A 57,671-nucleotide genomic window follows, 5' to 3' on the forward strand; every position below is an offset into this window, starting at 1 on the left:
TCCTGACGCGCCTGCTTTTCAACCTGCCTGCTGCCGGGCACAACCCATACTTCAACATCGCTGGCTTTATGCTTTCCTTTTACAAAAGATGCAACCATGCGCAGGTCTTCGATACGGCTGTTGGTACAACTGCCGATGAATACATAATCAACCTTTTTGTCTTTTATGGTGGCGCCGGGTTGCAAACCCATATAGTTAAGCGACTTCAAAAATGAAGGGCGCTCTGATTCGGTGATCTCATTTTCGGCAGGAATATGACCGGTAATACCCACGCCCATTCCGGGGTTGGTGCCATAGGTGATCATGGGCTCAATATCGGCCGCGTTGATATTAATTTCTTTATCAAATACCGCATCGGCATCTGAATACAGGGTTTTCCAGTATTCAAGTTTGCGGTCCCACTGGTTGTTGTCCCGTGTGTTCGCGGGAGCAAACAAACGGCCCTTGATGTATTCAAACGTGATATCGTCAGGAGCGATCATGCCTCCCCGAGCGCCCATTTCAATACTCATATTGCAAATGGTCATGCGGGCTTCCATCGATAAGCTGCGAATGGCCGAGCCGGCATATTCAACAAAATAACCGGTAGCTCCGCTGGCGCTGATCAATGAAATGATGTATAAAATGATGTCTTTTGAAACTACTCCTTTGTTCAGCGTGCCTTCTACGTTTATACGCATCAGTTTGGGCCTGGTTTGCATCAGGCATTGCGTAGCCATTACCATCTCAACTTCGCTGGTACCAATGCCAAAGGCAATGGACCCAAAAGCGCCATGCGTGCTGGTATGACTGTCGCCGCAAACAATGGTCATGCCCGGCTGGGTAATGCCCAGTTCGGGACCAATTACATGCACAATACCCTGAAATGGATGACCAAGGCCGTATAACTCAATATCGTGTCTGGCGCAGTTTTCGATCAGTTGCTGCACCTGGTTACGCGATAATTCGTCTTTTATTGGTAAATGCTGATTAAGTGTGGGAACGTTATGGTCGGCAGTAGCTACTACCAGTTGCGGACGGAAAACCTTAAGACCTCTTTTTTCAAGTCCCTGAAATGCCTGCGGACTCGTTACTTCGTGAATGAAATGTTTGTCGATGTATATTACTGAAGGCCCACCGTCGATTTGTTGTACGATGTGCTTATTCCAGATCTTTTCAAATAAAGTTTTACCTCCAACGCCCGAAGGGCGTTGACCCTTATCGCTCTTATCACTTTTATTTGATGACTCTTTCATTCTTTTCCTTTTTCATTTTCATGCTCCCCCTTCTGGCGAAGGGGTGGGTTTGAGAAAAAGCGTGGTGCAGACGCACCACGCGTAACAAAAACTACATGATTATGAGAAAATACTGCTCACTAAACTGTGGCGGCCTGATACTGATTGGCTAACATCTTCAGATCTTCATCTTCAACTTCCTTCTTTCTGTCAGCCACTTTCAAAAACTGTTCGTACAACACGTCGATGTCGTTGCGGTTAAATTGAAAACCGAGTTTCTGAAAGCGATGGGCCAATGCGCTGCGGCCGCTGCGCGCTGTTAAAACAATTTTACTTCCATCTGCCCCAACCTGTTCGGGGTTGATGATTTCGTAGGTCAATGCATCTTTCAAAAATCCATCCTGGTGAATACCAGATGAATGTGAAAAGGCATTGGCGCCTACAATAGCTTTGTTCGGTTGCACCGGCATCCGCATGGTATCGGATACAAGGCGACTTAATGGGTTTAGTTGACGGGTTTTAATATCTGTATAAAAGCCGAGGGAGTGATGTTGTTCTATGATCATTACCACTTCTTCGAGCGAGGTATTACCCGCTCTTTCGCCCAATCCGTTGATCGTACATTCTATCTGTCGCGCACCATTCATCGTTCCTGCAATAGAATTGGCAGTAGCCAAACCAAGGTCGTTATGACAATGGCAGCTGATCACCGCTTTGTCGATATTGGGAACATTATTGGTAAGGTAAGCTATTTTTTCGCCATACTGATGCGGCAGGCAATAACCTGTTGTATCGGGAATGTTTACCGTAGTAGCGCCTGCAGCAATCACAGCTTCTACTACTTTTGCCAGGTAATCATTGTCGGTACGGCCGGCATCTTCGGCATAAAACTCCACATCATCGGTAAAATTGCGCGCCCATTTTACACACTGAATAGCCCGTTGTAAAATCTCTTCGCGGGTGCTGTTGAATTTCGATTTAATGTGGTAGTCGGAAGTACCGATCCCGGTATGAATACGTGGGCGTTTGGCCGTTTTTAAAGCCTCGCCGGCCACTTCAATATCTTTCTGTACAGCCCGGCTCAAACCGCATATCACAGCATTTTTTATTACTGCGCCTATTTCGCTAACACTTTTAAAATCACCAGGTGATGAAATGGGAAAACCTGCTTCAATGATGTCAACGCCAAGCTCCTCAAGAGCCAAAGCAATTTCTATCTTTTCCCTCGTGTTTAATTTACATCCGGGCACTTGCTCGCCATCTCTTAACGTTGTGTCGAAAATATAGACTTTGTCTTTTGACATAGGTATCAGTTCGGTAAAGTAGGATTTTATAAAAAAAATAGCAGGCTGTTTGATTTTGTTGTTGCTTGCTATAAAAGAGAATAACAACCTGCTGATCCGAAATTATTCCTGTTTATTTAACCGCAGAAATCAAATTTGTACCTAATTTACATTATTTAAAAGGAACCAACCTGATCAAAACCCTTGTTGGTCAAGGACTTTAACGATATTTGATTACGATGCCCAACCGGTCAACAGATGCTTTGTTTCAGCTTGTAAAGTCTCTTGAAAAATCGGAGAAACGCAATTTCAAGCTGTATGTTCAACGTAATTCTTCAAGTGAAAACCTGAAGATCGTGCAGTTATTCGATGCGCTCGACAAAATGGAAACTTACGACGAAAATCTACTATTAAGCAGGTATAAGGAGCTTAAAAAGCAACAGCTTAGCAATATTAAAGCGCATTTGTACAAGCAGATCCTCAGCAGCCTTCGGCTGATTAAGAACGAAAATAACATTGATATTCAGCTGCATGAGATGATGGACCATGCGCGTATATTGTACAATAAGGGTTTGTATTTACAAAGCCTGAAGATGCTCGACCGCATGAAGGAGCTGGCCCGGGCCAATAACCAGGTCACATACCTGTTGCAGGTGCTTTTTTTTGAAAAGAAGATAGAAGCCCTGCACATCACGCGCAGTATGACCGATCGCGCCGAACAACTCACCGGCGAGGTTGATGAAACCAACCGCCGGCTGGTAATGATCAGCAAGCTCTCGAACCTGTCGCTGTTGTTATACAGCTGGTACATTAAGAACGGCCACGCCCGTGATGAGAACGATGAAAAGGTGGTGCAGCAGTTCTTCGACCAGCATTTTCCGCCCGGCGCCGATGAGGCCAAAGGCTTTTATGAACGGCTGTACCTGTACCAGAGCTATTGCTGGTATGCCTTTATTCGCCAGGACTTTCTGCTATACTACCGCTATACCCAAAAATGGGTAGAACTGTTTGAAAAAGAGAAGTTTATGATCGAAGTAGAAACCGCCCACTACATCAAAGGCATGCACAACCTGATGGGCGCCCACTTCGACCTGCAGAATTATGTAAAACTGAAGGAATCGCTGGAAAAGTTTGAAGCCTTTGCGAACAGCGACCTGGTGATCAACAATCACAATAACCGCATTCAAACTTTTGTTTACCTGCACCTGAGTAAGATCAACAAGCATTTTATGGAGGGCACGTTTACCGAAGGACTGCAACTGGTGCCCTATATTGAAGAAAAGCTAAAAGAATACGAAATATACCTCGACAGGCACCGCATTCTGGTGTTCTATTACAAAATTGCGTCGCTGTATTTTGGCAGCGGCAAATACGAGCAGGCCATTGACTACCTGAACCAGATCATTAACTGGAAGGTTGACCTGCGTACCGATTTGCAATGCTACTCGCGATTGTTGCACCTGATAGCCCATTATGAGCTGGGCAATTTCCAATTGCTCGAATATCTTTTCAAATCGGTTTACCGCTTTATGGCTAAAATGGGCAATTTGAGTGTGGTGGAAGAAGAAATATTCCGTTTCCTTCGCCGCACCTTCCATTTATCGCCCCGTCAGCTGAAACCCGAATTTGCCCAATTGCTCGAGCAGTTAAAACAATTGCAGGCCAACCGTTTTGAAACGCGTGCTTTTGCCTACCTCGACATCATTTCCTGGCTCGAAAGTAAAATGGATAATATACCGGCCACCGAAACCGTCATCCGTCAAAAGTTTTTGAGCAGGATGAAGAGGAATGTAGTCTAAACTGGGATTAATGGGATTGTTGGGATGCATTGGATACACCATCAATTTTTCTATACGCCGGGAATCTTTAAATGTTCTGCCTAATAGATTAGATATTGCACATTGCCTGGTGATTTTGTTCCCGGCTATTGTGCTACTATGAAATTCCGGTTGCGTCGTCCCGCAAAGTGCGGGATACGTTCGGTTCGCTATTCAACACTGGTTCACACGATAGCTGATTGATCTTCCATTTCAAGGTCTTCCGTTATTTTTTTCAGTTCCCTGAGGTAACGACTATAACGGATGCGAATATGCCAATTCAAATATGCCATAAAAAGTATCTGGTTAGCAATCAATGCCACAAGGATCAGCAATAAAGAAGGGTAATTCATCACAAAGCCGTTGGTTATTTTCTGCTGTATAAAAGAAGTCCATTCCACGTTGCCGCCAATAATAACCAGTACAACCAATGGAAACGCACAATAATTAAAGGTTTTATAGATTTCAAGATTCAGCTCTAATTCGTAAATGATTTTGTAAATACTTTTTCTTATAGTAAGGTCATAACGGTTGGTTCTTTTATACAACAGATAAAACCTGGTGAAATAGTAAGCAGTTTGCATCAGTAAAAGCAACAACGATACGGTGAAGATCAATACCGACAAAGGCGTTTTATTATGGTTGAGAAAATTCCCTATCAAACATATAAAGGCCATTATTTGACCAATAAATTCTATTTTCATATTCCTTCTGACCTTCGATACCACAGAGGAAGTTTTACCGGCAGGTATTCGATTAAATGGCAGCGGGCTGCCTTCTGTTTTATCGTTTGCCCACGCATTTTTTAAGTTATCAATATTCATAACCCATTGTTTTAATAATGTACTTTAATTTATCCTTAACGCGGTTCAACCGCACCCTTACATTTAACGGTGTAATACCCAGCACAACCGCCATTTCATTTCCTGATTGCCCTTCCATGTACAGAAAGATCAATGCCTTTTCTACCTTATTTAATTTTTTTACTGCTGAATAAAATATTTTTAATTGCTCTTCCTGTTCATAAACAGTAACTAATTCGATAGGCAGGTTGTTATATTCAGTCGTTGTAATAGCATCCCTTCTTCGTTTTTCTTTTTTGAAGAATACAATAGCCGTATTGAATGCAACCCGGTACATCCAGGTGCTGAACTGGCTTTCGCCTTTAAATGAATCATACGATAACCAAAGCTGCAACAGGATCTCCTGTAATAAGTCACGCTGATCTTCGGGATCATCCTGATAAATGCGGCATATTTTGTACAATATCCCGTTATGTGTTTTCATTTGCTGCAGAAAACGGGCTTCTTTTGTACTCAAGCTGTTACAATTGTTAAGTGAACAATCCGGGACATAGTTCATCCCCATTACCATACTTTCGTCTGGCATTCACTTTCCTTCAACACTTATTAGGTTTTATATTTATGCGAAATCTGAAAATACAGGAGGTAAGTAATTATATGAGAAGAAATGTTACAAACAAAAAAAGAAATATCTTACATCAGGCATCAGGTACCTGAAAAAAAGGCTGCATCAAACTTTGATACAGCCTCTATGCAATCAGTATTTCGTTAATTCAGGTTGCACCTCATCAATATACGCTATGATGCCCCCTTTGAGGTTATACAGATTATCGAACCCAAACTTTTCTTCGAGCTCACGAATGGCTTTGGCGCTGCGGCCGCCCATTTTACAGTGCACAATTACTTTTTGATTTTTATTGATCTTTGCTGCATTATCTGCAACAGTGGCCAGCGGAATCAGTTCGGCGCCGATGTTTACAATATCGTACTCGTATGGTTCGCGCACATCGATGAGTTGAAAGGGCTCGCCTTTAACCTGCAGGTCGTACAATTCTTTTGCCGTAATTTCTTTAACAGGTTTCTCCACTGCTTTTACCCCGCAGAATTGTTCATAATCGATCAGTTGCGTTATGGTTGGATTTTTTCCGTTCAGCGGATTATCATCGCGGCGTGAGATATTAAAGGTGCGGCTTTCAAAATTCAGGGCATCGAAAATATAAAAGCGCCCTGCCAGCGGCTCCCCTACCCCGGTAATAACTTTAATTACTTCAAGCGCCTGCAAACTGCCAATGATACCGGGCAATACGCCTAATACGCCCCCTTCGGCACAACTGGGCACCAAACCGGGTGGCGGCGGTGTGGGATACAGGTCGCGATAATTCGGTCCCAGGTCGCCGTTGGCCTGTTGGTAATTGAATACCGATACCTGTCCTTCGAACTGAAAGATAGATGCGTATATATTTGGTTTTCCCAGCAACACACAGGCATCATTTACGAGGTAGCGTGTGGGGAAGTTGTCGGTACCATCGGCCACCACATCGTAGTCTTTAATAATGTCGAGGGCATTTTGCGAAGTGAGCTGCGTATTGTACAAAACAAAACGTATATGCGGATTCAATGATTCAAGTCTTTTTTTTGCAGCTTCCACTTTTGATTTGCCAATTTCATCAACCCCAAACAATACCTGTCGTTGCAGGTTGCTGTCATCTACCACGTCAAAATCAACAATGCCAATGGTGCCAACACCGGCGGCAGCGAGGTATAATAAAACCGGACTGCCCAATCCGCCCGAGCCTACTACCAGTACTTTGGCGGCCTTTAATTTTTGCTGGGCTGCCAGCCCAAATTCGGGTATAATGATATGCCGGTTATACCGGGCAAGTTCTTCTTTTGAAAATGTTATAGCAGAATCATTCATTGTAATATTTTTAAATCGTGAAACGGGAAACGGCAAACGTGAATCGGCAAACGGCAATCGGCAAAAGGGAACAGGTAAAAATTCCTGCTGTTATATAGCTGCTTATTGCATATTGTTCACCTACGGCAGGCAGGCAGGTTCATTATTACAGCATCCCTGTAACATGTAACCTGTACCCCGAAAACTATTGCCTATTGGCCTTTGCCTATTGCTCATTGCCTACTGCCTCTCCGGCCTGAAGGCCGGAACTCCTCCTGCAATCGCCGGCACAATGCTAATCACCGAATCAGCCTTTACCGTTGTGTGCTCCTGCTGCAGGTTGCGAATGTCGTCATTTCCTACAAAGATATTTACAAACGATCGGATCTGCCCCCGGTCGTCGAGCAGGTGTTTTTTCAAATCAGGAAAGTTAAGGGTTAATTCATTCACTGTGTTTGCAATGGTGTCGGCATTGATCTGCAGCTTTGCTGTGTTGTTCGTGAACCTGCGCAATGGTGTTGGGATGATTACTGTAGGCATGTGTTTAGTTGCTTGTTTAATGGTTATTAATAATGTTTGTTTGTGGTTTGTGGTTGCCAGTTACCGGATACCGGTTGCTGGTAACTGGTAACCAGCACATGTTTTCACATCGCCAGCAAATGATTATTCTCTTCCTCAAACTGTAAATCATCGTTCAATCGCCAGGAACGGATGATGCCCGGTTGTTTATCATTTACCGAAATAATGACGTATGAGAAAAATGGTTGTGCGGCGGCGCGGTCATGTTCAGAAGGAACGGCCGGATGATTGGGATGCGAATGGTATACACCCAGCAAATCAATCTGGTGCTCTTCGGCATATTGTTCTGCCTGCAGGTAATCGTGCGGCGCAATTTCGAACCGGCGGCGCTTGTCGCCCTCTTTAACATTTATTACCGGCTGCGCATAGGTAATAACGCGACGGCCATTCGCATCTTCATAACCAAAAATAAAACCGCAGCATTCATCAGGAAATGCCTGTACGGCATCATCCATTATTACTTTTTGTGCCTGTATTTCGAGTATGATCATGTTACAATAGTTTTTTAATTACTTCACTGTATTTATCGGCATTGTCGGGCAACACCGTTACCACAATGCCATCGTTTAATTTTTCTGCTACTGAAATCGCGCCTACCAGGTTGGCGGCCGACGAAGGACTTAACAGCAGGTGTTCATAATGGTAAGCCGCCTTTATCATTTCCCAGGCGTCTTCCGTTGCCACTTCAAGGTTTTCATCGGCCAGGTTGGCATCGTATATTTTGGGTACAATAGCCGTTTCCATGTGCTTCCATCCTTCCAGTCCGTGCAAAGGATTATCGGGTTGTAATGAAATCAATCTGATGGCCGGATTATATTCTTTCAACCGGCGGCCGGTGCCTGTAAATGTTCCGGTTGTACCCAGGCCCGCTACAAAATGCGTAATACCCGGCAGCGCTTCGAGTATCTCAGGTGCGGTTGAATGATAATGCGCTTTCCAGTTATTATCATTTTTATACTGATCGGCATAAAAATATTTACCGGGATTTTCGACTGCCAGTGCTTTGGCTACCTGTTGGGCGCCGTCGGTGCCCTCAAAGCGCGAGGTATAAATAATTTCAGCGCCCAGTGAATGCAGTATTTCTTTTCTTTCGGGCGAAGCATTTTCGGGCAAGCACAAGGCAACGGGCACACCTAACCGGTAGCCAATGGTGGCATAGGCAATGCCGGTATTGCCGCTGGTTGCATCGAGCAAGGTTATTTGGCGGGTTAAAGCGCCGCTTTCGATCGCTGCCCTGAAAATGCCATATCCTGCTCTTGCTTTTACACTGCCCGATAATTGTTCCCATTCTTTTTTGGCATAGATGGTTACACCGGGTTTGTTAAACAACCGGGTAATGCGGTAAAGGGGCGTGTGGCCTATTTGTTGTTGGAGCAACCGCAAGCTTTCGACAAGTTGCTCATCTGGTTGTGTTGCTTTTATAATAGTCGACGACATGGGAGAAGGTATTAAAATAAAAAAGCCCCACGTTGTGTGGAGCTTTAATACTGTTTATATAAAAGTATATTAATCTACATATGGTTATCCTCCACCATAATAACCTTCTTTGCCGTACAACAGCAACAACAACATGCGGCGTATTTGCAAAACCTGGTCATCTGGTAGTTTGTATATCTATTCAAATATACTGATTATTTGAAAATGGCGAACTCTTTCCGCGATCTGTAATAAAGCTTAATTATTTATTCATGCATTTTAAATATGCGGTATATCAGGCAAACTATCTACTACAATCTGTTCTTTTACAAGCCGATAGAACCCATTGTCTACTTCTTCCCTACCTCGCGGCTACCTCATGAAATTTTAATTTTGTCGACGCTACCCCATTGCTACCTCATGTCTACCTCTTTGCTACCCCCCGGCTACCTCGTCCCTACCTCAAAGCTACCTCTGCCCTACCTCTTGCCTACCTCTTCTCTACCTCCGGGCTACCTCAAAGCCTACCTAAGGGGTAGTGTTGGTATAGACTAAGTATAGCTCAAAGGTAGTGTAAGTATAGTGCGGCTCACGGCTTCCATTCCAGAACCTGAACCGGTTGCGGCGCAATCTCTTTAGTGGTTTCCGAATCCCCCTGCTCAACCCGCTCAACAAACAGGTGCAGCACTTTACTGCTTTTCCATAATTCGGTATCGTAGCTGGGTTCCCATAAACCAACAGATGCTTCGGTAAGATTTTTTACCTGCCACTTGCCCTTTGTAATATCGTTGCAAATGGCCGCGGTTATTTTGTCGCCCTGTTCTGTATCGCGATAAATGAGTATGCCCTGCACTTTACCATTTTTATTCGCAACTAAAATGCGCGGGCGCGATATCGGTATCCGTTTGGTGCCGCCGCCCGATAAGCTGAAAGGCGTTTTACGATCGCTTACTTGTTGCGTGATCCATTTGTGACCGTCGTTATATATTAATCTGTATTGTGGTATGGTGCTTTCTTCAGCCCGCCAGTAGGTGGCGATGTACGGATGGCCGGCATCATCGGTGCCCATGGAGGTAGAGTTGATCAGCTCGCTTTTTTGCGGAATACGGCAGGCATATTCAGCAGTGGCAGCGGTAATGGGCAAGGTATATTTTTCACCGGTGCTTTTTTGCCAGGTGCGGCCGCCATCGTTTGATTTCGCATAGCACATATCGTGATTGGATGCCACATCAGGACTTTCGCGCCATACCCACGACAAATGCAGGATGCCTGCTTTATCGATGGTCATCTGCCAGTAGGCATTGCGCTGTCCTTCGCCATTGATCCATCCGTTTTGCAGTTGCGTCCACTGTTTTGTTTTGCGGTCGTACCGGTTCAGCATCAGGTCGCCGTTGCCGCTGCCGCCATCGCGGTACAGGAACAACAAGTTGCCATTGGGCAGGCGGTAAAATTCGGGATAGGTAACTTTATTTTCTTTTTGGCCGGTCATGGGTAATTTATCGGTAAGCTGCAACGACCCCGGAGCCACACTGCGTGCATACCGCAATTCGTTGTTGTGATGGTCCCAGCTTACATGCAGGTAGCCATCGCCGTCGGTAATAATGCTGATGGTGTTGTGCGCATCGGTGGCTTTACCGGTATACTGTGTGGGTTGAATGATCCATTTAGGGGAACCGATGGTTCGTTTGCCGATCACAAGCCGCTGTGCCGAATCGTAATAAGCGATGTATTGGGTATTTTTAAAAGTAGTGAGTGAATTATGGCGAAATACAACCGTATTCACCGAATTGGCAGCCCAGCCATTGCCGGCTGTTGTCATTTGAACAGAAACCTGGCCCATAGTGGTACCGGACAACGCAATCAATAAGGCCGTAATTAATTTGTGCATACAGCAATATAATAAGCAATTTTGAGATTTCGGGATTTTGAGATGTTGAGATTTCTTTCGTTCGCATTGCCAAATGCAATCGCAAAACCCCAAAATTCAAAAAATCCAGAAATCGAAAAATCCCAAAATCTCAAAATCCATAACTTGGGCGGATGTTCGACATCATCAAACAATCCCTGCTACGCATTATGCCTTCTTTAACCGAAGAAGAAATGGTGTTTTTTATCAGCAAGCTCGAACACCGCATTATTGCCAAACACGATTTCTTTGTGAAAGAAGGACAGGTATGCCGCGACATGGCCGTGGTAACTAAAGGATGCTTTCGCATGTATTTTACTTATCAGGAGCGTGAGCAAACGGGGCATTTTATGTTCGAAGGTCAATGGATCGGCGATTATGAAAGCTTTCTTACCAAAAAACCGGCTGCCAATAATGTGGAGGCGCTGGAAGACTGTGAGGTATTCTGCCTGTCGTACGACAAGATGCAGCAACTGTATAAACTGGGCGCCCACTACGAGAAATTCGGCCGGCTGATTGCCGAGTACATTTATATATTAGCCATGAACGAGTATAAATCACTGCTGTTAAAAACGGCCGAAGAACGATACATTGAATTAATAAACAACCAGCCGCAAATCGTAGAACGTTTGCCGCAACATTATATCGCTTCATACCTGGGCATACAGGCACCCAGCCTTAGCCGTATACGCAATAAATTAATGAGAAATAATAAATGAAAAATGAGAAATTAAAAAGTAAATACCTCCTTCACAAGGCTCTCACTTTTTCATTTTTAATTTTTAATTTCTGATTTCTGATTTTCACGTTAACCCAGGTTAATAAATTTCCTTTACTTCTTGTCACAGGTTATCGTACTGCTCTGCTTTTATTATCAATTTTGTAGATGGTGAATTACAAAATTTAATACTATGGCTTTTTTAATTGGATTGTTATTCTTTTTTGGTGTTGGATTTCTTGTTGATCTTGTTTCAGGAGGCGCCTCGTTAGCTACGCTGAACGATAAAGGAGTTTTTGCTGCTACCATGATGTTTGTACTGGTAGGCATCAGTCATTTTGCGAAACGCGCTCAGCTCGAAGCGATGATCCCCGCCCACTGGCCCTATCGCCGGGCCATGAACTACATCAGCGGCGCTGCAGAAATAATATTTGGATTTTTACTATTATTTGCTTCCACACGCATGATAGCAGCCTGGGGTTTATTGCTTTTATTGATAGCTGTATTTCCTGCAAATATTTATGTGGCGCGTACCAAACCTAACTTTTACAATATTTCACGGTTGTTTTTTCAACCTGTGTATATGGCGTGGGTGTGGTATTTTTGTTTGTAATGATTGTATGTTTTTATTTTATATAAGGATTTCTGAGATGCAGGAACAGGTTCACACCTTCTGGTTCTTTTTTAACAACCGGTTTCCAGGCTGCGGCTCCTGCCTCCCTGGCCAGATCAATTAACTGTTGCGAGCTTCTATGATGCAGAAACCAATTCATCCCTCCTTCCATAAAAGCCCTGTTAGGGTTTTCATCCGAAAAATTGCCAATTACGAGTTCACCGCCCGCTTTAACACAAGCCAGCAGCTTCCTCAATACTCTTACAAAAATAGTAGAGGTAAAATAATCAAACAGGCCTGCAGACCAAACGAGGCTGTACTTTCCGGCAGTTTTATACATTAATATGTTTTGCTGAATAAATGTAACCCTGGCATCATCGTTTAATATGTGCTGCGCATATTGAATAGCCCTGCCGTCTTGTTCTACACAATCAATAAGGGTAGTAACATACGGGTTATTGTCATAATATTCTTTAATATCTCTGCAGGGACCGCTGGCAATATTCAATACCTTATCGGGTTTGCCAGCTTGCAGTAAATTGATAAAATAATCCTTTCTGTTACGTACGGCCTGTGCCGCAGGCTGTGACTGAGCAAAATCATCCCATCTTTGAATACATTTACCAGGGCCTTTATAATTCGTATAAAGCCTGTCGATCAACTGAAAGTCTCCTGCGTATCCATAAGGTTGCAGGTAACAAAATCCCGCAATAGATGTTGATGAACTAAATGCGTGCACCCTTTTTCTGATATCTTCAAATTGTGATAAAAAACCGGTCGAATCTTTTGCATACTCATCATTAAAAAATTCGTTCAGGAATTGATAATCCTTTACTTCCGGTCCTTTTTCAAATAATTCGTTCAATAGATCGGAAGAAATTGTTTGTGTTTTCATTTTGAAACCCTGTTTTTAATTGATGATCAAAATAAGAGAAGAACCCAACAGTATTCAAGTGAAAACAGGCAATCGGTAATAAACATGTAATAAACTGTAGAAAAATGAAAATAAGTTGTTGTTCTGAGATGGTTAAATAATACCAATGGTGCATTCGTGATGGAAGAGGTTTGAACCATTAATTTTTCTCCTGCACGGTATTTACCATTGTTCCAATGCCATCGATGCTGATGGTGACACGGTCGCCGGATTGCAGGGTAAAATCATTGGGTGGCACCAGGCTGGTGCCGGTCATTAAAAAGCAGCCATGCGGAAAATCACATTCGCGGTACAGGTAAGCTACCAGTTCGGGCAATGAACGCTTCATACGACTGATGGTGGTATCGCCTTCATACATTTTTTTATCGTGGCGATGAATGGTCATATGAATGCCTGTTTCGGGAGCAATGGGATATTCGGTAATATACAGACAGGGGCCTAAAGCGGCACTTTTTTCATACACTTTGGCCTGCGGCAGATACAATGGATTTTCGCCTTCTATGCTTCGCGAACTCATATCATTGCCGATGGTATATCCCTGAATAATGCCGGCTGCATTGATATACAACGCCAGTTCGGGCTCAGGCACATTCCAGGATGAATCTTTTCGTATATTTACCACCTGCAGGTGACCGGCCACGCGGTGTGCCAATGCTTTGAAAAACAATTCGGGGCGCTCGGCCTCGTATACACGCTGATAGCAATCGGCCCCACCCGATTCTTTCGATTCTTCCATACGTGCATCGCGGCTTCGCAAATACGTTACGCCTGCAGCCCAAACTTCCTGCATTCCGATTGGAGGTAGCAGGTATTCAGCACACCATGCTTCGGCCTCTGAGGCCGGTATGGTTTTACCGTTCAAACTGGTTTCTGACAAAAAAATGTACAAATCATTGCGATTAATCAGTTCATCCCAATCCTGTTGCAACACATAATATTCTTCCCTGAACTGTAATAGTGTGCCTTTGGTTGTTTTGTATAGCTTCATGGTGAATGGTGAATGGTCAATAGTGAATAGCTGCTCCTTACAAATATAATGACTATCAGGTATTCGCTTGCGCCTTGAGCCTTGTACCTTGCTTCTTGCTCCTTGTGCCTTGTTTCTTGTACCTTTTCCTGTTATCGCCTCTTTTTAATCCTACATCTATTCAAATTCCCTGAACAGCTATTGTTGGCAAGGCCGCCTGTGATATCAAAATAATTTTGTGTTGTAAAGTTCAGCATATGAATATACACACAAAAATATACCTGGCCATGCTATTGTTTCAGCAAACGAAGCATTCATCAATTCATCATTAAAATTTATTATTATGTTTATCGGAGTCATTTTATTACGGATTTTATTTGCAGCCTGTATGGTATTTATTATAGGGTATGTATTCGGAGGCTTTTCGAGAAGCGCTACCTTAACCACCTTTACAAAAGTGGCTGCTATTTTAGCTATCGTTGTTTTTATTGCGACTAATGCTATTATGGTCCGCGGCTTTTTCAGATACAGGCAAGGCGCACATGCGTGCTGGAATTACCAGCGTGCGGATAGCACACAGAAAACAATAAGTCAATAATCACTTTACAACAAACACAAAGGGCACATTATGTAACGTTGATATGCCCTTTCTGTTTTATCCGCTTTTCAGGTTTATCATTCAACACCTGTCTGAAAATACCCGTAAGCCCTTCGTAAAAGTTGCTGAGGGTATATTTCTGAATAAAACTTTCACGGGCGTTATTACCCATTTTTTTTCGTAATGTTTTATCGTTCAGTAATTGCTTTATTTTAAAAGTTAATTCCTTTACATTGCCCGGTGGTATCAGCAATCCGTTTTCGCCATCACAAATAATGTCGGGTATACCGCCTACATGCGTAGCAATTACCGGTAATCCAAATTGCATAGCTTCTAAAATAGATAAAGGAGCACACTCGCTAAAAGAGGGAAGCACAAAAATATCTGCCTTCTTTAGTTCTTCAAATTTATCTTTTTCGAACCTCGGCCCTACTACATCTACAACATGTCCTATGCCCGCCTGTTCACAAAATTCTTTTGCCTGTTCAATGGTATAATCTACCGGCGCCCCCACAATTCTTGCCATGAAACGGCAACCCTGATTATATAAATCAACAAGGCTTTTGAGGAAAACCTCAATGCCTTTGTTTATTACAAGGTTCGACAAATAGATTATCTGTGGGATTTCATTCTCCCGTTTACGAACATTATTATTTACTACATCAATGCCGTTGGGTAATATAAATGGCTCCGGCTCATAAATAGTTCGAATATCTTCCGTTAATTTTTCTGAAAGACAAATTGTTTTTACGCCTTTAAATGTTGTTTTCAACAACCATTTTTTGTGAGAAGAGTCATTTGCCATCTCCTCCACTCCTTTTTTGTGAAGATGAAAGACGATGCGCCGGCAAAAAATCTTAATAAGACCCGTTAACAAAGCATCCCTGTAAAATATTTTTCCGGTTGGCACTATAGTAAAATAAACCAGGGATGGTCTAAAGGAAATGAGCGTACCACAAAGCTTCATCATAAAACGAAACATATGCAGCAACTTGCCTGGTGTAACTTTGCCAATATCATCGAGTTTCTGGCCAAAATGCAGGGGAAGCGTTTTAACATCAAAATCTTTTTTCCAGCATGGATTTTCTATGGCGTACTTATTCATAAGAGTAACACCATGAATCGGAGGAGGAAGCTGAACGATAAACAAAATCCGTGGTTTCCTTTGTTGTTTTGTCATTATGAATGCGTTTAGATTAGCAGTTAGCATCCTGCCTGCTGCGCCTGGTTTACCAGCGCATTAGTACAAATGCAAACTGCCCCATCTGAAATACAGAGTGGTAGTAATTAATATAAACACAAACAAATCAGACCCATGGGTTTTGCAAAACACATGGGGAATAATAAAACGGAAAGGATTTTGAGATGCCGAAACAAATGAGTGTTTCAGCATAGGGGGAGTAACAACGATAAACAGGAATAGGAATAAGAGCAGGTAAGGGGGAAAGAGCTTACCGGTGCGGGAAAAGGAAGCGGTGAATTAAGGGAATGGATAAGGGAAATAAAGTTGAGGAGAAAAGGGGTGGTTTTGGGTGGGTAACTTTTTTAGTTTATCTGTAAAACAGGGTGCATAGTATTGTCGCTAAGGATATGCCAATCAAATTACTTGTCATATCCAATAACGTAAAAGACCGGCCGGGTACAAAAATCTGTAATACTTCAAACACATAAGACGATAACAATACGGATATCCAAAAAACAGCAATTTGCCGCCCTTTGCAAAAAAGAATATAAAGTAAAATAGTAATTACAAAATAATATCCGCCATGGAAGATCATATCGAGCCACCAGTGATAATTGGCTCCGAAATAATGCTCGGGATGAAAATTGGGCCATTCACAAAACAAACCCGTTATTATAAGCAGCAATACAAACATGATCATCTTAAACGGGGCATCATACCAATACCTTGTTACTTTCGACACTTTGCTTTCAGAATGCATTTTCTTCTCCTTTTATAGTATTAAAGACCGTGAGAAACATAATTTTTATATCCAGCCACAAGTTCCAGTTCTCCATATACCACAAATCGTATTCTACTCTTTTTTTCATCTGGTCAAGCGTTTTTGTTTCACCACGGAATCCGTTTACCTGGGCCCATCCGGTAATACCCGGTTTTAAAAACTGGCGTATCATGTATTCGTCAATGATCCTTGAATAATCTGCCGTATGTTTTAACATATGGGGGCGCGGACCAGCAATGCTCATGTCGCCCATGAGCACGTTCAAAAACTGCGGAAATTCATCGAGGTTGGTCCTGCGTAAAAACTGCCCTATTCGTGTAATGCGCGCATCGTTTTTAGTAGCCTGCAGCACATTGGCATTATCGTTCACCTGCATACTTCTGAATTTCAGGCACCAGAAACTTTTATTGTCCTGCCCGCTGCGTAATTGTTTAAAAAATATCGGCCCCTTTGATTCCAGTTTAATCAATAGGCCAATGAGTGGAATTAACCAGGAAAGTATAAACAAAGTAACCAGGGCGCTTACCACCAGGTCGAAAAACCTTTTTTTGATTTTGTTGCCCAGATCATCCAATGGTTCTTTACGTAACGAAAGAACCGGAATTTCGTTTAAGTAATCGATAAACACCTGGCGTTTTACCAGAGCGCCTATATCAGGTACGATCCTGAAGCGTATGCAATTCTGGTCGGCTTTTTTTATAAGCCGGTATATGCCGGGGTTTTGCTCGGGAATAATGGTTGAATATATTTCTGTAGCCCCAAATCTTTTGCATACCTCAAGCACCCCATTGATATTACTTAATATGGGGTAGCGCGATAGTTCATGAATATTTTCCAGTTCATCGCAATAACCTACCACTTCTTTGTTCACGCCATCTTCTTCGAGGTAATCAACCAATTTCTTCGACAGACTATTATATCCTATAACCACTACCTTATTTACAAAGAAGTCTTTCTTTTTAAAATAATGGTAAACGGCCAGGTATAAAAGCCGGTTACCTGTTAACATTAACGGTATGCCACAGATTACAACACCAATAAACAACCGGGAGATTATATAAAAGTGTGAGAAGAAAAGGAAGGCACATACCATTAAGAGAAAATATAAAAAAGCGCGTGTTGACCGGCCTGCGAACAGTTCAAATGAAAAAATATTCCGCTCATGATATACGTTGCCGGTTAAAGTTACCAGCAACCAGGCGATGGTTAAAAAGAAGCCAAAATAAGTATATTCAACATACGCCTCTATGAGCATTTCTTTTCTGAAAAAGAACTGGGCTGTAAAAAACACTATATTGATCGCCAGCACATCCAATGCCAGCAATGTTAGTTGTAAATGGCGCAAAAATCTACTGTTCATACACAAATCTTTTCGTCAATGGTCAATGGTGAATGGTCAATTGTTCGCGGCCGGACTTATTCCTGACGATCTTTCTGAAGAATAGAAAAATAAAAAACGAGTTGGTAACAAAATACCTGCGGAACAGGCGGCGGGGTTCCTGCATCAACCGGAATAACCATTCCAGTCCAAGACTTTGCAACCAGGCAGGGGCCCGCTTTTGCATGCCAACCATTACGGGCAAAGCCCCTCCCACGCCGATCATTACTGCATTGATGCGGCCTTTCATTGAAGCCATCCATTTTTCCTGTTTGGGGCAACCCAGTATTACCAATACAACGGTAGCTCCTGAATTATTGATCTTCTGAACCAGTTTTTCTTCTTCTTCAGGTGTAGCCGGTCTGAATGGCGGACTGTACATGCCTGCTATTGGTAAATCGGGAAATGCATATTTTAAATAATGTTCGGTTTTTTCAAGCAAAGCGGGCGTGCCGCCATAAAAGAAAGCCGGTAATTTTTTTAACATCATTTGTTGTAACAGGTCGGGCAACAAATCCATACCTGCCACCCTATCCTGCCTGATACCATACACATAATTCAATACCCAGGTAAGCGGCTTGCCATCGGGAGTTACCACAGTGGCATCGTTAATAATATTTTTAAAATTTTCATCCTTGTAAGCCTCTACAAACATATGCACATTGGCCACACATACATTAGCCGATTCTTTTTGATTGGCCAGTGAAACAATGTGGCTAACGAAAGAAGAATAATTACCTGTTGTAATAGGAAAGTTGATAATGCTTTTTCGTTCCATACATTTAAGATTTTTGGGATGAAAGTTTTTACAGAATACCGCGGTATTTAGATTGAACGATTTCAAGATGCTTATGCAATTGGTCGCAGTTATCGAAGCGTGCACGTATTTTACGGGCAGGAACACCTGCATAAATCGAATAAGGTTCTACATCTTTGGTTACCAGGGAGCCGGCGCCTATAATACTGCCTTCGCCTATTTTAATACCACTCATAACAGTAGATCCATAACCGACCCATACATCATTTTCAATAATGGTAACCATACCCACGCCTTTCCAGTTGTATTCGGGATCGCGAATTTGTGTAGCAAGACGTGTAGGCATTCCTATCTGCTGGTAGTGGTGATCATACCGTCCTATAATGGCTACCCGGTTACCAAACATTACATTATCTCCAATCACAACATCTGTTTCAATAAATGAATCCCGGCCTATATAAAAGTTCCTTCCTATAATTACTTTTTGCCTGCCCCAGATGCGTACCCGCAATCCTGCATGAAATCCTTCACTTATATTAAACCGTCTGTAAACAATTTTTCGCAAATAATAATCTCTTAATCCCTTGATGACCTTTACAATCCACATAGATGAATGTTTTCGGGTTGACTGGAAATTACGTCCAGGCAAATACACCAGGTCGGGGGTTAAAAGCTTATCAATAATCATGGCAATTTCTTTTACGTTTAGAAAGTGGCCGGGTGGTTGCCGGTTACCGGTTTCCAGGTACCCGGTACCCGGAAACCGGAAACCGGTAACTGGTAACACATTCCCTGTACCTTTAACCTGAATCTTGTACTTGTATCTTATATTGAAAGAATGACCTCACTCATTTCGGAACAAACATGCTCACGCGAAAACTTCTTCGCTATCAGGCGGTTGTTCTGCGACATGGTTAGCCGTAAGCCATTATCTTTATATAAAGCGGTAATGGCATCGGCCACGCTTTCGGGCGATTCGCCATCAACCCATAATACATTATCGGGAGCGGTTAAATGATCTTTGGCTGCTCTGATCTGTGTAGTGATCACAGGCAAGCCAGCTGCAATCGACTTAAACAAAGCCATAGGAAATCCTTCATTGAAGAAGGTAGGAAATGCCAGTATATCAACATTCGCATAAAAGTGATCGCATTCTTCATCAGGAATATATCCTAAAAAACGGGTATAGGCCGACACTTTTAATTTTTCTGATAACTGAACCAGCTCCTTTAAATCAGGACCATCTCCCACAAACAAAAACAGGCAATCATCTTTACAATCGAGCAATGGAATGCTCTGCAACAAACTAAACACGCCCTTTTCACGTACAATGCGTCCTACAAACAGCACTTTAAACCGGGCGTCATTCAGCGAATACTTTTTTTGGAATTCAAGCGATGCTACCGACCGTTCGGGATCAACAATGTTGGCAGTAATAAATATTCTGTTGGCCAAAGCCGGATTGTATTGCCGGATCATTTCTTTTTCTTCATTCGAAAGAAAGAACCATGCATCGATATGTTTTACCAGATACGGAATTACTACCTGTTTATAAAAGAAAGACGGGCTTTTCAAAATAGACACATCTGAACCATGTGTTTTTATTACGATTTTAAGTTTTCGTATATACAACAGGTTAACGACAAATGCAGTAATAAAATCCCGGGTAGTAGCTACCGGCTCAAACCGTGAGTTCAGGTATAAAATATGGGGTTTAAACCTGTACAACTCCTTTACGATGTTTATGGCTCTTGCAATTACCCCGAGCGCCCTGGTTATTTTGTTGAGGGAATTGTTGTTTTGGCCATATAAAACAGGCCTGCAAGTGTATCCCAGTTCAGATAACCCGTTTATTTCATCATAAGACAAAAGAACATGATGCTTTGGCGGTACGCCAACCAATATCCGTTTGTTCATTTAATTATAAAATTGCGATGTGATTAAATCAACTTTATGTTCCCAGGTATTCCCTTTGGCATAATTAAAGGCATTGACCGAACATTTTTTTCTCAATTCAGTGTCATCATAAAAACTGGTAATTGCTTTCGCAATATCCGAGGCAGTGTCTTCTTTTGTAGTAGGCTTTATCTTAATGCCGCAATTATCACGAACGGCCAGTGAAGATCCATGAATATCGAGGGTAATTACAGGCAATCCAAATGCCATGGCCTCATTCAATTGTGCAGGGCAGGAGTCGCGCAAAGAACAAAAAATAAATACGTCTGCTTTTTCATAATGGTGAATTACTTCGTTAAACGGTATCTGACCCAATAAGTGAATCCGTTGCGGATTTAATCCGTATTGTTTGATCCATCCGTCTACCAGCTTATATTGTTCGCCACCACCTACAATGGTAAACGTATAGTCAACATGTTCAGGCACCTTTGATAATGCATGCAGAATAAGGTTCAATCCTTTCCGGGGAAGCATTCGGCCTACCCACAACAACTTCAGTTGTTTGCCCGGTTGCCGATCAATATATTTCATATCCTGCATCGAAAACGGAATGGCATTATCCAAAACGAGGTGAACGCTTCCATTCAAATCGGACCGCATCTTTTTTACTATTTCTGCAGTATCCTGGTTGGTTACGAGTATATAGTCTGATCGTGAAACAGTATTTTTTAAATTCGAACTGAATTTCATACTAAACTTCGAAATAAAGCTTCGAAGCTTTTCTGTTTTCCAGGCGGGGCCAAAATATTCTTTAAACTCCGGTAAAGCTTCCTGCCCGCCTCCTACCGGACCAAAGATGATTTTTGCACCTTTCAGTTTCCATAAAAATGTTCCCTGTTGAAAACTTCCAAACGTAACGTGATGGGCAATATCAAAATGAACTTCTTTATGCAGCTGTAATGCTATACCGGCTGCTTTCAGGCGCCATAAATAATAATGAAAATAGATGGTTTTTGAAGAAGTATTCAGCAGCTTGCCATCCAGTCCCAGTGACAACTCAACAAAAACCATATGAAGGTTTAATAACCCGAGGCGTTTTTGTTCTGCTATTGTACTTTCTTTATCTTCTACATTGGTAAGGCACCATACATCATACCCTTTGCGTGCAAGATTTACCGCCCAGCTCCATCCGTTGCCCGGCTCACTTCCCCTGATAGGTGAGCAGGCATAGGCACTTAATAAAACCTTTTTCATTTGGAAATGTCTTTTTCTTTAATAAGGTGATACTTCTGAATGCCGGTGCTTTCGGGTATTCGAAAATTCATTTTATTGATTGTTATATAATAGCGGGTAAAGTTTGAAACCGGTTGTTCAACTACTACCACCTGCATCTTTTTCTTTAGTTCAGCTGCAGGATTACCAGCCACTACCGAATTCGAAGGCATACTTTTAGTAACCACCGAGCCGCAACCGATTTTAACACTATTGCCAATTTTGATATCGCCGATAATGCAGGTATTACTGCCAACATCTACATAATCACCAATTACCGGAGATGAAGTACTGCCTCCACCTGGTTTTTGTTTGTTTCCGATGGTAGTAAAATGCCGCAACGTACAATAGGAGCCGATGACTACCTGGTTACTCAATACGATGCCCTGGCCATGATAAACGGTAAGCCCCTTGCCTATTTTTGCATTCCATGGAATTTCAATTCCAAAAATCCATTCCACCAATACTTTATAAAACACGAGGTACGGCAGGCCTACATAGCGATAGATTTTACGGGTTGAACAAAAATTTGCAATTCTGAATAGAAGGGTAATAATACGTCCTTTGGTACTGGTTTTATTTGCTGCCCAGTCCTGAAATACAAACCTGAAAAAATGCATAACTGTAATTTTGGCGTTAACGATCATTACAGTTCAGGAAGGGGGTATCAATCGGCTACAGCAAGTAATGGCCAATTGAACCATATGGCAGGCAATGATAATAAGATTAGCTATACAGGGTGCTGATCAACTGCTATCCGCTATCTGTATCACGAAGCATAGGCAGTTAAAAATATATCTGCGTTTTGGCTCCATAAATCATGTACATTATTGTTATTAATATTTTGAACAAAAATTTTGTAATGATCATTACGCAGGGCATAACATATCTGTTCACCTAATTTTTGGGCATCATCACCAGGTACAAGCAGGCCGTTCACATCATTCTGTATAAATTCAGGGAATGAACCCACATTTGTAGCAATCACCGGTGTTTTTAACCCGAATGATGTCATCAATACGCCGCTTTGCGTAGCATCTTTATAAGGGCAAACAACAAATTTTGCCTGCTGTATCAGTTCAACCAGTTCTTCAACGGGAATATGTTTTTCGATAAGCGTAATATTATTTTTGTATTTGTTTATTATTTCTTCATTAATAACAAATCCCGGAACCTTTTTACCGGCAATGATCAGCTGTTCATTGGGAAATTCTTTAAAAACCGCAGGCATAGCTTTTAACAACTCATCAATTCCCTTGTATTGTGATAAGCGACCAAAAAATAAAATGTGTTTCTTTTTTACATTTTTATCTGATAAAAGTTGCGCCAGGTATGAATAAGGCGCCATTTGCAGCACCATTTTAGGATGCTTGATTTTTTTATAGTGCTCTTCGAATTGTTTTTTTGCAAACTTTGAATAAAACAGGTAACGGGTTTTTACCGGTAAGTGAAAGAAAAACGTTCTGGGCAGCCACATCTTCCAGGTATTTTCTCCGGTATGCGGTAACGGATCGTGAATGGTAATGCATACATTTTTAAATGCTGTTAAAAACGGTAACAAACCTATAGCCCGAAGACTAATTGTTTCGAAGTGAAAACAATCCGGTTTAAATTGTTTAATGTACTTCCATACCCTGTAGTTTGTTTGAAATGTGCTGTACGAAAATCCTGTTGGATGCGGATGAACAACAAAATGCACACTGGCAACTCCGTCGAAATAAGATTGCATGTAATCATACCCTTTTTCGGTTAATATTTCCGAAGGGTGCACCAGCGTTTTATCTTTAGGGATGCGCTGTACATCCAGAATCGTAAGGTTTTTGCCATGGGGCGTTATTTCGATCAATACATGCAGATTTACATACTTCTTCAGCACTTTGACCACTTCAACACATGTATCTAAAAAAGCAACCTGTATGTAATATACTACTGTCATAAGCCTCCCCCCTTCCCCCTCCGGTGGAGGGGGAGATTTGAAACACCCAAAGTTCTATTTAAACCTGTTGAAACTACAGGCTCGTTTACATCCTGTGCTATCGGAACTTTGTTACTGATGATTAAAATAATTGCTATCAACAACCAATACGTTGCAAACAATACTACAGGCGGCAAGGCAGATGATAACAACACATATATACCTGCCAGCGCGCCGGTAATAAAGTAAAATTTCAATACATGCCATATTGTTACGATTCCCCTGCGCAACAGCAATATATCCTGGCAAATGTGAAAAATCAGAAAAGAAAAAAAGATGGCCAGATTTACGGTCGTGAGATCTTTTGCAAACAAAAATCCGGTGAAACAAAACAACACATTTAATACCAGGCTCACCACGTTAAACCACATATCGGCCCGCTCCATATTCATTGCCACCAATACATTGGCCTGCAACAGGGCAGTAGGAAATATCAATATGGTTAAAAACATTTCTTTCGTAAAAACGCCGGTGCCGTTATAAGTAGCCCCAAACGCCCATGGAATGAGGTTATCGGCAAAGGAATAAATAAAGGTGTAGGTGAACACACCAAACAGCAAATAGTAAATAAATACTTTGCTGTAATAGTTTCTGAAGTTTTTTATACTACCTGTGCCATACAATTGTACCAGCGTAGGAAACACTGACATAGATACAATGAGCGGCAATACCTGCGCTATGGCAAATACCTTGAATGAGATTTCAAAATTGGCCACATCGGCCAGGCTGAGCGTTTTTGAAATTATTATATTCGAAATGCGCCAGTACGCTATGGCCACGCTTCCAATAATAATAAAGGGCCAGTTCGCAAAAACAATCTGTCTGATCTCTTTCCACGAAAGCGGGTAATTCCATAGGTAGCGCAGGCCGATGGTCTTTGACGAACCGAACCCCAGGAAAAAATTGAGCGTTATAAAGCGCACACCAATCAATAAAAAAGATAAGGTTATGATCGATAACGGAAAAATGAACAGCAGGCAACCGATGATAAATCTGAGAACTGAATCAATGATGAGAATAATAAATGTTTTATTTTGATTGAACTCTGCTACGTTTAATGCTTTAATGGCATAAATAATATTATCGAAAATGATGTTCACTCCCATCAATACGATCAGGTATTGCAATACCGGATCGTGGTACAATAAAAATGCCACCCCTATATTGCACACATAAAAAAAGGTTCCGCTGTACAGCTGCATTTTTAAAAACCGGCCCAGTAGTTCCTGCCTGTCGGGCGTATTTACTACTTCGCGTGTAAACCATTGGCCAAGCCCTAATGTTGAAAAGCCCGCTAGGAACTGGTAAATGGTATTGGCAATTAAAAAAAATGCAAACTCACCGGTAGTATATTTTCTGGCAACAATCACAAAAAATAAACTAAGCAATATGGTTTGCAAGCCATTGGCTGCAATGCCCCAAAAACTGTTTTTGATCAATCGCGATTTAAACAGGGTCACTGAATGCTGTATCAGGTTCTTTTTCATTAACGATTTTTGAGCGATTGGACAAATAGATAAGAAAACAGGTCATACACAAAACCACCAATAAATTTCTTCTGTCCATTATTGAGTACAACGACACAAAGGACACGAGCCAGCAAACGATCGCCGCTATAAACAACATAACCCGTCCGTCGGTTTGCTGTTTATACCAGGCGCGCATAGCGCCAAAAACTGCACCCAGAATTAATGCAAAGGCCACTATAAATGCGGGAGCGCCAAATTCAGTAAGAATTTTCAGGTAGCCGTTTTCGGGCTGATCAAGAAACACTATTTCATCATTTTCAAGCACCAGGTATTGGTCCTGTGCATACTTCGATACATAATCTTTATAATTTCCGATACCGATACCTAAAAAAGGATGCGACTTATAAATTCCGTATGCTTCTTCCCAAATGGCAGCCCTGAAATCGAATGAATTATTGAAATTGTCCTGACGGTTAAACATAATAAGCGATTGCGAAAAGAATGCAATCACAATACCACCCGCCAAACAGCCGACTATTATATATTTTTTATATTGCATGCCTGCAAACAATAACAAAAACAGCGTTCCGGCAATCAATCCCAAAAAAGCCGATCTTCCTCCGGTTAAAAAAATGGCAACAGCTACCAATAAAAAGAAAAACAGATTTTTGAACCCGGGCTTTTGGATATTCTTTTTATTTATCAGAAATACAAAAGCCGACATGGCCAGAAACTGCGCATACTTTTGCGAGTCGTGAAAAAAACTGGGATACCGTACGCCATTGCTGTCTAAGGTATTTGGGTTTAACTCGGAATAAAATCTCAATTGAAGTCCTACAACCAATTGTACCGTCAGAAATGCTATAGAAATCAAACAGGCGACCTGTAAACCGGTGATCATTTTATTTAAGAACGATTCATCCTGCACACATTCCAATATCAGCAAGCGGGCATAAATAAAAATGGGTATGATCAATAAATTGTTTAGTAAAGAACTTATCGGAAATTCAGAAGTGAGGCTTCCCAGAATCAGTAAAAACATCAGTGTGCAAAAGGTGATAAAGTAAAACCGGTTCGCCTTAAAGATGGTTAAAAAGTCTTTGTACCGCATACAAAGAATGATATATGAAAGCCCTTCGAATATCGACAGTCCGCCCCAACCCCATGCCGCCGGCGTTAATTTCAGATCAATTACAGGAAAGGCGTACAGCATAAATAGCAGGTACATTCTTCCCGGCCGTTTGCCAAACAACAGGCAAACAAAAAACGCCAGTAACGCTACGATGGTTAAAACCACCATCAAAGATTTCATATGTTTTATTTTAGTCGGAAAGTCCTCAAGTCGGAAAGTCCGGAAGAAATCACGCTGCGACTATCACTTTGCCTCAAACTTTCGGACTTTCTGACTTTTCGACTTGCGATCTTTATTTGCCGACTTATTAACTAAGAAGATGTTCCATCTGTACTCTTCCGGCTTTTTCAAATTCTATTATGTCGTTTTCGATCATTTCCTTTACCAGCATGCTTAAATCATATTCGGGTTCCCAGCCCAATTTGGCTTTGGCTTTACTGCTATCACCTATCAACAGATTTACTTCAGTAAGTCTGAAATATTTCGGGTCAACAGCAACCACCTGCCTTCCTGGCTCCAACCGATACATGTGGTTTGAACAGGCAACCACATAACCACGCTCATTCACCCCTTCGCCTTCAAACTGTATGGTAATGCCTAATTCGGCAAAGGCCATGCGAACAAATTCTCTTACTTCGGTGGTTATTCCTGTAGCAATCACAAAATCGTCGGGTTTATCCTGTTGTAACATAAGCCACATAGCCTTCACGTAATCTTTCGCATGTCCCCAATCGCGCTTTGCATTCAGGTTACCCAAATACAAACAATCCTGTAACCCGAGCGCAATGGCCGACACAGCGCGGGTTATTTTGCGCGTAACAAAAGTTTCGCCGCGCAACGGACTTTCATGATTGAATAAAATGCCATTACAGGCAAACATGTCATAGGCCTCGCGATAATTTATGGTGATCCAGTAAGCATATAATTTAGCCACGCCATAAGGACTTCTTGGATAAAAAGGCGTTGTTTCTTTCTGCGGCACTTCCTGCACCAGCCCAAACAATTCTGATGTTGAAGCCTGGTAAATGCGTGTTTTCTTTTCAAGCCCCAGAATTCGGATCGCTTCAAGTAACCGAAGGGTACCGATGCCATCGGCATTGGCGGTATATTCAGGAGTATCAAAACTCACCTTTACATGGCTCATGGCAGCAAGATTATATATTTCATCGGGCTGCGTTTCCTGAATGATGCGGATCAGGTTGGTACTATCAGTCATATCGCCATAGTGCATGCGAAATCGAACATCTTTCTCATGGGGATCCTGGTACAAATGATCAATACGCTGTGTATTAATCAGCGATGAACGCCGCTTAACGCCATGCACCATATATCCTTTTTCCAATAATAATTCTGCCAGGTAAGCGCCATCCTGGCCGTTAACGCCTGTAATAAGAGCTGTTTTCATTTAGTGAATGGTGAATAGTGAATGGTGAATAGTTAAAGCCATGCCACGGTTACCCGATTTAGCGGAACGTCGCCAGAGTAACCGTGGCACGGCTACTTCATACTTTATCTGAAAAAAGCATTGTATAAATAGTTATTCGTATAAGAAGAAGTTATAGGAATAATTTCAACATTGCTCTTTTCAACTTCAGCCGTCATGGCATAACCCAGTGAGGGCAAATGCACTTTCACGGTCCTGTTTCGCACTTCTATAACATTTCCCTCACGAGCCATCAGCGGGCCGCTGGATATTTTAACCCGGTCGTTCATGTTCACGTCGATCTTTTCCAATTGCACATTCTGGTATTCGTCGAGAAATTGTTTAACCGTATCTATCTCTTCATTTTTTATAACCGCCGGCTGCCCCAGCCAGTATACAAAATTCAAAATGCCATCTGTTTGTTTTATGATAAGATGCTCCTCCGGCATAGTGTTTACAAATACATAGGATGTAAATAAAGGCTCGTACACCAGTTTCTTTCTATCGGCCCACTGACGTACAATCCGGTTCAGCGGACAATAATTTTCCACGTGCTTTTTCGTTAACAGATCTGCCACTTTTTTCTCCCATCTTGGCCGTGTATACACTGCGTACCATTTCTTGCTTGTAGTATCCATATGCTGATTTTATTTTTTAAAAAAGGCTCCGCCCATCTCAGTTACAGTACCCTGTATCTGGCAATTGGTTGTTTGTAGATCGTGATTTACATCCTGCCTGCCGGCAGGTAGGTTTCTGGTTAGAATGTTTCCGGTTACCAGTTACCTGGAAACCGGAAACCGGTAACTACTATACTGGCTTAAACGATGATTTGCGCTTTCTTTTTTCTTCATAGGCATAGCCATATCCATATCCGTAACCGTATCCATAATGTTGTTTGCCAAACCCACGCGGACGGATACCATTGAATACAATAGCCATATTCTTTAACTGATTAACCTGACTGTTTTTATCTATTTGTTCAACCAGTACTTTAGGCGTATGCCGGTGCCTGATCAGGTACAGGGTGGCATCGCAGTACGGTGCAATAATGTAGCCATCTGTTACGGGCCCTACCGGTGCGGTATCTATGATAATATAATCAAAGATGGCATCGAGATAATTGAGCAGTTCAGGCACCTTATTGCTCATTAATAATTCAGTAGGATTGGCCGACATGGGGCCAGCCGGGATCAAAAATAAATTGTCGTTTATTTCGGTGCGTTTTATGATTTCTTCCGGCTCACGCGCCCCCAGTAAATAGCTCGATATGCCATAATCAGAAGCAATTTTCAGTTTATCGCTGATAGCCGGACTGTGCAGATCCATTTCGAGCAACACCACTTTTTTTCCTGTAAGCGCCATGCTTAAGGCCAGGTTGGTGGCCACAAAACTTTTACCCTCACCCGAAATACCCGATGTTACCAGCACTTTTTTATGAGAGGCATCAACTCCGAGGTAATTGAGGGCCACTCGCAACTTACGGAACTGTTCTGCAACAAATGTGCGGTTATTTACACCGATCACTATCGGATTCTTCGATTTATCGTGACAAATTTCAGCTATCACCGGATGATTGGTTAACCGTTCAATATCCTGCCGGTACATTACCTTTCTGCTGAATAGTTCTTTCAATGTTACCCAGGTTATGCCAAGCGCCAGGGCTGCAATGATTGCAATAGCAAACACAATAGGCGATTTTGGAAAAACCGGTAAAACAGTTGTCGAAGCTTTATCTACCACGCGACTATCCGATACATTGGCTGCATAGGACAGAGCCGTTTCTTCTTTCTTTTGCAACAGAAAAGCATAAATGCTTTGCATGGTGCTTTGCTGACGGCTGATTTCAATTAAATCGCGTTCCTTTTTGGGAATTGTTTGCAATACCGAGGTGTATGAAGTATTGGTAGCAGCCAGGTTGCCTTTGCTGGCCTGCAAACCTCTTCGCTGGTTTTGTATATTTTCCAGTATTCCCGGTTTAACTTTATTTATCTGATCGTCTATCGAAGACAGCAATGGGTTATTTTCGGCCGTAGTGGCTTTCTTCTTCTCATATTCCAGCTCCAGCTCATTTAGCTTGCCGAGCAAATTCGATAGTACAGGATCGGTTACCCCAAGGGTTGAGGGAACAATACCGCTGCTGTTATTTTTTTGTTTTACATAATTTTCAACCTGGTCAAGTACCGCCAGCTTCATATCTATTTCACTCAGCTTCTGGTCGTTCTGGCTTACATTTTCCAAAAACAATTTACCCTGTTCGCCCACGTCAACTGCTTCCTGCGAAGATTTATATCTTTCTATTTTCTGCTCAATACCGCTCAAATCGCGCGATACGTGATTCAACCTGTCTTCAACAAATTTCAGCGTATTGGCCGCCAGGGTATTTTTATCTTTCAGCATGGCAATACTATAGGTTGCCAGCAGCTCGTTCAAAATATCTTCACCACGCTGGGGCACTTCGTCGCGGATGCTGATATCTAAAATAGATGACAGCTTGCTGGCTGAAGCGATCACAAGGCGATGCTGAATATCTGATATTACTTTTTTAGGTTCCTGCAGGGTAAAATATAACTGTCCCTGTGCTGTGTCGGCAGAATCGGCAATGTGCGTGTTAGGCACAAACTGTAAAGTACCATAAGGTGTTTCAACCCATTTGTTCAATGGAAAACTATCGGCTCCCATGATGACTTTATTATCATCTTTATTATAGGTAAACAATACCTTTTTCGCATCTTTAATGCTATCGGGATTTCTTGCCTGCACCATTACCGGCGATGTGGCATAAGCGGGTATGCCCGAAGGAGAAACTCCTTTCGCCGATAACCACGAGGTAATTTTATTGGAAGTATTATTGGAATTTATCCAGGAATTGATTTTGGAATTGATGTTGCGCTCTTCATACACCGGCGCATACAGGTTCAGGTTTTTTACCACTTCCTTTACCAGCGTACGCGACTGTAATACCTCCATTTCATTCTCCAGAATTTTTTTGGTAGAAATGAGGTTGAGCGATTCAAGTCCTTTGGAGTCTTCGACCCCTTTCTTTTCGTCTTTGATCAGCAACCTTGCTGTGGATTCGTATTGGGGAATGGCATAGCGTAAATAAACGAAAGCCCCTCCCACTGCCAGCAACAACAGAAATACAAACCACGGCCAGTATGAAACATAACGATTCCATAACTGGTTAATACCGGTTGTCTTATTCTCCATCTCGAGTCCGCTTTTGTGAGTTACCTGCATAAAATCATTTTTTATCTTGTTACACGATCTACTACAATTACTCCCAGCGACAAGGCGCCTAATATAATAGGTATCCATTGCAGGGAGCGGCTTGTACTGGCAACTTTATTCTTATTCGGTTCCACATATACCACATCATTCGATTTTAGGTAGTAGTACGGGGAATCGAATAGTTCAGTTGAATTCAGATTTAATCTTTTGGTCACTTTTTTACCATCTTCGTCGCGAATCACCAGTACATTATCACGTTGGGCATAAATGGTTAAATCGCCTGCGAGGCCTATAGCCTCAAGCAAAGAAATTCTTTCGCTGGGCACAGTTACAACAGTAGGATGTGCTACTTCGCCCAGTACTGTAACTTTAAAATTCAGGAAGCGAACCGTTATAATCGGATCAACGAGGAGTTTTTTATCCACCAGATCCTTTGTTATTTTATCTTTCAGCTCATCTTTAGTTAAACCAGCTGCCTTTATTGTTCCCAGAAACGGGTATTGAATATTGCCTGATCCATCGACCAGGTAACCCGAAGCAGTAGTTGTAGTTGTTGGTGTGGTATTACTAACCGAAGGCGCACTGTTGCCACCATTCGGTTGATTAAATATGGCAGATGCTTCAGGATTTAAACTGCTTACCGAAATACTTAGCAGGTCATTATTCTGAATGACCAGTTTCGGAATGGCGGGTGCGTTAAAGGAACCATTCTGCTGGTCTGAAAAGTACACTGCCTTTTTTGTATTTACACAGGATGTACTTCCCAGCATAATGATTACAATAATTATAATACTATTAATATTCAAAGCCCGCCCAATACGCGGCCAGGCTATATTTGTCATATATGCCATATACTATTTAATTAGTTATACAAACAAGCAATCACGCTATGGAAAAACTACAATGTAAATCAGGAGAAAAAAACCACAGGACAGTTTGGTGTTATTATAAGCAAGCAAAGGGAATTGTTAAGGTCAGGAGTTTATATCAAAAAGCCTGCAATTTTTGAAAGATACCATAAATAAAATTTTCGTTTGTGTTCTTTTTTGTTCTTGTTGTATATGATTTTCAACACTTAAATTCTTCTACTTAATAAATCCGTTCAATACCCATTGTATTCGTTTTTATATTGTTGTTAACACTATACAGGTATCTTTCGCCTTTTATCTTTTTAACGGTGCTAACATAGTTCTTTATTTCCTGTTCTTTTTCTTTCTGACAAATCAACAGCACATCGGTAGTATCTACCACTATATAATTTTCAAGCCCCTGTAACACTACCAGCTTTTCATCTTCGGCACGTATTACACATTTTGCGGTATCTATTGTTAGTACGCCATTTCCTGCTACGGCATTATGCTGTTCATCTTTCCCCATGTTTTCCCAGGCACTGTTCCATGTTCCCAAATCGCTCCAGCCAAATGAACCGGGAACCACAAACACATTATCTGCCTGCTCCAATATGCCGTAATCAATCGAAATGTTTTCGCACACCGCATATATATCAGCGATTAATAACCTCTCAAAACTTGTGCCCAGCCAGCTTTGTTTGTTTTTAAACAGTTGATGCAGATTGGGTAAATACATTTCAATTGAATTAATAATTGATTGTACCCGCCACACAAAAATTCCTGAGTTCCACAAATATTCCCCACTGTTTACAAATTTTGTGGCCGATTGGGTATCGGGCTTCTCGGTAAATGCCTTCACTTTATGTACCAAAGGCTTTTCTTCATTTTTATTGAATTGAATATAACCATATCCCGTATTGGGGTACGATGGCGTTATACCCATGGTAACCAATGCATCGTGTTTATCAATAAACTGCAACGCGGTTATACAAACAGTTTCAAATGCATGCTGGTCAACAATCAGGTGATCAGATGGTGCTATTATTACAGCGGCATTGGGATCTTTTTGCAATATTCTGAACGATGCATATGCAATACAGGGCGCTGTATTCTTTCTATCTGGTTCACCCAATATATTTTCCCGGCGCATAGCCGGCAATTGCTTTTCTACAATATTTACATAATCTGTAGAAGTTACTACATAAATGTTTTCTTCGGGTACCCACTTTACAAAACGCTTAAACGTTTGCTGTATCAATGTTTCGCCCGTACCCAGTATATCAAGAAATTGTTTTGGGTAATCTGTTCTGCTCACCGGCCAAAATCTTGAACCAATACCTCCGGCCATAATAATTACATACGTAGATCGCTGCATACGTGCTTTTTTATTGCTAAACGAATAATTGTTAGTTGTACCTAAAATGTGGCCTGCAATCGATAGTAGCCTGTATCCTGCAACAATACTGCCAGTTGCTGACTGTGCCTGTTATTTTGCCGTTTCAGCTTTTCATTTAATAACAGATAAAGTATGTTGCTGAATTTTTTTCGCAGAAAGTAAAAGTCTGTGGGATTAATTTTATCGAACAGCTCATTGGCCGCCGGCAAATTACCCGATTTATATAAGGCGATTGTTTTCAATAAATAAAAATTCTGCAGAAACTTTTTGCGGCCGGAATCATCATTTTCTTCTTTATAATTCTTAACAGCATAATCAATGTAATACAAACCCTCTTCATAGCAACCGGTTAAAATAAGCGCTTCTGCCATATACAACTCAAAACGGGGAAATGAAATGCATTTATTAATGGTGCCTTCCAGACTACTGTGATATTTCCAGGCCTCTATTATTATGTTATCTGCAGGTAATTGCATGGCATGTACGTGATATAATAAAGTAGCAAAGTACCGTGCGCAAATAAAAGGTTCGGTAGTTTCCTGTATTTGTTGTTGTATAACCGTAGATGCGTGTTTTTGTACCAGCGTATCATTACCTGTTAGCCAATACCTGAAGGTTAATAAGGCATAGGCAAATATCTGTGCACTTACAGTTTGTTTTTCGGTATAATAATAACGCAATCCGTCGCCATAATACGAATTCAGTTTATCGATATTAACAAACTGCTCAAAATAAAATTCCTGACCGTTTTTTGTTTTGGCAATCTGACTTTGAAATTTATCTGCCAAAAAAGGGTTGCGGTTTAAAAAGGTAAGTGTGTTAACTACCACACCCGCAAAGGTGTTATCATTTTCATGGCAAACTGTAACATCACGAAACAGCGAAACCATATAAAGGAGCACCTGTTCCTGGTCGGGCAACGTGGCAGTTTCTTCTTTCTTCAAAGTGATAACTTCGTCAACCGAATGAAAACCGCAATACTTCGATAAAATGGTAAGTGTAGAATGCGAAGGCGGATACATGGCCTTTACAAGGCCAAAAAAACGCCGTAAAGTGTTGGGATTTAGCTGGCATTTTGTTTTCTCGTATACATCATAGCTCAGCTGTATACAATCCCTTGATGAAACAATACTGCGTCCGAATACGTGTTCAATTTCTGTTTTAATCAGCGCTTCTACCTGGTATTTCATGTGAAAGAAATTTGCTTGCCCCCACAAACAATATAAGTTGCATTTTATAACTGCATAACAACCGCTGATTATTCATATGGAAAATGGACAATTACCCTTTTAAACCTTTTAGTGTTAAAAAACGCTGTACAATAAAATTAATAATCGGTTCCCCTTACTGTTTGTTCTTTATTGTTCAGACGTTAGTTTTACAATTCTTATATGTTAAATGCAAATTATAAGCCTGTTAAAACCCTATCGCTTTTGCCACAACGGTTTTAACAGTAAAAAATCCACCGGTTTCAATTGTTAATGAACCGCTCCTTTTCAATTCCCTTCTAACTTTTAAAAGATTTGTTGAACTGACAATAAACCGGCTTTAAACAGGTTTTCCACAATTACAACCACCTGAAGGCATTGAGCTAATTCAACTAAATTTGTGACTTACCACAATTGGTTTGGGTAATAAAATCCTCAATCATGATAAAAATTTTAAGGTAATTGCACAAAAAACAGGCTGCAGACAATTATATGGGCACATTATTTTTATTTGTTATGCTTATGTTAACTGCCTGCATCAATCGCATTGATTAAAATAATAAAGATTATAGCAGATATAGTATGGAAGACATTCTTGAACAGGTAAAGGAATTTGCGGGCAGGGCACATGGTGAGCAACGCCGGAAATTTGCAGATGAACCTTATATAGTGCATCCAATACGGGTAATGGAATTATGTGCGACATTTACAAAAGACGTTTGCATACTGGCTGCTGCACTTTTACACGATGTACTGGAAGATACACCAGTGACCAAAGAACAGATAAAAGACTTTCTGTTAACCATAATGGAAAAGCACAAAGCCGACAGGACCCTGCATCTGGTAGAGGAGCTTACCGACCGGTATGTAAAGGCAAACTATCCGATGTGGAACCGGCGGAAAAGAAAAACGATGGAAGCAGAGCGGCTTGCCAATACCAGTAGTGATGCGCAAACGATCAAGTATGCCGATATCATTGATAACTGCACCGAATTTGCAACCCAAAGCATCGACTTTGCAGCAATTTTTTTACGGGAGTGCCGGGCCCTGTTACAAAAAATGGATAAAGGCAATCCGCAATTATATCAGCGCGCTATGGATACGGTGAACGCGGGGAAGTAATGAAGCGCCTCACCGCAGCTTCACCGCCACATTCAACCTGTCTGCCACATTATCCCAGTTAATGATCTGCAGCATCGTATCTACAAAATCATTGCGTTTGTTTTTGTATTTCAGGTAGTACGCATGTTCCCAAACATCAACCACCAATAAAGGGATAACACCCCATTGGGTTAATTTTTCGTGGTTCTCGCATTGCAGAATGGTCAGCTTATCAGAGTATGGCTGATAGCCTAATATACCCCAACCATTACCATCTACATCTTTCGAGGTTTTGGAAAGATATACTTTCAGCTTATCGTAGCTGCCAAAATCTTTTTCGATCCGCTTTAGCAGGTCGCCTTTGGGATCGGCTTTTTTATTGGTAAGGTTCGTCCAGAAAATGGTATGCAACACATGCGATGAAAAATGGTACGATAGCTTTTTTGTATAGTAATCAACCGTTTCAACATTATTTTCATCGAGGGCTTTGTGAATCTTTTGCAAATCGGTATTGGCCGCCTTCACTGCACCGCCATGATGAAAAGTATGATGTAGGTAAACGGTTTCCTCATCCATATAAGGTTCCAGAAAATTCTTGTTATATGGCAACGGCAGGTGTACAAAATTTCCTTCGGCATCTGTTAATTTATCCAGCCCGTTGTTGTCGTAATGATTTGCCAGAGCAGAATGCGATGGTAAAATACCCGCTGCTGAAAGCACAGCCGAGGCAGAAAGAAACTGTTTACGATTCATACCAAAAGATTTTTTAAGTACATGTATTATTTAACGCCCGATTTTACAGGTTGGCAGTTTCAGGTTACAGGTTTCAGGGAAAACCTTTGGATAAATTTGTGCAACTTATAACCTGTAACTTGTACTGTTCACCGCGAATCCCAAACTCATAAAAACTTTATCATCAACCCCGCTACAGCCGCTGCTGCAATGATAAACGGTTCGGGAATTTTTTTAAATTTAATCAATATTATAACAACCAGCAGGGCAATAACAATTGTAATAACATCGGTGAGCTGCCGTTTGGCCAACACCAATACAGCACCTGCAATGGCGCCTATTGCTGCGGCGGTAACGCCATCAACAAAGGCTTTGATGCCGGGATGTTTACCATATTTTTTAAAATAGGGAGCCGGTATTATGGTAAACAGGTAACAGGGTAAAAAGGTGGCGAGCGCTGCCACGCAGGCGCCCCAAAATCCGGCAACAAGGTAGCCGATAAATCCAACGGTTATTACAACAGGGCCCGGGGTGATCATGGCTACTGCTACGGCATCTAAAAATTCCTGCTCACTTAGCCAGGCATATTCTTTCACTACTCCGCCATACAAAAAAGGTACAATGGCCAGTCCGCTGCCAAATACAAAAGCGCCTGCTTTTAAAAAGAACCAGGCTATTTGAGTCAGCTTTTCATTGTTCGAAACACCGGCGCCAATTTGCAACAACGCCGGCCACACGAAAAAAGATAAGCGCTTACGTATTATTTCGGGCGGCGATTTTACCAGCCAGGTAACCACACCGCCGGCTATTATCAGCCAAAGATTTTCGGTTTCGGTAATAGTGGTTGCTACAGTAAGCACCGTGAAAATAACCCACAATAACCAATCTTTCTTCAGTGTTTTATTTACCAGCTTATAACTGCTCACCGCAATGATACCTATAACAGCAGCGCCGATGCCATAAAACACGGCCTGCATCCACGGTAATCCGCCAAAATGTATATAAGCATACCCCAATGCGAGTACCATGATAAATGAAGGCAATACAAAGGCAATTCCGGCAAGGGTGGCGCCAATAATTTTATAATCAATATACCCGATGTAAATCGACAGTTGGGCTGCCAGCGGACCGGGCGCCAATTGCGCCAGCGCCAGTCCTTCTTTATAGTCAGACTCGTTTATCCATTTCCGGTCTTCAACGAGGTCTTTATGCATATACCCTACCAATGCCACAGGCCCTCCAAAGCCAATGGTGCCAAGCTTCAGGAAATAGAGGATTAATTGTTGTAATGTATATGTTGGTTGCATAAATCAATTGACAATAAGCAATAAGCAACTGGCAATTGGCAATAGACAATGGACAATTAGCAACGTTTCATTTGTCAATTGCCTGTTGCTTATTGCCTATTGAATCCACGTGTGTCTTTCATCATGCACATATGTTGCCCAGCTGTACAGGGCTTCATATAATTTCATTCCGGTTTCGAGCATTTCGAAATCGTTTTTATAATTATAACTTAATCCGGCCGAAATGGCCCACAGGCCGGCGCTTTGCGGCGCCAGGTTAAACCGGTCGGTATCTGCCCCGCGAACAATTACAGCCAGTTGCAGCAGGGCCGGATCGGTTAACCGGTGCTTTTTAATAATGTAATCAAACGTGCAGTATTCTCCTTCATGCGAATACTCTGCACCTGGTATATCATACGGAATCGCATCCCATTCTTTTGCTTTTTCAAATACCTGTTCTTTTGGAACATAAAAAAATTCAGCCCCGGGATCAACAAACCGCTTAATCAGCCAGGGGCAGGCAATGCGGTCAATCTTTGGCCGTTCACGGGTAATCCATTTCATCCTGAGCGTAGTCGAAGGATTTGTATTAAACGTTGAGCGCCCTGAGCGTAGCCGAAGGGTCGAAACGCTGCCTTCAACCAACCTGCAATTTCACACAATTCAGTTTTTCAAAATAGAACGGAATTGACCTTTTTGAACAGTCTTTACTTTTACCCTTGAGCGTTTTGAATGTGGTCGAAGGATGGAATGAACTCCGGGGCATTGAGCGAAGCCGTGCTTTACTCTTTATTTTTGATTTCCCTTCTGTACTCCGAAGGATTTTTACTGGTGAACTTTTTAAAAATGCGGGTAAAATGACTTTGATCTGAAAAACCGGTGAGGTAGGCGATTTCGGCCAGTGAATATTGCGAAGTATGCAGCAGGTGCATGGCTTTTTCGATGCGTAGCTTGCGAATGTATTCGCCGAATGAAAGATCGTTGAAATATTTCGAGAACTCGCGCGACAGGTAAGCCGGATGCACATTCAGTTCTTTGGAAATATTTTTTAAACTCAAACTAAGATTGGTATCTATCTGGTCCTGAATAATTTCTTTTAATTCTTTTGCCCAGGCGGGCTCTTTTTTGGGTGAGCCGGGTTTTTGTTTAATGAACTTATTGAACACATCTACCAGTAAATGTTCAACCGGGTTTTGCGTATGTTTTTCCTGTTGCAGATATTTTGCCCAGCTGTATAAGGCATCATATAACAACATGCCTTTATCGAGCAGCTCATGATCATCTTTAATATTATAGGCAAGTCCGGCCGAAATAGCCCACAACCCCGAAGCCTGGGAAGCCAGTTCATGACGGTCGGTATCGGCGCCCCGAACAATCACCGCCATGGCATGCACAGCAGGATCTTTGATCTTATATTCATCTATTAAGGCATCAAAAGTGCAATGATTGCCGTAGTGCGTGAATTTTACATCGGGCACATCGAAGGGTATTGCATTGAGCTCACCGGCTTTTTTAATCACTTCATTAAACGGCACATAAATAATTTCTGCCTCTGTATCGATAAACCGTTTAATCAGCCATGGGCAGGCAATGCGGTCGATCTTAGGCCGTTCACGGGTGATCCACTTCATAAAAAAATATATGATCACAAATTACGAAAAGAATAATTCCTTACCCGGCCACATTTTTAGCAATGCCCGTGGGTTAAAAAAGATTACTTCCACATTAAAAGCAGAATGCCATACGAAACAATTAAAAAGCTGCCTATGAAAGTAATAACCCGTACGACCCAGGCATATTGATTGCCTTTCTTTTGAAGTGATTTAAATACATTGGTAGAAATCGCATGGGCAACCATTATAGTAAACGAAAGAAAAACAAGTAATATAATTATAACCACCATGGTGAAAAAAGTGATTTTTACCTGCCAATCAAAACTTCAGATGACTTACTCAAACATGCATATCGTCATCAGCTTTTGAACAGGCGCTCCGTTCCTGATTTTCATGGCCATGAACATGATGATGGTTTTACCATTACTTTTCAGCTGACCGATATCGAAAGAATATCTTGTTGAGTTAAGATGACTAACATCCGAAGGGTCAAGTTCAGCTTCTTCATCTTCAAAAGAATAATGATACCCATGCCAGGGGCTTTTAAAAGGATTGTTATCATCTTCAGACCCGGCCGGATTGGAGAAGGCCAGCTCTTTACCGTTGTATACAGCAATGTTTTTTGTTATATCAAACTGAAGTGAATCGAGGTTTTTCAGTCTGGCGGCGCCCTGAAAAGAATATATATTTCCTTTTTGCTTTATAAGCAGAGCTTCCTCGCCCGATTTTACCAGTTCGGGTGCTTTTGATTTCGTGTCACTCATACCCGAATATTCTTCAAACTCGTCTTTGGTTAATCCCAATTTTTCATAGAACGCACTTGAATCGGTAACACTTTCAGCCGAATCGCGAAACCAGGCCGCGTTCGTTTTCATGGCTTTTACCACCTTACCCGATAGCTCTATTTGCCGGGGTGTTATTTTCGATTTTATGCTCATGATGTCGGCCATATGTTTGCCTGGTTTCAGCCACAGCGGAAGGTCTTCGCCCGGGTCATGAGCGGCGCCGGTTTGACAATATGCGCCAAAAGCAAAGAAGGCAATCAAAAACAAGGTTAATGGGTAAATTTTCATAGATATTAAAAGAAATATCCCCCAAGATAAAATACATTTTTTAGAATATATATTTTTCAAATTTTTCTTTTTTTCCCGTTTCCTGCTGACATACCGTTGTCACTACCTGCTATTTTCTTTGTATCATCAAAAACAATAAAAATGGTACAACAACAAACCACTCCCGTTTCAAAAGAAACCGCATTGGCCTATTTAATGAAAAACTATGCGAATTACAATCTCTGGGCTAATACCACACTCATAAACTGGCTAAAAACCAAACCGGCTTATTTACTGGAGAAAGAAGTGCCATCGAGCTTCCCCACCATAAAACTTACCCTGCTTCATATATGGCAAACCGAATGCTACTGGCTTTCGATCATTAAAAAAGAATCCGAAATAAACCATACGCCATTTAGCGGAACAGTGAACGAAGCGTTCAATACCCTGCTTGCCACCTCTGCTGAACTGGCTGCCTATATCGGTGGTATGACCGAAGAAAACATGACCGACAAAACACTGATCGTAAGCCCCTGGTTCCAGTGCGATTTCAAAAATTTCGAGTATATAATGCAGGTGGCCAATCACAGCACCTATCATCGCGGACAAATTGTTACCATTGGCCGTAACCTTGGGTTTACCGATGCGCCTATGACCGATTACAACTTTTATAATATAGATGGAAAAGAATGGTGATGTATAACAGATTGAAGGGATACCTAACTTTCCGGCATCAGTGTTTTTTAAGATTACAAACGAGGTGGCAAGCTGCAAACGTTACCGGCAACGATTGCATAAATTAATGTGCATGGCTTAGTCTAACTATGTTGCGCATATGTTAAATTTATCAGGAACCTTTTTTTTAAACGATTAAATTGCCACTAAGTATGAAAAAACACGTTAGCGCCATCGCGCTCCTTATCTTTATTGCCGGTTGTTTAAAAGTTACAGAGCAACCTCAAACACCTTCTTCCTCTTCTTCGAACGCTGCAAAATCAGAAGCAACACCCTTATCAACTATTGCAGCAGTGAGCACCACAGTTACTACCGAATCAGCATTAAAAACCGCTATTGCCAATGCCAAAGCAGGCGATATTATTACTGTAAGCGGTACCATTAAATTAACAAGTACCCTTCAGCTGCTCAACAGCGGTACAAGCAGCTCAAAGATCAACTTCACAGGTGGCACTCTCGATGGCTCGGGCATATCATCGGGCTGGGTAGTTAAATGTAACGGCAGCTACTGGAACATTACCAATATGACCATTAAAAATGGTCCCGATGCCGGGCTTGTTTTCCAGGCCGGTGGTTACAATTATGTGAGCAACGTTACCACAACCGGTAATCACGACACAGGTCTTCAGATTTACAACAGCTCGCACGACAACAATGTAACCGGTTGTCATTCGAATGAAAATTACGACACTCAAAACGGAGGCGAAAATGCCGATGGTTTTGCCTGTAAATTATCGGGCGGCGCCGGCAACAAATTTTCGAGCTGCGTAGCCAATCACAACTCTGATGATGGCTGGGATTTATATGGTCAACCCTATACAGTTACAATAACCGGTTGTACATCTACCAATCACGGCTATGGTACAAATGGCGATGGCAATGGCTTTAAACTGGGCAGTGCAGGACAAAGCGTACCTCATACTGTTACAAATTGCACAGCCAGCTATAACAAAGCGTGGGGTTATGATGGCAATGGTAATACCGGGCACATAACCATTACCGGAAGCGGTGGTACCGGTAACGGTTCAGGTTTGATGACCAGAATTTATTAATCTGTACTCCATAGTATAAACATCAGGCAATTGCCAATGAGTATTCCCAGAGGGGTCTACCTGTTGGTAATTGCCTGTGTTTATTAATATCGAATAACGAATGTAGAATATTGAATTTTGAATGTAGAAATTGAGCCCTGAGCAGCATTTCCTGTGCTTTGTACCTTGTGCCCTGTGCCTTTTTATTTCTTACGTACCTGTACCTGCTGCAGCATTTCAACTATTTGCAACTCTCCTGCCCGCTTCGCATGATCCATCGACGTTTCACCATTCTCGTCTTTAATAGTTACATCAGCGCCCGATGCCAGTAATAATTTTACCATGCCTGCATGGCGGTTGCGGCAGGCGGCCATTAATGCGGTAGCCCCATATGTGGTTACAGCGTTTACTGAAGCGCCGTTATCGATGAGTAGTTTTGCCATATCGGTAAAGCCTTTGGTGGCCAGCATCATTAATATGGTTTCATGATCCTGCATGATGAAATTAACATCGGCCCCTTTTTCAATCAGCAATTTAGCCACCAGGTAATGATTGTTTAAGGAGGCATATACAAGCGGCGTTAATTTTTCTTTACTTACTGCATTAACCGGCGCTTTGTGTTGCAACAGCAGGGCGGCCACTTTTTCAAAACCATAACTGGCGCTGTACATCAGGGGTGTAACACTATCTACATTAACCGGATTTACATCGGCCTTGTTTTCAATTAAAATGGTAACAACATCAGCATGCCCTTTCATAGCTGCTATCGCCAAAGCAGTTTCACCGAATTTGTTTTTATCATTTATCAGTGCTTTGTTTTTTACCAGCAGGTGAGCAATATCTTTTTGATCCATAAGCGCCGCCCACATAAGGGGCGTACGGCCCTCGCTATCTTTTTTATTGATATCAACTCCATGTTTTATAAACTGTTCAACGCTGGCAATGTCATTTCTTTTTACTGAATCAAAAATGTCGGTATCATATTGCCTGCAATGCATCAGCAATACGGAACAGATAAAAGCAGGTAACAATCTGATTATTTTCATTGGCAGTATATTCAGGCATCAGTAAGCTACGAAACAACTGATAATGTGCAATTAAATTGTGCGGATAAAAATTTCAAACATATATTAAAATATCTTATATTTAATTATTATTTGATTCGCTCCCGTTATAGTTATAACTATCTGCAAAAGACTGCAACCTCAAAAAGATATTCTTCAGAGATTCCTGTATTCCCGTAACTACAATCATTCCCTATTGAAGTATTGTTTTCGTACGCAGAAAAACGATAAACTATTACTATTTATCATTTACCATTAAGCTTTCGTTATGGCCTGTAATCTCCTGCACTTTACGCTCTCAGGAATTAAGCAGTTATCTATTACAATATTATGCTGCATCACATTATCAGCCTGTATGAATTACTACAAGGCGGTGACCGTAAAGCCATTGCCCGAACAGGCGCTTAAGCATAAATTCGATAGCCTCAAATTACATGCAAGGTATTTCATATTGCGCAACGGCTACGATGCTTATGCAATGAAAAACCTGCAGCTAAGCGCCGATCAGCAAACATTCACCTGCAGGCTCGATACGTTGTCGTACCTGCACATGCTGCACCTCAATAATGGCCTCAAGGGAAAACAACGATATAAAGAACACACCGAAGATGTAGCAGTACTGAACGAAGTACACCTGTACATTCAGCCCGATTCAACCATTACCATAGGGTCGTTTGCCTTTTCGCCCCGCCAGGTACAAAAAATTGAAGTGATACAGAAAGATAAAAAACGTACTGCCAACAGTTATATTACCGGTGCTATTGGTTTAACCATTGCTTCTGCCGCTTTGATAACCGCTTTTATTTTAGCTACCAAAAGCTCCTGTCCTTTTGTAAGCGCCTGGGATGGGGAGAATTACACATTGCAGGGAGAGATCTTTGGCGGGGCCATCTATCCGCAACTGGCGCGACATGATTATTTACCATTAAATATGGCGCCTGCTGCCGATGGTACCCTGCGTTTAAAAATAAGCAACGAATTAAAGGAGCGGCAATATACCGATATGGCCAACCTGCTGATCGTTACACATAACAAAAACACCAGGATCCTGAGCGATGAAAAAGGAAAGTTATACAGTATATCACTACCCCGCTCACCTGAACAAGCCTGGCTGAATAATCAAAAGCTGCCCCTCACGATATTGGAAAAAGAAAACGACAATGCACAATGCTATATGAACGATACCAGCTTTACCAATGGGCACAACGAAATGCGTTTACAGTTCAGCAATTCATCAAAAGCCCGTACAGCCAAACTGGTACTTTCGCTCAAAAATTCATACTGGCTCGATTATCTGTACGGCGAACTGGCAAAAGGCTTTGGCAAATATTATCCCGCTTATATAAAACAGCAACGCAACAAACCGGCAGCTGAATTATTACAATGGGTAAAAGATCAGCAAATACCTCTTGAAGTAAGCGTTAAAAATGCAGCCGGCTGGCAAACCATTACAACGGTTACAACCATCGGCCCTGTGGCTAACCGGGAAATAGTAGTACCCGTTGATATACCAGAACCGGATGCGGCTATGGTTGAGGTAAAATTATCTGCCGGTTTTATGTTCTGGGAAATCGATTACGCCGGTATAGATTTTTCTGATGACAATTCGTTTGCCATAAAAGAGTGTGCGCCTGTTAAGGCAACCGACGAACTGAACAAAGATGTTTTACCCCTGCTGATGAAAGAAGACGGTCTTTATCTTGAGCAACCCGAACCTGGCAATACCGCCACTATCGTTTACAACTACGAACCGCTGACCGACACCACAAAAACACAAACCTGCATTCTGCATACAAAGGGATATTATACCCATGTAAGGAATTTTAAAGGCGGTATCAACAAGGTATTTCTGAAACAATTTAAAAAGCCCGGGGCCTTTACCGCTTTTAGCATAGAACGCTTTAAACAGCTCAGCAAATCGGAACTGGAGATCTTTTCAAAAAATTAAATCATCTGCTATGAAATTCCCCTCTATTCAACCAGGCATGACTTCCAGCCAACTGAACGATGAAGCATTGAATTTTTCAGACAGCAATGGCGCGCCCAAAGGATTCAAACGCAAACTGATCAATTGGGCAATCAAATGCAATATCTTCCTGCTATCGGTAATATGGTTGCGTTATCCGCATAAAATCCGGAAAGTATACCGTAAAATGATAACACTCAGAGATACTATCTGGGGTGGCGACATGACCAAAATTTACAAAGTCGATGGCCGCTATTATTACAGCATTTATGCGCCGGGCTGGCCTTCAAAAGCCTACAACAATGTAATAAAGCGGGAGTTGCTCAGGCACACATCGCCCAACCTGTCGGCCGAAAAACCTTCCTTTATTTTTCTGGCCATAACCCGTAAATGCCCTATGCGCTGCGAACATTGTTTTGAATGGGACAACCTGAACCAGAAAGAAACTTTTACCAAAGAATACTTGTTGCAAACTGTTGCATTATTCCAGCAACAGGATGTATTGCAGATACACTTCAGCGGCGGCGAACCTATGGTGCGCATTAAAGACCTGGTCGACATTATTGCTTTTGCCCGTAAAAAAAGCGAATGCTGGGTTCTTACCTCAGGATTCAATTTCACAACCGCCAATGCCCGGTTGTTGAAACAGGCAGGTTGCAAGGGCATTGTGGTAAGCATCGATCATTACATTCCCGAAATGCACAACCTGTTTCGCGGACATGCAAATTCATTCAACATGGCAGTAAACGCCATTGCAGTAGCACGACGCGAAGGTTTGGTGACGGCTGTAAGCGTATGCGCCACCAAACAATTCCTGAACCAGGGCAGTCTGAAGCCTTATGTTGACTTTGCATGGCAGCTGGGCGTGCAGTTTGTACAGGTACTGGAACCCCGCAACATTGGTCATTACGGCGGTCAGGATGTACTACTCGAAGAAAAGCATATTCTGCAACTGGAACAATTCTTTAAAAAAGTGAATCATTCCCCTGCATACAGCAGCTATCCAACCTTAATGTACCATGGCTTTCATCAGCGACGGGTAGGATGCTTTTCAGGCAGCCGCAGCGTTTATATCGACTCAGCCGGCGATGTACATGCCTGTCCTTTTTGCCATACCAAATCGTATAACATTATCGACCTCATTCGCAATGGTAATACAACGCTTCCTAAAAAAGATAATTATTGCCCGCAGTTCGGAAAAATAGCCTGACATACTATTTCACCAGTGGTATTGTTTGCGCGCTGCCGTTGGCAATCAGTTTTAAAAAATATACGCCCGCTGTTTTTAAATGCCCGTCGTTGAACAAAAAACTATGAACACCGGCATTTTCTTTCCGGTTCATTAATATACCTATTAAAGCACCTTCGGCATTGTACAAACTGAGCTGTACATCGGATGGTTGTTGTAAACTGTAATTAGCCCTGATTGTTCCGTGAACAGGATTGGGAAATACCGAAAATGCTGTTGCTGCTGAATTATCAGCAACAGCTACACGGGCAACAGTGGTTACACTGCTCTCAAAGCATCCCAGATCGGGCGCCGACCCATTGTATGCAAGTCCCACATTTACCCCTTTATTGATCAGGTCGCTCGATGATACCAGCCGCATAAAATTGTTAACCGGCAAGCTGCCGTCTGACTGGCGGGCAGCGGTAAGTAAACTTTGATCAGTGCTTAAAAAATCGGCGCTGCTCACTGTTACCGACAGGTTAAAATAGTTGGTGCTGACATTGCTTGCCGAAAAATCAAGATTACTGTATTCGGTGCTGCGAGCTCCATAGCCGAGGTTATTTTTAAGATTATGATCGTAACCCGGTACATCCGACGAATAATCGGCGCTGCGGTTAAGCATATTATAATTTACCGCATTGTTATAAGCCGAATTGTTGAACCAGTTGTTTCCACCAAGATGATGGTTGGCATAAAAACCGCTTGCCTTGTTTCGGATAGCTAAACAGAACCGAACCACGTGGCGGGGAATAGTGGCCGGCAGGTTGCTGAAATCAGAAACGCCAAAACCGCCGATTTTAAAACCGTTGCCATCGCCCAGGCTGGCAAATGCAGTAGAGTAGCCATTGTAAAAGCTCCAGCAGTTTTCGATTGTCACAGCTTCAAAGGCGTTGATGCAATCGAAACCGTCATCGCTGTTAAACCATGCCCGGCATCCCCTGAAAACATTATTCGTATACCCTACTCCATCGTTATTAGGGTGGAATCCGAAACCATCGGTGTTGCCGCCCTTTTGATCTTCCGACACATTATCCCAGTTATTATAAGCATCACAATTCAGGATCAGATTATTACCTCCTTTGGTAAGATAAAAGCCAATGGCTTTACCATCGTGCATACTTAACCGTTCATAAATATTGTTGCTGCCCTGGTTTTCAAAACACTCACTTTGGGTGTGGGTGGTAATGGTAACCTGCACGCCGGTTACCTCAAGTCCTTTTATATGAATCCATGAACCGGTAACCTGAAATGCATGTACGCGGTAGCCCGCCGGTTTAATATTTGAATAATTAAACACCGGTTTTTCACCGGGATAAGCCCAGTAATTGATGCGCTTACCCGAAGAACCGCTTTTATTCAGCAGGGTTACATATGCCCAGATGCCGGAGTACTGTGCTATCTGTGATTCGGTCATTGTATAAGTACCACCGCGAATGTATACGGTATCACCCGCTACTACCGAAGTTTGCGCCCTTTTTATGGTTAGGAAGGGCGAACTGATGGTACCGGCATTGGCGTCGTTGCCATTGGTGGCTACATAATATATTGTGCAAAAAGCGGGGGAATGCAGGAATCCCATAAGCAGCAAAAGCAATGCTGCTGCAGCATGATTTTTTTTCATAGATGGCTGTAATCGTTAGTTTCAATTAAGTTACCCCATTCAACAGTAACAGCCATCCTGCACCGTCCTTGAGGGCGCCTCCCTACGTGTTGGGAGGTTGGAGAGCCGGCCTGTCAAAAATTCAGCAACAACCCATTACTCAAACTGTAATAAAATTTTTCGATGGGAACAACCGGCGCCGTATCGTACATACCGGTAAATGCAACCGAGAAATCGATGTGCTTACCAGCCTGTATGTTCCATTGAATATGCGGTGCTATGCGGGGTTTGAACCTGTCGGGCCGGGATTGTAAAAACACATTGAAGGTTACATCATTATTGGCATTGGGTTTCCAGTCGAACCGTACATAGGTATTCACCTTTACCAGGTCCTTTATTACCGGTACGGCATCAACCGGAATTTTGGAAGAATCCACAGCTGTATAATTCCATTTTTCTTCTTCATACATGAGGCCGAGGCCGCAATTAAAATCAAAATGATCGCCCTTAATGAAATTGTAGCGCATGTTGGCGCCGGCCAGGGCCCGATGCATAATGCCCCGTTTATTATCCCACTGGAATTGCACAAAAGGTTCGGGCTGTATTTTATTTTTATACCCATGCCTGTAGCGCAGGTGAAAATAGCCGGCATTCAAAATATCATCCGGACCGTTGTAGGTAAACCGGTAGCTCGCCGCAAAAATGAATAACTCTTTATACTGCTGCCATGATAGCTCTGCCGTATTGGTGGCGTCGTACAAGGTTGTTTTTTGTTTATCGATCTCAAGCCCTGTATTAAAATTGAAGGCGATCTTTGTTTTGCGGGTATAATCCGATGTATCTGTTTTATCGATGTTTAATATCTGCGCGTTACCTGATAGTACAATTAACAAAGCAGCAAGCAGGCCAATCAACGTTTTGCCGTTCATGAATGCGGGAAATTTAAAATTGAATATACCTTAAAAGTTTGAAAGTATAATGAGGTGCAGCTTTCCTGTAAACTGATACAGTCAAAACGCCCAAAACTGAATCTGATTTACATACAAAGCATTTTTCAATTTTACAGTTGAAATCAAAAACCGCAGGTATGCAAATTGTAAACAGCACCATGCACGATATCGAACTCATTTTTTATTTGTATGAAGAAGGCACCCTGTACCAGAAACTGGTTGCCGGACAACACTGGCAGGGTTTTGAAAGATCGTTTATTGAAAAAGAAATTGGAGAAAAGCGTCAATGGAAAATAATCGAGAACAACGAAGTTGCCTGCATTTTTGCCACTACATTCAACGATCCCCTAATATGGAAAGAAAAAGATAAAGACCCTTCAATATATATCCATCGTATTGCAATCGACCCGTTATTCCGTGGTAATGGATATGTGAAGCACATTATTGCCTGGGCAAAGGATTATGCTAAAAACAATGGCAGGCGGTTTATACGAATGGACACCTGGAGCAGTAATGAAAAACTGACCAACTATTACATCAGGTGCGGTTTTACCTACCTGGGCACTGCCTGGCCCGAAGCAAACGGCCATCTACCGCTGCATTACGGTAAGGAATCTGCCAGCCTTTTTGAAATAGCTGTTTAGCACTATCAAATCATCAATGTAATTCGGAAACCTGCATTCCGGATTTATTCCCTGCCTCAGCGTCACCTGCAGTTTTAATTTCATGTAAACTCCTCATGAAAGCGTTCAGCCACTGATTTCTGTGCATATTTAGCGAAAAAATCATCGTTTTTTTAGGTACGATGTTACAAACAATAGCCTGCATAACTTAAATTGCCGGAGTGATGTTTGTCGCTTACCTTAAAAAACTTAATATGGAATATAAACTGCAAAAACCCGTTCACGGAACTATCGGCACAGAAAAATATCAGTGTACTATTGAATGGCGTAACGGACAATTTATTGCAGATGAACCGGTAAAAAATGGTGGAAAAGATACAGGGCCCGATCCTTTTACCCTGCTTTTATCGTCATTGGCCACCTGCACACTTGTAACGCTGCGTATGTATATCGACCGGAAGGAATGGGATATTCCTGAAATACGGGTGAATGTGAATTTATTCCAGACAAAAGACGGAGAAAATACAACAACCTATATCGACCGCGATATTTTATTTCCAAAAGCAATAGAATCTGAAAAGAAAGACCGCTTACTTGAAATTGCGCAGAACTGCCCCGTTTCGAAAATACTCGAAGGCAATATCAAAGTAAGGAATTACATCTATCACGAGGAGGATGTTGACAAAAAGATTAAGTATACCAACGGCGATATAACGGTTGTATGGAAACCTGAGTTGTGCAAACATTCGGGTAGATGCGTTACCCAGCTACCCAAAGTATTTAATTTAAAAACCAAACCCTGGGTAACCATTACCGGCGCCGATTCTGATGCTATTAAGGAACAGGTAAACAGATGCCCAACCGGTGCTTTATCATGGCATTATAATGAGGAGGAGAATAAATAGTTAACATTTATAAACGATAAACCCGTTTTATGAAAAAATTCATTGTAACCGCTATCCTCTTATTGGTTTTATCAAACTTAAAATCAATTGCACAATCTATTACCTTACCCCCAGACAGCATTGCAACACTGCTATGCAAAAAATGGGAAGTTGATTATGCCATGATGGGTGGAATGAAAATTGGTAAAATGCCCGGTACAACCAATTTAATTTACGAGTTCAACAAAAACAAAACATTTTTAATGACAGACTCGAAAGAGAAAACAAAGGGAACATGGAGCTATGATTTAAATAAAAAAATAATAAAGCTAACTATTAATGGAAACAGTAATACAAGCATCATTTCCTTAAAAGAAGGAGAATTGGTTATGCTTGCTGATACAAAGAAAGCAACTCCGGATGACCCGATGGAAATTAAGGTAGTTTATAAGATTAAGACAAACTAAACTTTAATTGGCACCCTGGATAACCATACCGGGCGCCGATTCTTTTTTCTATAACCCTTATAGGTTAAACACAATACCAACCCCAATGCCAAAACGCCCAATCCTGTTTATCCTATTTGTATTAATATCAGTTTACATAAAGACTTTTTCACCATGCTGATCAAACTGGATGAAGAAGAAGATAAAAACAATCTACCAGGCTGATTAAAATATGTACTAAATTGGTGAATATAACCGGAAAGATAGGACGTAGGATTACAAACAAAACCCCGGTCCAATGCAACCATCACATTTACTAATACTCCTTCTTAGTGTAACCCTAACCCGGGCTGCTGCACAGGACACAACCTACTTAAAAGTTCATTTCCTTTACGGCTCAAAACCATTGAAACAATATAAGGACACAGAACAAAAATGGTTTGGCGGCGTATTGGGTGGCCATGTTGGTATTGAGGGCGACAGCAATAAAATACTGAACTTTTTGCCAAACGGTAAATTTCACTGGATTGCCAAAAAAAACGATAAACACAGCACTTTTGCCGAACTCAACTCCGATAACTTTTATACCATATTAGGCAGCAGCGGCGATAGCGTTAAAAAAGCCATCGTGTATATTCCCATTACACCGCAACAAAAACAACAGTTCGACAGCATAGCCACGGAATACCTGCGCGAACCGCCTTACGATTATGCCTTATTGGGCATGCGTTGCGGCGCCGCAGCCTACGAAATACTCGGCCAATTGCATATTGTACAACCTTATTCGGAATTCACAACCTCCAAAAAAATATTCTACCCGCAAAAACTCAGAAAACGCTTATTAAAAAAAGCCGAAGAAAATGGCTGGCGGATTGTAAAACAGGAAGGATCGCCAAGGAGAAAATGGGAGCAGGATTAATGCATACCATATGAACAAATAAATGTACCAATGAGAAAATTAATAATTATTTTATCCGCATTCAGTCTGCTGGCCTGTGAATCCAAGCCCAATAAAGAAAAAGTCGCTTCTGCCGCAACAGAAAATAAAACAGCTGTTGCTGATACTCCAAAAGCCTAAATTTCCATCCCATACATAATATATAGTGCAACCTTTCGTTTTCCAACAATTGTTACCATAGTACCATTCCTATTAATAACGAAAACCTGACTATGAACAAACAGGAGATTGAGCAAATACACATATTAGTTAAGTTAGATGGAAAGGAAACGCTTCATATGAAAATTTACAGAAATGGAATTTTATACCGGCAGGGTTGCCGAAGCGTGCCCGGAATTGGTATTACCGCAAAAAGTTTCACAGAAAATACCGAAATTTTCGATAAGCTGATGAACGTGGTGCCTCAGCAAATATTAGATAATCCTATAAACTATAAAGACGAAAAAATTAATTCAGCCCTTGAATATGCCATTACCTTTTACGGAGTTAGTAAAAATGGTGAAACAGGCGAAAAAGCTGAATGGACAAAATCAACAGGCATTAATCTGATCCTCGATGCCAACACTTCGTCACAACAGGCCATTGTAGCCTTTGCAGATACTTTTTCGCTGGAGGCCCTCGAGCAAACCAATTCGTGGTACTTCGACGTGGTAATAAACGCCGTTTACAAATTAAGATCTTCCTCTTTGCCCGAAACGGAGATTTCGCTTGGCAATGCCCCAAAAGAGCTTCCAAACGACTTTAAGAATTACGTACAGCAAATTCGCAGCAGTGCCCGGAAATGGGATATCACCACTTTTGCAAACGACAAAACCTATTTAGACAGCAACAGCAATAAGTTTGCGCCATTCGTAGTACAAACCGAAGATTCGTTCAGCATCCGGTTTATACCCATCATCGAAAAATCTACCGGCAACAAAACATCCAACGATACAAAAGTTAAATGGTGGTAAACCAAACAGCCCGGATTAATTCATTAAAACGCTGACATTGTAGTTGTTACCGATGCAGTGCAAACCGGTCTGAGAATCCTCCGCAGGTGCAGATCACTTTGCGTTGTGACACATCTCATTGCCTGCTGTGACCAGCATCATTCGCTTGTATATAGTAACAGGATTAAATTACAGTAATATTTTCCTGTTATGAATACATTAATACATCATACCCGGAATGCAATTGTATTGATAGTATTAGTTTGTTGGTTCGGATGTAATAAAGCGCCGGTCACCTATCCACAAAGGAAGGACATAATTGAAACAGTGTATGCATCGGGTAAAATCATTTCCGAAAACGAGTATAAAGTATCGTCACTTATCAGTGGAACCATTGTAAAAAAACTGGTCAAAGACGGAGATACTATCCTTAAGGGACAATTGTTGTACATTATAAGCCATGATGCCGCAAAAGAAAAATTTAATGCTGCATTAAAAAATTATAATGTTGTATCAACAAACCTTTCGGAACAATCACCGCTGCTGAACGACCTTAAATTATCGGTTCAAAATGCGCAGGTGAAATTCACCAATGATTCCGCAACCTGGCATCGCTACAATAACCTGTGGACAAAGAATATCGGCACCAAAAGCAATCTCGACAATGCATACACCAATTATCTGATCTCGCTGAACCAGAAAAAGATCGCCGAACAAAAATATTTCACCGCATTGAACGATTTACAGGTTTCGCATAGCAACGCGCAAAGCCAGCTCACCGCTGCCGGTAAAGACCTGAAGGAATATTTTATCAGAAGCAACACAAATGGGGTAGTTTATCAAACCTATAAAGAAGCCGGAGAAACTGTTTACAGCAATGAAACAGTTGCATTACTGGGCGAGCGCAGCGATCGTTTAATTCGCCTCGCAGTAGATCAGCAGGATATTGATAAAATTAAAATCGGCCAGCAGGTGTTGCTTCAGGCCGATATAACCGGCAGCACCATTTACAAAGCAGCGATATCCTGCATTTATCCGGTAATGAACGAAGCTGATCAAACTTTTCGTGTTGATGCCCGTTTTATACAACTGCCTGAACAATCATTTATTCACAGCTCAATAGAAGCGAATATCATCGTGCAAACCAAAAACAGGGCATTGGTATTGCCACGTACAGCCTTTGTCAATAATGATACTGTTTTAATTCATGTAAAAGGAAAGGAAACTAAAGCACACGTACAAACCGGTATTTCAACCCTTGATTATGTAGAAATTCTGTCGGGAATAGATGAAAAAACGCCCGTGTTACTCATTCAAAAATAGAACGCCATGATTTTACCGGTAAACCTCCGCATCACTAAAGTACACCTGCTTTCACGAAAGCGGCAAACGATCGTTGCCATGCTGGGAGTAACCTTCGGCATAGGCATGTTTATTCTCATCGTTAGCTTTATGAAGGGGATGAACGATTTCTTCCAGAACATTCTGGTATCTGTTACACCGGATATTCGTATCTACAACGATTTTAAAACCGATTACTCCTCCTCTGTTGCCGTCAGGTACTTTCAAAAAAATACCACCAATTGGGTCGTTGTTCATCATCCGCGGCCCAAACAAATCAACATGAATATTAAAAACGCTCCGGGTATTGTTGCTGATCTGAAAAAAAACAATGAAATAATTGCCGTATCGCCGCTTGTATCGGCACAGATACTGTTCAATTACGGACCAGTACAACTGGGTGCCATGCTCGATGGGGTCGACATCAGGGAGGAAGATAAATTGTTTAACCTGTCGGAAAAAATGAGCACCGGCCGCACCGAAAACCTGTTGACCGCCAACAATGGAATTATACTCGGATATAAACTGGCGAATAAGTTAAATCTTACGCAGGGTGATCTGGTAACCGCCACATCGCCAACGGGCGAACAAATGCGTTTTAGAGTGGTAGGCACCTATAAATTCGGTATTTCAACGATGGATGAATTTAAAGCATATGTGAGCATTGCATCGATGCAACAGTTATTGGGCAAAACCCGCGATTATGTCACCGACATCCGCATTAAATTAAAAGATATGAATCGCGCACCGGCGCTCGCACCTGTTCTTGCGCAAAAATACGGTTACAAGGCCGACGATTGGGAAACCGTGAATGCTTCTATTAAAGCGGGAAATTTCATCCGCGATGTATTCAGTTATGTAATAAGTTTTACGTTGTTGCTCGTAGCCGGTTTCGGTATTTACAATATCATGAACATGATGATAACAGGTAAAATGAAAGACATTGCCATTTTGAAAGCACAGGGCTTCGGGAAAAAAGATATCGTGCAGATATTTTTATCACAATCATTAACTATAGGACTGCTTGGTGCACTGGCAGGACTTTTATTAGGTTTTGTTTCATCATATGCCCTGTCGAAAGTTCCCTGGCCCGAGGATGAGTTTTTCATTATAGATCATTTTCCCGTGAATTTTGAAATCAGCTATTATATTGCAGGAGCCGCTTTCGGAGTACTTACTACTTTGCTGGCCGGGCTGATGCCCGCCCTGAAAGCATCGAAAATAGATCCGGTTGCCATATTACGCGGTTAAAGATTATGTATGCCCACAGAAGTGTTAAAAGCCGAAAAGCTGAACAAATATTTTCATCAACCCGATACATTCCATGTATTGCATGATGTTTCCCTGACTATAAACAAGGGCGAATTTGTTTGTATCATGGGTAAATCGGGCTGTGGCAAATCAACCTTATTATACCTGCTTTCTACATTGGATACTGAGTATGAAGGAACCATTGATATCAACGGCGTACAGGTAACCGGGCTCAGTGAAAATGCACTGGCCCGCTTTCGCAATGAGCATATAGGATTTGTATTCCAGTTCCATTTTTTGCTGCCTGAATTTACGGCGCTCGAAAATGTAATGATACCTGCGTTGAAGCTGGGCAAATGGGATATAAAAACAATTGAAAAAAATGCCATGGAAAAGTTGCGTCAGATGGAGATGGAGAAATATGCATCAAAGCTTTCGGCAAAACTATCAGGCGGCCAGCAGCAACGCGTAGCTATAGCACGAGCGCTGATCAACAACCCCGATATCATTATGGCCGATGAACCAACCGGCAATCTCGACTCGGCCAATACAACCATCATATTTTCAATTTTAAATGAACTGGCAAAACAGGGAAACACCATCATTACAGTAACGCACGATCGCGATTTTGCAGGCAAATCGCAACGCATTATTGAGCTGGTAGATGGAAGAGTGGAACCCGGCCTGCACTTTCCTGATTAACGGCAACCTGTACCATCCTGCTCCCTTGTACCTTGTACCCTGTCGCCTTATATTTGCACCCAAATGAAAAACAAAATGAGCACATGGGGCCTGGTTACTGTTGGCTTCATGATAACCGCACCATTGCAGGCACAGCTGGTAGATAAAACGCCGGCAGCTATTCCCAATGTGCCTGCCATTTACAACGCCGAACCCTGGCAGAACCCACTGGTAAGCGGTATCAACCGCGATGCAGCCCGCACAACCGCTTATTCATTCAGCAATAACGCCGATGCACTTTCGGGCGACAGAAATAAATCGCGCATGCTGTCGCTGAACGGCGACTGGGATTTTTTCTTTGCATTAAAACCCGCCGATGCGCCTGTTGATTTTTATAAGAACCGCGTCAGCGGCTGGAAAAAAATTGAAGTACCTTCAAGCTGGGAAATGAAAGGATATGATAAGCCGATTTATAAAAGCGCGGTATATCCGTTTCGGCCTGTTAATCCGCCCTACCCTCCCACAGATTATAACGGTGTTGGATGTTACCAGAGAACCTTTACCATTCCCGCTTCGTGGAAGAACATGAATATCACCTTGCATTTTGGCGGTGTAAGTTCTGCCTATAAAGTATGGCTCAACGGAAAATTCGTTGGTTATGCCGAAGACAGTTTTCTTCCTTCAGAATTCAACATCACTCCTTACCTGAATGAGGGTGAAAATATATTATCTGTATGGGTCATTCGCTGGAGCGATGGCAGCTTTCTCGAAGACCAGGACCAGTGGCGCCTGAGCGGTATTCATCGCGAAGTAATGCTGCTTGCCGAACCTTCGCTGCGCATTGCAGATTTTCACTGGCAAACAAAACTCGATAAAGACTATAAAGATGCTGTGTTAAGCATCAGGCCGCGCATCGAAAATTTAACCGGAAAAGAAGTATCAGGCTATGTGGTAAAGGCACAGTTGTACGACAAAACCGGCAAATCAATTTTCGAAAAGCCATTACAAAGATCAGCCGAAAGCATCATCAATGAAATTTATCCCAGGCTCGACAATGTGAAATTCGGATTACTGGAAGCAAACCTTCACAATCCCGACAAATGGAGTGATGAAATACCCAACTTGTATACGCTGGTGCTTTCGCTCGAAGACAGTACCGGTAAGTTGCTCGAAGCAAAGAGTTGCAAAGTCGGATTCAGATCGATTGAGTTTTCAAAAGACAACAGCAAACTGCTGATCAATGGAAAGCTCACTTATTTATACGGTGTTAACCGGCCCGATCATCATCCAACAAAAGGAAAGGCATTATCGCGCGAAGATATTTTGCAGGATGTGCGCACCATCAAACAATTTAACTTCAACTGTATTCGCACCAGTCATTACCCGATGGATCCTTACCTGTACGATCTGTGCGATGAATATGGCATCTATGTGATCGATGAGGCCAACCTCGAAACACACGGACTGGGTGGTAAACTGAGCAATGATGCCGCCTGGACA

Annotated in this window: 56 protein-coding genes (2 of these 56 only partly in view); 19 read left to right on the forward strand and 37 right to left on the reverse strand. The window is 41.9% G+C overall.

The features are described 5' to 3' along the window. Together leuC and AC59IL_RS15270 are read right to left on the reverse strand one after the other, a co-directional pair. Window positions 1-1,235, reverse strand: the 5' portion of a protein-coding gene (gene leuC / locus AC59IL_RS15265; protein WP_496553018.1) for a 3-isopropylmalate dehydratase large subunit. Its footprint begins 235 nt before the window's first position; only the first 1,235 of its 1,470 coding nucleotides appear in the window; it begins with the start codon at window positions 1,233-1,235; its stop codon lies off the left edge, out of view. Between the two features lie 119 nt (window positions 1,236-1,354). Then, the gene (locus AC59IL_RS15270; RefSeq protein ID WP_496553019.1) at window positions 1,355-2,518 is read right to left on the reverse strand and encodes a 2-isopropylmalate synthase; all 1,164 of its coding nucleotides are present in this window, start codon (window positions 2,516-2,518) and stop codon (window positions 1,355-1,357) included. Between the two features lie 218 nt (window positions 2,519-2,736). Between AC59IL_RS15270 and AC59IL_RS15275 the strand changes: the two genes are divergently transcribed. Next, window positions 2,737-4,296: a hypothetical protein gene (locus AC59IL_RS15275; RefSeq protein WP_496553020.1), complete on the forward strand. Its 1,560-nt coding sequence runs from the start codon at window positions 2,737-2,739 to the stop codon at window positions 4,294-4,296. Between the two features lie 203 nt (window positions 4,297-4,499). Here AC59IL_RS15275 and AC59IL_RS15280 read toward each other — a convergent pair whose 3' ends face one another. From AC59IL_RS15280 to AC59IL_RS15310, 7 genes are all read right to left on the reverse strand, one after another. After that, on the reverse strand, window positions 4,500-5,138 hold the full coding sequence (locus AC59IL_RS15280) for a hypothetical protein (protein ID WP_496553021.1): 639 nt from the start codon (window positions 5,136-5,138) through the stop codon (window positions 4,500-4,502). Further along, window positions 5,128-5,634 (reverse strand): RNA polymerase sigma factor, encoded by a 507-nt coding sequence (locus tag AC59IL_RS15285; RefSeq protein WP_496553022.1) that lies wholly within the window; start codon window positions 5,632-5,634, stop codon window positions 5,128-5,130. Before AC59IL_RS15285 ends, AC59IL_RS15280 begins: the two co-directional genes overlap by 11 nt. A gap of 240 nt (window positions 5,635-5,874) precedes the next feature. Continuing rightward, complete coding sequence (gene moeB / locus AC59IL_RS15290) at window positions 5,875-7,035, reverse strand: molybdopterin-synthase adenylyltransferase MoeB (protein WP_496553023.1); 1,161 nt, start codon at window positions 7,033-7,035, stop codon at window positions 5,875-5,877. 219 nt (window positions 7,036-7,254) lie between these two features. Continuing rightward, complete coding sequence (locus AC59IL_RS15295; protein WP_496553024.1) at window positions 7,255-7,554, reverse strand: MoaD/ThiS family protein; 300 nt, start codon at window positions 7,552-7,554, stop codon at window positions 7,255-7,257. Between the two features lie 104 nt (window positions 7,555-7,658). Next, the gene (locus tag AC59IL_RS15300) at window positions 7,659-8,084 is read right to left on the reverse strand and encodes a M67 family metallopeptidase (RefSeq protein ID WP_496553025.1); all 426 of its coding nucleotides are present in this window, start codon (window positions 8,082-8,084) and stop codon (window positions 7,659-7,661) included. 1 nt (window position 8,085) lies between these two features. Continuing rightward, window positions 8,086-9,030, reverse strand: a complete 945-nt coding sequence (locus AC59IL_RS15305) for a PLP-dependent cysteine synthase family protein (protein WP_496553026.1) — start codon at window positions 9,028-9,030, stop codon at window positions 8,086-8,088. Between the two features lie 568 nt (window positions 9,031-9,598). Further along, a complete protein-coding gene (locus AC59IL_RS15310) occupies window positions 9,599-10,897 on the reverse strand; it encodes a BNR repeat-containing protein (RefSeq protein WP_496553027.1) in 1,299 nt (432 codons plus the stop codon). Between the two features lie 152 nt (window positions 10,898-11,049). On the opposite strand from AC59IL_RS15310, the gene AC59IL_RS15315 reads away from it, so the two are divergent. Continuing rightward, window positions 11,050-11,634: a Crp/Fnr family transcriptional regulator gene (locus AC59IL_RS15315; protein ID WP_496553028.1), complete on the forward strand. Its 585-nt coding sequence runs from the start codon at window positions 11,050-11,052 to the stop codon at window positions 11,632-11,634. Between the two features lie 192 nt (window positions 11,635-11,826). Further along, a complete protein-coding gene (locus AC59IL_RS15320) occupies window positions 11,827-12,246 on the forward strand; it encodes a DoxX family protein (RefSeq protein WP_496553029.1) in 420 nt (139 codons plus the stop codon). Window positions 12,247-12,259: 13 nt separating this feature from the next. Here the strand turns inward: AC59IL_RS15320 and AC59IL_RS15325 are convergent, their stop codons facing one another. Further along, on the reverse strand, window positions 12,260-13,141 hold the full coding sequence (locus AC59IL_RS15325; RefSeq protein ID WP_496553030.1) for a class I SAM-dependent methyltransferase: 882 nt from the start codon (window positions 13,139-13,141) through the stop codon (window positions 12,260-12,262). A 178-nt stretch (window positions 13,142-13,319) separates the two neighbouring features. After that, entirely contained in the window at window positions 13,320-14,168 is an 849-nt protein-coding gene (locus AC59IL_RS15330) for a fumarylacetoacetate hydrolase family protein (protein WP_496553031.1), read from the reverse strand. A 322-nt stretch (window positions 14,169-14,490) separates the two neighbouring features. On the opposite strand from AC59IL_RS15330, the gene AC59IL_RS15335 reads away from it, so the two are divergent. Next, a complete protein-coding gene (locus AC59IL_RS15335; RefSeq protein WP_496553032.1) occupies window positions 14,491-14,745 on the forward strand; it encodes a hypothetical protein in 255 nt (84 codons plus the stop codon). Between the two features lie 28 nt (window positions 14,746-14,773). Here the strand turns inward: AC59IL_RS15335 and AC59IL_RS15340 are convergent, their stop codons facing one another. The 17 genes from AC59IL_RS15340 to AC59IL_RS15420 form a co-directional block, all read right to left on the reverse strand. Next, the gene (locus AC59IL_RS15340; protein ID WP_496553033.1) at window positions 14,774-15,925 is read right to left on the reverse strand and encodes a glycosyltransferase family 4 protein; all 1,152 of its coding nucleotides are present in this window, start codon (window positions 15,923-15,925) and stop codon (window positions 14,774-14,776) included. A gap of 370 nt (window positions 15,926-16,295) precedes the next feature. Next, complete coding sequence (locus AC59IL_RS15345) at window positions 16,296-16,688, reverse strand: VanZ family protein (RefSeq protein ID WP_496553034.1); 393 nt, start codon at window positions 16,686-16,688, stop codon at window positions 16,296-16,298. Then, window positions 16,678-18,069, reverse strand: a complete 1,392-nt coding sequence (locus AC59IL_RS15350) for an undecaprenyl-phosphate glucose phosphotransferase (RefSeq protein WP_496553035.1) — start codon at window positions 18,067-18,069, stop codon at window positions 16,678-16,680. Before AC59IL_RS15350 ends, AC59IL_RS15345 begins: the two co-directional genes overlap by 11 nt. A gap of 22 nt (window positions 18,070-18,091) precedes the next feature. Then, window positions 18,092-18,865 (reverse strand): WecB/TagA/CpsF family glycosyltransferase, encoded by a 774-nt coding sequence (locus tag AC59IL_RS15355; protein ID WP_496553036.1) that lies wholly within the window; start codon window positions 18,863-18,865, stop codon window positions 18,092-18,094. A 28-nt stretch (window positions 18,866-18,893) separates the two neighbouring features. Beyond that, window positions 18,894-19,451: an acyltransferase gene (locus AC59IL_RS15360; protein ID WP_496553037.1), complete on the reverse strand. Its 558-nt coding sequence runs from the start codon at window positions 19,449-19,451 to the stop codon at window positions 18,894-18,896. Between the two features lie 218 nt (window positions 19,452-19,669). After that, entirely contained in the window at window positions 19,670-20,761 is a 1,092-nt protein-coding gene (locus AC59IL_RS15365; protein WP_496553038.1) for a glycosyltransferase family 4 protein, read from the reverse strand. Next, window positions 20,762-21,994, reverse strand: coding sequence for a glycosyltransferase family 4 protein (locus tag AC59IL_RS15370; protein WP_496553039.1), 1,233 nt, complete (start codon window positions 21,992-21,994; stop codon window positions 20,762-20,764). Then, window positions 21,991-22,632: a serine acetyltransferase gene (locus AC59IL_RS15375; RefSeq protein ID WP_496553040.1), complete on the reverse strand. Its 642-nt coding sequence runs from the start codon at window positions 22,630-22,632 to the stop codon at window positions 21,991-21,993. Before AC59IL_RS15375 ends, AC59IL_RS15370 begins: the two co-directional genes overlap by 4 nt. A gap of 149 nt (window positions 22,633-22,781) precedes the next feature. Then, window positions 22,782-23,948 carry a glycosyltransferase family 4 protein gene (locus AC59IL_RS15380; protein WP_496553041.1) on the reverse strand — a complete coding sequence of 389 codons (1,167 nt, stop codon included), beginning with the start codon at window positions 23,946-23,948 and terminating at the stop codon, window positions 22,782-22,784. Beyond that, entirely contained in the window at window positions 23,945-25,474 is a 1,530-nt protein-coding gene (locus AC59IL_RS15385) for a lipopolysaccharide biosynthesis protein (RefSeq protein WP_496553042.1), read from the reverse strand. The genes AC59IL_RS15380 and AC59IL_RS15385 overlap by 4 nt, the downstream gene beginning before the upstream one ends. Further along, entirely contained in the window at window positions 25,434-26,768 is a 1,335-nt protein-coding gene (locus tag AC59IL_RS15390; RefSeq protein WP_496553043.1) for an O-antigen ligase family protein, read from the reverse strand. Before AC59IL_RS15390 ends, AC59IL_RS15385 begins: the two co-directional genes overlap by 41 nt. A 127-nt stretch (window positions 26,769-26,895) precedes the next feature. Continuing rightward, window positions 26,896-27,993, reverse strand: coding sequence for a GDP-mannose 4,6-dehydratase (gene gmd, locus AC59IL_RS15395; protein ID WP_496553044.1), 1,098 nt, complete (start codon window positions 27,991-27,993; stop codon window positions 26,896-26,898). Window positions 27,994-28,097: 104 nt separating this feature from the next. After that, on the reverse strand, window positions 28,098-28,649 hold the full coding sequence (locus AC59IL_RS15400; protein ID WP_496553045.1) for a UpxY family transcription antiterminator: 552 nt from the start codon (window positions 28,647-28,649) through the stop codon (window positions 28,098-28,100). A gap of 169 nt (window positions 28,650-28,818) precedes the next feature. Beyond that, window positions 28,819-31,248: a GumC family protein gene (locus AC59IL_RS15405; RefSeq protein ID WP_496553046.1), complete on the reverse strand. Its 2,430-nt coding sequence runs from the start codon at window positions 31,246-31,248 to the stop codon at window positions 28,819-28,821. A gap of 11 nt (window positions 31,249-31,259) precedes the next feature. Further along, entirely contained in the window at window positions 31,260-32,090 is an 831-nt protein-coding gene (locus tag AC59IL_RS15410; RefSeq protein WP_496553047.1) for a polysaccharide biosynthesis/export family protein, read from the reverse strand. 238 nt (window positions 32,091-32,328) lie between these two features. Further along, window positions 32,329-33,465, reverse strand: coding sequence for a mannose-1-phosphate guanylyltransferase (locus AC59IL_RS15415; RefSeq protein WP_496553048.1), 1,137 nt, complete (start codon window positions 33,463-33,465; stop codon window positions 32,329-32,331). Window positions 33,466-33,506: 41 nt separating this feature from the next. Continuing rightward, window positions 33,507-34,676, reverse strand: a complete 1,170-nt coding sequence (locus tag AC59IL_RS15420; RefSeq protein ID WP_496553049.1) for a hypothetical protein — start codon at window positions 34,674-34,676, stop codon at window positions 33,507-33,509. 600 nt (window positions 34,677-35,276) lie between these two features. On the opposite strand from AC59IL_RS15420, the gene AC59IL_RS15425 reads away from it, so the two are divergent. Then, window positions 35,277-35,816: an HD domain-containing protein gene (locus AC59IL_RS15425; protein ID WP_496553050.1), complete on the forward strand. Its 540-nt coding sequence runs from the start codon at window positions 35,277-35,279 to the stop codon at window positions 35,814-35,816. Window positions 35,817-35,825: 9 nt separating this feature from the next. Here the strand turns inward: AC59IL_RS15425 and AC59IL_RS15430 are convergent, their stop codons facing one another. The 6 genes from AC59IL_RS15430 to AC59IL_RS15455 all read right to left on the reverse strand — a co-directional run bounded on the left by AC59IL_RS15430 (window position 35,826) and on the right by AC59IL_RS15455 (window position 40,499). After that, window positions 35,826-36,548, reverse strand: coding sequence for a superoxide dismutase (locus AC59IL_RS15430; protein WP_496553051.1), 723 nt, complete (start codon window positions 36,546-36,548; stop codon window positions 35,826-35,828). Between the two features lie 146 nt (window positions 36,549-36,694). Next, complete coding sequence (locus AC59IL_RS15435) at window positions 36,695-37,834, reverse strand: chromate transporter (RefSeq protein ID WP_496553052.1); 1,140 nt, start codon at window positions 37,832-37,834, stop codon at window positions 36,695-36,697. A gap of 96 nt (window positions 37,835-37,930) precedes the next feature. After that, on the reverse strand, window positions 37,931-38,377 hold the full coding sequence (locus AC59IL_RS15440) for a chromate resistance protein ChrB domain-containing protein (RefSeq protein ID WP_496553053.1): 447 nt from the start codon (window positions 38,375-38,377) through the stop codon (window positions 37,931-37,933). A 218-nt stretch (window positions 38,378-38,595) separates the two neighbouring features. Continuing rightward, complete coding sequence (locus AC59IL_RS15445; RefSeq protein ID WP_496553054.1) at window positions 38,596-39,444, reverse strand: chromate resistance protein ChrB domain-containing protein; 849 nt, start codon at window positions 39,442-39,444, stop codon at window positions 38,596-38,598. A gap of 83 nt (window positions 39,445-39,527) precedes the next feature. Beyond that, on the reverse strand, window positions 39,528-39,716 hold the full coding sequence (locus tag AC59IL_RS15450) for a hypothetical protein (RefSeq protein WP_496553055.1): 189 nt from the start codon (window positions 39,714-39,716) through the stop codon (window positions 39,528-39,530). 45 nt (window positions 39,717-39,761) lie between these two features. Continuing rightward, a complete protein-coding gene (locus AC59IL_RS15455; protein ID WP_496553056.1) occupies window positions 39,762-40,499 on the reverse strand; it encodes a hypothetical protein in 738 nt (245 codons plus the stop codon). 141 nt (window positions 40,500-40,640) lie between these two features. Between AC59IL_RS15455 and AC59IL_RS15460 the strand changes: the two genes are divergently transcribed. Beyond that, window positions 40,641-41,174 (forward strand): DinB family protein, encoded by a 534-nt coding sequence (locus tag AC59IL_RS15460; protein ID WP_496553057.1) that lies wholly within the window; start codon window positions 40,641-40,643, stop codon window positions 41,172-41,174. Between the two features lie 191 nt (window positions 41,175-41,365). Further along, entirely contained in the window at window positions 41,366-42,265 is a 900-nt protein-coding gene (locus AC59IL_RS15465) for a right-handed parallel beta-helix repeat-containing protein (RefSeq protein ID WP_496553058.1), read from the forward strand. A gap of 182 nt (window positions 42,266-42,447) precedes the next feature. On the opposite strand, the gene AC59IL_RS15470 is transcribed toward AC59IL_RS15465, so the two are convergent. Then, the gene (locus tag AC59IL_RS15470) at window positions 42,448-43,290 is read right to left on the reverse strand and encodes an ankyrin repeat domain-containing protein (protein WP_496553059.1); all 843 of its coding nucleotides are present in this window, start codon (window positions 43,288-43,290) and stop codon (window positions 42,448-42,450) included. 373 nt (window positions 43,291-43,663) lie between these two features. Between AC59IL_RS15470 and AC59IL_RS15475 the strand changes: the two genes are divergently transcribed. Further along, window positions 43,664-45,256 (forward strand): hypothetical protein, encoded by a 1,593-nt coding sequence (locus AC59IL_RS15475; protein ID WP_496553060.1) that lies wholly within the window; start codon window positions 43,664-43,666, stop codon window positions 45,254-45,256. A 10-nt stretch (window positions 45,257-45,266) separates the two neighbouring features. Next, entirely contained in the window at window positions 45,267-46,484 is a 1,218-nt protein-coding gene (locus AC59IL_RS15480) for a radical SAM protein (RefSeq protein ID WP_496553061.1), read from the forward strand. Between the two features lie 4 nt (window positions 46,485-46,488). Here AC59IL_RS15480 and AC59IL_RS15485 read toward each other — a convergent pair whose 3' ends face one another. Both AC59IL_RS15485 and AC59IL_RS15490 read right to left on the reverse strand, forming a co-directional pair. Continuing rightward, entirely contained in the window at window positions 46,489-48,126 is a 1,638-nt protein-coding gene (locus AC59IL_RS15485) for a right-handed parallel beta-helix repeat-containing protein (RefSeq protein WP_496553062.1), read from the reverse strand. A gap of 113 nt (window positions 48,127-48,239) precedes the next feature. Then, the gene (locus AC59IL_RS15490; protein WP_496553063.1) at window positions 48,240-49,034 is read right to left on the reverse strand and encodes a hypothetical protein; all 795 of its coding nucleotides are present in this window, start codon (window positions 49,032-49,034) and stop codon (window positions 48,240-48,242) included. Between the two features lie 158 nt (window positions 49,035-49,192). Here AC59IL_RS15490 and AC59IL_RS15495 point away from each other — a divergent pair, with 158 nt between their 5' ends. From AC59IL_RS15495 to AC59IL_RS15540, 10 genes are all read left to right on the forward strand, one after another. Then, entirely contained in the window at window positions 49,193-49,699 is a 507-nt protein-coding gene (locus AC59IL_RS15495; protein WP_496553064.1) for a GNAT family N-acetyltransferase, read from the forward strand. A gap of 233 nt (window positions 49,700-49,932) precedes the next feature. Next, window positions 49,933-50,583: a (4Fe-4S)-binding protein gene (locus tag AC59IL_RS15500; RefSeq protein ID WP_496553065.1), complete on the forward strand. Its 651-nt coding sequence runs from the start codon at window positions 49,933-49,935 to the stop codon at window positions 50,581-50,583. 29 nt (window positions 50,584-50,612) lie between these two features. After that, the gene (locus tag AC59IL_RS15505) at window positions 50,613-51,029 is read left to right on the forward strand and encodes a lipocalin-like domain-containing protein (RefSeq protein WP_496553066.1); all 417 of its coding nucleotides are present in this window, start codon (window positions 50,613-50,615) and stop codon (window positions 51,027-51,029) included. Between the two features lie 277 nt (window positions 51,030-51,306). Next, the gene (locus AC59IL_RS15510) at window positions 51,307-51,927 is read left to right on the forward strand and encodes a hypothetical protein (protein ID WP_496553067.1); all 621 of its coding nucleotides are present in this window, start codon (window positions 51,307-51,309) and stop codon (window positions 51,925-51,927) included. A 30-nt stretch (window positions 51,928-51,957) separates the two neighbouring features. Then, entirely contained in the window at window positions 51,958-52,086 is a 129-nt protein-coding gene (locus AC59IL_RS15515; RefSeq protein WP_496553068.1) for a hypothetical protein, read from the forward strand. Window positions 52,087-52,178: 92 nt separating this feature from the next. Then, the gene (locus tag AC59IL_RS15520) at window positions 52,179-52,919 is read left to right on the forward strand and encodes a hypothetical protein (protein ID WP_496553069.1); all 741 of its coding nucleotides are present in this window, start codon (window positions 52,179-52,181) and stop codon (window positions 52,917-52,919) included. Between the two features lie 189 nt (window positions 52,920-53,108). After that, window positions 53,109-54,221, forward strand: a complete 1,113-nt coding sequence (locus AC59IL_RS15525) for an efflux RND transporter periplasmic adaptor subunit (protein WP_496553070.1) — start codon at window positions 53,109-53,111, stop codon at window positions 54,219-54,221. 6 nt (window positions 54,222-54,227) lie between these two features. Next, on the forward strand, window positions 54,228-55,490 hold the full coding sequence (locus AC59IL_RS15530; RefSeq protein WP_496553071.1) for an ABC transporter permease: 1,263 nt from the start codon (window positions 54,228-54,230) through the stop codon (window positions 55,488-55,490). Window positions 55,491-55,499: 9 nt separating this feature from the next. Then, the gene (locus AC59IL_RS15535; RefSeq protein WP_496553072.1) at window positions 55,500-56,192 is read left to right on the forward strand and encodes an ABC transporter ATP-binding protein; all 693 of its coding nucleotides are present in this window, start codon (window positions 55,500-55,502) and stop codon (window positions 56,190-56,192) included. A 63-nt stretch (window positions 56,193-56,255) separates the two neighbouring features. Further along, window positions 56,256-57,671, forward strand: the start of a protein-coding gene (locus AC59IL_RS15540) for a glycoside hydrolase family 2 TIM barrel-domain containing protein (RefSeq protein WP_496553073.1). The gene runs 1,878 nt beyond the window's last position; the window shows 1,416 of its 3,294 coding nt (coding positions 1-1,416); the start codon lies at window positions 56,256-56,258; the stop codon falls past the right edge of the window.

The sequence above is a fragment of the Niastella sp. sgz303648 genome (assembly GCF_059587045.1).

Bases quoted from the DNA above. Each gene is read 5' to 3' on its own strand.
- AC59IL_RS15530 (WP_496553071.1), top strand. From the start codon at position 54,228: ATGATTTTACCGGTAAACCTCCGCATCACTAAAGTACACCTGCTTTCA.
- AC59IL_RS15330 (WP_496553031.1), bottom strand. From the start codon at position 14,168: ATGAAGCTATACAAAACAACCAAAGGCACACTATTACAGTTCAGGGAA.
- moeB (WP_496553023.1), bottom strand. From the start codon at position 7,035: ATGAATGATTCTGCTATAACATTTTCAAAAGAAGAACTTGCCCGGTAT.
- AC59IL_RS15400 (WP_496553045.1), bottom strand. From the start codon at position 28,649: ATGGATACTACAAGCAAGAAATGGTACGCAGTGTATACACGGCCAAGA.
- AC59IL_RS15320 (WP_496553029.1), top strand. From the start codon at position 11,827: ATGGCTTTTTTAATTGGATTGTTATTCTTTTTTGGTGTTGGATTTCTT.
- AC59IL_RS15350 (WP_496553035.1), bottom strand. From the start codon at position 18,069: ATGAACAGTAGATTTTTGCGCCATTTACAACTAACATTGCTGGCATTG.
- AC59IL_RS15510 (WP_496553067.1), top strand. From the start codon at position 51,307: ATGCAACCATCACATTTACTAATACTCCTTCTTAGTGTAACCCTAACC.
- AC59IL_RS15410 (WP_496553047.1), bottom strand. From the start codon at position 32,090: ATGGCATATATGACAAATATAGCCTGGCCGCGTATTGGGCGGGCTTTG.
- AC59IL_RS15470 (WP_496553059.1), bottom strand. From the start codon at position 43,290: ATGAAAATAATCAGATTGTTACCTGCTTTTATCTGTTCCGTATTGCTG.
- AC59IL_RS15390 (WP_496553043.1), bottom strand. From the start codon at position 26,768: ATGAAATCTTTGATGGTGGTTTTAACCATCGTAGCGTTACTGGCGTTT.
- AC59IL_RS15340 (WP_496553033.1), bottom strand. From the start codon at position 15,925: ATGACAAAACAACAAAGGAAACCACGGATTTTGTTTATCGTTCAGCTT.
- AC59IL_RS15315 (WP_496553028.1), top strand. From the start codon at position 11,050: ATGTTCGACATCATCAAACAATCCCTGCTACGCATTATGCCTTCTTTA.
- AC59IL_RS15370 (WP_496553039.1), bottom strand. From the start codon at position 21,994: ATGAAAAAGGTTTTATTAAGTGCCTATGCCTGCTCACCTATCAGGGGA.
- AC59IL_RS15365 (WP_496553038.1), bottom strand. From the start codon at position 20,761: ATGAACAAACGGATATTGGTTGGCGTACCGCCAAAGCATCATGTTCTT.
- AC59IL_RS15490 (WP_496553063.1), bottom strand. From the start codon at position 49,034: ATGAACGGCAAAACGTTGATTGGCCTGCTTGCTGCTTTGTTAATTGTA.
- AC59IL_RS15435 (WP_496553052.1), bottom strand. From the start codon at position 37,834: ATGCAACCAACATATACATTACAACAATTAATCCTCTATTTCCTGAAG.
- AC59IL_RS15430 (WP_496553051.1), bottom strand. From the start codon at position 36,548: ATGAATCGTAAACAGTTTCTTTCTGCCTCGGCTGTGCTTTCAGCAGCG.
- gmd (WP_496553044.1), bottom strand. From the start codon at position 27,993: ATGAAAACAGCTCTTATTACAGGCGTTAACGGCCAGGATGGCGCTTAC.
- AC59IL_RS15425 (WP_496553050.1), top strand. From the start codon at position 35,277: ATGGAAGACATTCTTGAACAGGTAAAGGAATTTGCGGGCAGGGCACAT.
- AC59IL_RS15310 (WP_496553027.1), bottom strand. From the start codon at position 10,897: ATGCACAAATTAATTACGGCCTTATTGATTGCGTTGTCCGGTACCACT.
- AC59IL_RS15270 (WP_496553019.1), bottom strand. From the start codon at position 2,518: ATGTCAAAAGACAAAGTCTATATTTTCGACACAACGTTAAGAGATGGC.
- AC59IL_RS15460 (WP_496553057.1), top strand. From the start codon at position 40,641: ATGGTACAACAACAAACCACTCCCGTTTCAAAAGAAACCGCATTGGCC.
- AC59IL_RS15515 (WP_496553068.1), top strand. From the start codon at position 51,958: ATGAGAAAATTAATAATTATTTTATCCGCATTCAGTCTGCTGGCCTGT.
- AC59IL_RS15480 (WP_496553061.1), top strand. From the start codon at position 45,267: ATGAAATTCCCCTCTATTCAACCAGGCATGACTTCCAGCCAACTGAAC.
- AC59IL_RS15325 (WP_496553030.1), bottom strand. From the start codon at position 13,141: ATGAAAACACAAACAATTTCTTCCGATCTATTGAACGAATTATTTGAA.
- AC59IL_RS15300 (WP_496553025.1), bottom strand. From the start codon at position 8,084: ATGATCATACTCGAAATACAGGCACAAAAAGTAATAATGGATGATGCC.
- AC59IL_RS15355 (WP_496553036.1), bottom strand. From the start codon at position 18,865: ATGGAACGAAAAAGCATTATCAACTTTCCTATTACAACAGGTAATTAT.
- AC59IL_RS15420 (WP_496553049.1), bottom strand. From the start codon at position 34,676: ATGAAATACCAGGTAGAAGCGCTGATTAAAACAGAAATTGAACACGTA.
- AC59IL_RS15520 (WP_496553069.1), top strand. From the start codon at position 52,179: ATGAACAAACAGGAGATTGAGCAAATACACATATTAGTTAAGTTAGAT.
- AC59IL_RS15335 (WP_496553032.1), top strand. From the start codon at position 14,491: ATGTTTATCGGAGTCATTTTATTACGGATTTTATTTGCAGCCTGTATG.
- AC59IL_RS15295 (WP_496553024.1), bottom strand. From the start codon at position 7,554: ATGCCTACAGTAATCATCCCAACACCATTGCGCAGGTTCACGAACAAC.
- AC59IL_RS15305 (WP_496553026.1), bottom strand. From the start codon at position 9,030: ATGTCGTCGACTATTATAAAAGCAACACAACCAGATGAGCAACTTGTC.
- AC59IL_RS15455 (WP_496553056.1), bottom strand. From the start codon at position 40,499: ATGAAAATTTACCCATTAACCTTGTTTTTGATTGCCTTCTTTGCTTTT.
- AC59IL_RS15505 (WP_496553066.1), top strand. From the start codon at position 50,613: ATGAAAAAATTCATTGTAACCGCTATCCTCTTATTGGTTTTATCAAAC.
- AC59IL_RS15360 (WP_496553037.1), bottom strand. From the start codon at position 19,451: ATGTGGATTGTAAAGGTCATCAAGGGATTAAGAGATTATTATTTGCGA.
- AC59IL_RS15345 (WP_496553034.1), bottom strand. From the start codon at position 16,688: ATGCATTCTGAAAGCAAAGTGTCGAAAGTAACAAGGTATTGGTATGAT.
- AC59IL_RS15275 (WP_496553020.1), top strand. From the start codon at position 2,737: ATGCCCAACCGGTCAACAGATGCTTTGTTTCAGCTTGTAAAGTCTCTT.
- AC59IL_RS15475 (WP_496553060.1), top strand. From the start codon at position 43,664: ATGAATTACTACAAGGCGGTGACCGTAAAGCCATTGCCCGAACAGGCG.
- AC59IL_RS15405 (WP_496553046.1), bottom strand. From the start codon at position 31,248: ATGCAGGTAACTCACAAAAGCGGACTCGAGATGGAGAATAAGACAACC.
- AC59IL_RS15415 (WP_496553048.1), bottom strand. From the start codon at position 33,465: ATGCAGCGATCTACGTATGTAATTATTATGGCCGGAGGTATTGGTTCA.
- AC59IL_RS15440 (WP_496553053.1), bottom strand. From the start codon at position 38,377: ATGAAATGGATTACCCGTGAACGGCCAAAGATTGACCGCATTGCCTGC.
- AC59IL_RS15525 (WP_496553070.1), top strand. From the start codon at position 53,109: ATGAATACATTAATACATCATACCCGGAATGCAATTGTATTGATAGTA.
- AC59IL_RS15465 (WP_496553058.1), top strand. From the start codon at position 41,366: ATGAAAAAACACGTTAGCGCCATCGCGCTCCTTATCTTTATTGCCGGT.
- AC59IL_RS15495 (WP_496553064.1), top strand. From the start codon at position 49,193: ATGCAAATTGTAAACAGCACCATGCACGATATCGAACTCATTTTTTAT.
- AC59IL_RS15500 (WP_496553065.1), top strand. From the start codon at position 49,933: ATGGAATATAAACTGCAAAAACCCGTTCACGGAACTATCGGCACAGAA.
- AC59IL_RS15375 (WP_496553040.1), bottom strand. From the start codon at position 22,632: ATGCATTTTTTCAGGTTTGTATTTCAGGACTGGGCAGCAAATAAAACC.
- AC59IL_RS15535 (WP_496553072.1), top strand. From the start codon at position 55,500: ATGCCCACAGAAGTGTTAAAAGCCGAAAAGCTGAACAAATATTTTCAT.
- AC59IL_RS15485 (WP_496553062.1), bottom strand. From the start codon at position 48,126: ATGAAAAAAAATCATGCTGCAGCAGCATTGCTTTTGCTGCTTATGGGA.
- AC59IL_RS15380 (WP_496553041.1), bottom strand. From the start codon at position 23,948: ATGACAGTAGTATATTACATACAGGTTGCTTTTTTAGATACATGTGTT.
- AC59IL_RS15385 (WP_496553042.1), bottom strand. From the start codon at position 25,474: ATGAAAAAGAACCTGATACAGCATTCAGTGACCCTGTTTAAATCGCGA.
- AC59IL_RS15280 (WP_496553021.1), bottom strand. From the start codon at position 5,138: ATGAATATTGATAACTTAAAAAATGCGTGGGCAAACGATAAAACAGAA.
- AC59IL_RS15445 (WP_496553054.1), bottom strand. From the start codon at position 39,444: ATGAAGTGGATCACCCGTGAACGGCCTAAGATCGACCGCATTGCCTGC.
- AC59IL_RS15450 (WP_496553055.1), bottom strand. From the start codon at position 39,716: ATGGTGGTTATAATTATATTACTTGTTTTTCTTTCGTTTACTATAATG.